Source organism: Kitasatospora paranensis (genome assembly GCF_039544005.1).
Taxonomy (GTDB): Bacteria; Actinomycetota; Actinomycetes; order Streptomycetales; family Streptomycetaceae; genus Kitasatospora; species Kitasatospora paranensis.
The window spans coordinates 7,281,251-7,338,921 of the sequence record NZ_BAABKV010000001.1 but is presented as its reverse complement, the minus strand read 5'-3'; the positions used below and the strand labels follow the sequence as shown (position 1 = coordinate 7,338,921).

Genomic DNA, 57,671 nt, shown 5'->3' with positions numbered 1-57,671 from the left:
CCCCGACGGCGTGGCGGGCTTCGTCGACGTGGCCGTCGACGAGTTCGTCGCGATGAAGCGCACCGTCGCCGGTTTCGGCCACCTGGACTTCGGGCTGGTCGGGACGGACCCCGGCGACCTCGCCGACGACGAGCACCTGCTCGACGCCGACCTCGACAACAACGCGGCGGTGGCCGTCCGGATCGGCGCACTGGGCGGCGACCTGTTCACCGGGCCGGGCTTCCCGCTCGCGCTGCGGGTCGCCCTGGAGTGCGCGGACGCCGTCCTCAAGCTGGCCTTCCGGGTCGACCCCGACGGCGACCCGGCGCTGATCGGCGAGTGCAAGTGGCTGCTGCGCGGCTACCTCGCGGCGCCGGCCGACTGAGCGGCCGCCGCCGGGCGCCTGCCGTCCGCTGAACTCCCCCGCCGGGAAAGGCGGATGCCCACCCACACCCCGCCGGGGGTGGGTGGGCATCCGTTTCCGGGCCCTCGGGTCAGGAGCCGAAGACCTGGAACTCGGAGAGCTGACCCGCGGGCCAGCCGGTGTTCCCGGTCACGTTCAGCCGCACGAAGCGGGTGGGCGTGGCCGGCAGGGTGATGGTGACGGTGTTGCCGGTCGCCGGGTCGAAGGTGTAACCCGCCGAGCCGACCAGGGTGGAGAAGGACGAGCCGTCGGTCGAGCCCTGCACCGAGAGGGTCTCGGTGCGGGTGGCCCAGGAGCCGGACGGCGGCAGCTTCAGCGTGACCTTGGAGAGGCCGAGCGCGCAGCCGAGGTCGACCTGCACCCACTGCGGGAAGGCGCTGTTGGCGCTCTCCCAGTAGGAGTTGGCGTCACCGTCCACCACGTTGCCGGCGCCGTAGTTCTGGGTGGAGCCGGCGGCGGTGGCGGTCTTGCCCTGGGCGATGTTGCCGGTGCCCGGGTTGCAGGCGGGCGGGGTGGTGGAGCCGGACGGGCTCGGCGACGGCGAGGCGGTCTGGCCGGTGCCCAGGAAGGCCTGGAGCTCGGAGAACTGCGCCGCCGGCCAGGCGGTGTTGCCGGTCACGTTGATCCGCAGGTACCGGGTGGCGGTGGCGGGCAGGGTGATGGTGACGGTGTTGCCGGTCGCCGGGTCGAAGGTGTAACCCGCCGAGCCGACCAGGGTGGAGAAGGACGAGCCGTCCGTCGAGCCCTGCACCGAGAGGGTCTCGGTGCGGGAGTTCCAGGCGGTCGCCGGGGGCAGCTTCAGGGTGAGCTTCGACAGGCCCACCGCGCAGCCCAGGTCGACCTGGGCCCACTGCGGGAAGGCGTTGTTGGCGCTCTCCCAGTACGAGTTGGCGTCACCGTCGACGAGGTTGCCCGCGGTGTAGGTCTGGTTGCTGCTGGAGGACGTGGCGGGCCGGCCCTGGGCGATGTTGCCGGTGCCGGTGGGGCAGGTCGGCGTGGTCGGCGAGGAGGACAGGCTCGGCGACGGGGACGGCGAGGAGGAGGTGCCGGACGGGCTCGGCGAGGGGCTGGAGGTGCCCGGGTTGCTCGGCACGCCGTTGTACGTCCAGATCGGGGCGGGCCAGGTGCCGGTGCAGGTGGAGCCGGTGTTCCAGCCGGAGTTGCCGCCGCCGTCGGTGATCTGCAGCCCGGCGCCGATGCAGTTGTGGATCGGGGTGGCCGCCTGGCCGATGTTGGTGGCCTTGACGTTGGTGAACTTCATCTGGGCGTTGGCCTGGGCCTGGATGGCGTAGGTGCCGGCGCCGTTGATGTTCACGTTGGTCAGGTTGATGCCGCTGACCGAGCCCTCGATGGTCTGGATCGCCTCGTAGGAGCTGTCCAGGATGTCGGTGTCGGTGACGTTGATCGTCGCGCCGGAGATCGGCTCGCTCTGGCCGTCGAACCAGAGGGCGCCGACGCCGAACTGCCAGTTGAAGTCGGAGTTGCCGGTGCGGATCAGGGTGTTGCGGGCCGCGGTGATGGTGCCGGCGACGGCGGTGCCGCTGCCGGAGTTGACGCCCGGGTAGCGGTTGGCGATGTGCAGGCCGCCGCCGTTGGAGATGGTGTCCGCCATCACGTTGTCCGAGATGGTGAAGTCCTTGCCACCGTAGGTGACGATGTTGTTCGCCAGGATCGGCAGCACCACCGTGTTGTGGGTGAAGCTGTCGTTCACGTTCGGCTTGTTCTCGGGCCAGGAGGCCAGGCCGTCGTCGCCGGTGTTGCGGACGAGGGTGTTGGTGACCGTGGAGTTGGTGACGCCGGTGTGGAAGTTCACGCCGTCCGCGGTGGTGTCCAGGATGCGGCTGTTCTTGATGGTGAACTTGTCCATCGGACCGTCCATCCACGCGCCGACCTTGACGTGCTGCAGCCAGACGTCGTCGACGGTGGAGTTCGACATGGCGCCGCCGATGCCGTTGACCTGGTCCTCGTCGACGCGCTCGCGGATGTCGCCGATGATGGCGAAGTCCTTGAGGGTGACGTTCTGGCTCGGGCCGCCGCTGTTGACGTACTTGCCGTAGATGCCGGCCGCGTTGGCGCGGTTGTTCGGGTCGCGCCCGCCGAGCACCGAGTACCAGGGGCCGGCGCCGGTGAGGGTGACGTTGTCGACGACCACGTGGCTGTACAGGGTGAAGTTGCCCTGCGGGATGTAGACGGCCTTGCCCTGCGCGGCACCGGCGTTCACGGCCGCCTGGAACTTGGCGGTGGAGTCGGTGGCGCCGGTCGGGTCGGCACCGAAGTCGGAGACCACGTCGAGCGCGCCGGCCGGCTTGGCGATCGGTGCGGCGACGTTCTCGAAGTCCGCGAGGTCGACCGTGAAGGTCGGCGACTGCGCGGTCGAGCTCACCTGGAGCCGGATCTTGGTGCCGATCGGGTAGGTCTGGCCGAGCAGCGTCCGGGTCTCGTCGTAGAAGTGGTGCGGGTTGGTGTCGCCCGGGTTGTTGTTGAACGGGTAACCACCGTAGTACCAGCTGTACTTCGAGGTGACCGGGATGCTCTTCAGGGTGCTGCCGTTGACCAGCAGGTCCATCGAGGCGTCGCGACCCTTGCCGTCCGCGGTGTCCGGGAGGCTGTAGCGGAAGTCGATCGAGTTCGCGGGCTGGGTCAGGGTGAACTCGACGTACTGGCCGGTCGCACTGAGCGTGACCGCCTGCCGACCGGAGGCCTCGGAGGGCAGGTTGCCGTACTTGCGGTCCGGGCCGATGACCGTGCCGTTCGTGGCCGCGTACTCGGCCTCCTGCTCGACGAACGGGACGGTCGCGCCGCGGCCTGCGACGCCCAGGGGCGACAGGGCGGGGACTCCTGCCGCGTGCGCCGCGCCGGCGTTGGCCAGGACGGCCGTCAGCAGGCCGACCGTGCCGAGGGCGGTCGCGGTGAGGGCGGCGACGGTACGGGCTCCGCGCCTGGTGGGGGTGCTTGCATCTGCGGCTGCACTTCCTTGCCGGGTTGGGGGTGCTCCGGGTGGGGGCAATCGCCCGGCGGCGGCGTTGCGCTGACGCTTCGCCAGAATGACGCGCGGGTTTCCGCCGGACGTGGGCGAGACTACGAGCACCGGTCGCATGAAGTCCATACCCGTGCGCAAAATCGCGACGGAAGATTGCAAGTTCGCAAGCATGAAGCGGTAAGGAAGCAATCACCCGATCCTCCGGCCGCACCGGGCCCCAGCTGCCCCCATTGCGGCCCTCCGCCGGGCGCCGCACAGTGGAGAACGGGGGCGGCCACCTGCGGGGCTGCCGTCCCGCTCGTTCCGCCCGCAGCACGCCCCACCCCCGAGGAGCATGAGCATGCAAGCCACGGTAGGCGACCAGCTCCACATCCACAGCAAGTCGGTCGGCATGGTGGACCGCATCGGCGAGATCATCGAGGTCCGCGGCGCCGACGGCGAACCCCGTACCTGGTCCGCTTCGAGGACGGCCACGACGGCCTGGTCTACCCGGGCCCCGACTGCGTCGTCGAACACCAGCAGGAACACCGCTAAGCGGTTGGCAGCGCCCCCGCTACCGGGCCCGCTGGCCCATCTGGCCCCACTGCTGGACAACTACGGTTATGCAGCGGTGGGGCTGCTGGTGCTGCTCGACAACTGCGGCATCCCCGTGCCGGGCCAGACCATCCTGGTGCTCGCCGCCGTCTACGCGGGCACCGGCCGGATGTCGATCGCCGCCGTGGTGGTGATCGGCGTGGTGGCGGCGGTGGTCGGCAACACGCTCGGGTACCTGATCGGCCGCACCGGCGGCCACGCATTCGTCCACCGCTGGGGCCGGTACGTGGCGCTCACCCCCGCCCGGATGGCCCGGGCGGAGGGCTTCTTCGACCGCAACGGCCCCAAGGTCGTCACCGTCGCCCGCTTCATCGACGGGCTGCGCCAGACGAACGGCATCATCGCCGGCACCAGCGAGATGGCCTGGCGGCGCTTCCAGCCGGCCAACGTCCTCGGCGCGCTGCTCTGGGTCGGCGCCTGGGCCACCGCCGGGTACCTCACCGGCTCCGACATCGGCCCGCTCTACGAACGCGCGCTGCGCTACCAGGTCTACCTGCTGGCCGCCCTGGGCGTGGTCGTGGTGGCCCTGGTCGTCCGCGCGGTGCTGCACCGGCGGCGCGGGAAGCGCCCGCCGGAGGGCGGGCCCGGCGCCGGAGCGGGAGCGACCGGCGACGGCGGCACGCCGGCCGACGGCGAAGGGCCGGCCGACGGCGAAGGGCCGGCCGACGGCGAGGGACCGGCTGCGGACCCGGCCGGGGCGGACCCGGGACCGCAGCCACCCGATCAGCGCAGCGGCACGACCTCGAACGAGGACGCGTAGCGCACGCCCAGCCGGCTGCCGGTCATCCGGCCGAAGGAGTCCAGGAAGCCCCGGGCGTCGGCCATGTCGCCGCCGAGCCCGTCCAGGTACGCCCGGTGGGCCTCCAGCGAGGCCACCCCGGCGTCGAAGTGGTCGGTGGTGTCCACCGCGTGCCGCGCCTCCGGGGAGCCCGCCGCCCACACCTGCCGCACGCCGTTCCACGGCTCGTGGCCCTCGGCCAGCAGCTCACGGAACACCCAGCGGTTGCCGGCGTCCCGGACGCCGTCCAGGGTGGCCCGGCCGACAGCGATGTGGTCGGCCTGGTTCGGGAACGTACCGCCGTAGGTGTCCCGGAAGTTGGTGGTCAGCACGATCTCCGGCCGGTGCCGGCGCACCGCGCGCGCGATGTCGCGGCGCAGCGGCAGCCCGTACTCGACCACGCCGTCCGGGTGGCCGAGGAACTCCACCGTGTCGACGCCGACCAGGGCGGCCGAGGCGATCTGTTCGGCCTCCCGGACGGTGCGGCACTCGTCCGGGTCCATCGAGTCGATGCCGGCCTCGCCGCTGGTGGCCATCACGTAGACGATCCGCTTGCCCTGGGAGGTCCAGCGGGCCACCGCGGCGGCCGCGCCGTACTCCATGTCGTCGGGGTGGGCCACGACGGCGAGGGCCGTCCGCCAGTCCTCGTCGACCGGCTCGAAGGGGGTGGTGCCTGCTCGGACATGTCAGCCGGCGCTCCTGATCGAGTAGTTGAAGTCGGTGTGGCCGAAGTGGCCCATCAGCTTGAGCCAGAACGGCATCAGCATCTCGGTACCGCGGGCGGCGTCGATCCCGCCGAGGTCGATCACGGCTGCGTCCGGCCAGCCGAACTGCTCCAGGACGCCCCGGACGAGGGCCTTGGCCTCCGGGTCCTCCCCCGCCACGAACACCTGGTGCTCGCCCGGCACCCGGCCGGGGTCGACCATCAGCGGGGCGGCGAGGGTGTTCAGCGCCTTGACCACACGGGTGTCCGGGAACTCGCGCTGGAGCTGCTCACCGACGCTGTCGGTGTTGACCGGGGCGAGGCTGACCTCCCCGGTGGCGGAGAACACCAGCGGGTTGGAGACGTCGATCAGGACCTTGCCGGCGAGGCGCTCGGCCCCGGCCTGGCGGAGGGCCTGGAGGGAGACCGTCCCGGCCGTGGCGTTGACCACCGCCTCGCCGAAGGCGGCGGCCTCCTCGAAGGTGCCGGCGTGCCCGTGCGGCCCGGCCTGGTCCGCCCAGGAGACCGCCGACGGGTTGTCCTTGGTGCGTGAGCCGAGGGTGACCTCGTGGCCCAGCCCGACCAGCCGGGTCGCGAGGGTGCGGCCCACGGTGCCCGTGCCGATGATCCCGAATCGCATCGCTGCTCTCCCTGGGGTGATGGATCGATGGAGGTGCGCTCGTCAGGTGGCGAGCCGGTCGCCGAGGACGCAGAACTCGTTGCCCTCCGGGTCGGCGAGGACGACCCAGCGCTGCTCGCCCTGGCCGATGTCGGCGTGCCGGGCGCCGAGGGCCAGCAGGCGTTCCACCTCGGCCCGCTGGTCGTCGGGGCGGAAGTCCAGGTGCAGCCGGTTCTTGCCGCCCTTGGCCTCGGGCACCCGGAGGAAGAGCAGGCCGGGCAGCCGGTCCGGGGCGGGGCGGATCTCGTACTCCTCCGGCTCCGCGCCCACGACCGTCCAGCCCAGGGCCTCGGCCCACCAGTGGGCGAGCGTCTGCGGGTCCGCGGCGTCGACGACGACCTGCTCCCATTCCAGTGCCATGGTCGCACCCTACCCGGGGGCAGCTGACGGGCCATCATGCGACCGGTCGCCGGGCGGGCCTTCGGCCCAGCGGGCGCGCAGCCGGGCGGCCTCCTCGTCCAGCGCGGCGCGCAGCGCCGGGCGGCCGGCCGGTCGCCGGTGCGCAGGGCGGCGACGCCGACCCGGCGGACGAGCGGCGGCCCGTCGACGGGGCGGACGGCCAGGTCGGGCCGGGGCGGGCCGAGACCGAGGCGGGGCACCAGGGCGACGCCGACGCCGGCCGCGACGAAACCCTGCAGGACGCCGTAGTCGTCGGTGCGCAGGACGGGCACGGGGGCGAAGCCGTGGGCGGCGCAGGCCCGGGCGAGCACTCGGTCGACGGGGTCGTCCTCGGTGGCGCCGAGGATCCAGCCGTCCTCGCGGAGCCCGGCGATCGGCACCCGCTCGGCGGCGGCCTGCGGGTGGTCGGCGGGCAGGACGAGCTGCAGCGGGTCGTCCAGCAGCGGGTGGACGACCATGTCCTCGCCGAGGTCGAGGGTGCCGTCCGGCCGGGAGTAGACGAGGGCGACGTGCAGCCGGCGGCTGCGCAGGCCGTCGAGCAGCGCGGGCAGTTCGCCCTCGGTGAGGTGGATCCGGACGCCCGTGCGGTGCAGGGTCCGGACGGCCGGCGGCAGCAGCAGCGCGCCGGCGGAGGGGAAGGTGCCGACCCGCAGGGTCGCCGAGCCGCGGCGGACGAGTTCGCGGATCTCCTGCTCGGCGACGGTGATCCGGCCGAGCACGGCCTCGGCGTGCGGCAGGAGGGCGGCCCCGGCGTCGGTGAGGACGGCGCCGCGGGCGCCGCGGTGCACCAGCGGTGTGCGGAAGTGCGCCTCCAGGGTGGCCAGGTGGTGGCTGACGGTGGGCTGGCTGTGGCCGAGGGCGCGGCCGGCCGCGGCGAGCGAGCCCTCCTGGGCGACGGCCCGCAGGACCTGGAGGTGGCGGAGTTCGAGCACGGGTATCGACGCTTTCTGGAGATGTCCAGAAAACCACCCTATTCCTCGATGGCCCGGCCGGTGCGACCGTCGAGGGGTGAGCACCGTGACCAGGATCCCTTCCCCCTCTCCCGCCCGCCCCGATGCGGCACAGCGCCGCGCCCCGTACGCGGAGGCGGTGCGGCGCAGTGCGGCCGCCGACCGGCTGCGGCTGAACGTGCCCGGCCATGCGGCCGATCCCGGCCGGTTCCCCGGTCTGGCGGACCTGGTCGGTGAGGAGGTGCTGCGGCTGGACGTGCCCCCGCTGCTGGAGGGCGTCGACCTCGGGCCGGACAGTCCGATGGAGCAGGCGCTGCGACTGGCGGCCGGGGCGTGGGGGGCCCGCCGGACGTGGTTCCTGACCAACGGCGCCTCGCAGGGCAACCGGATCGCCGCGCTGGTCGCGCAGTCGCTGGGCCGGACGCTGGTGGTGCAGCGCAGCGTGCACTCCAGCGTGGTGGACGGGCTGGTGCTGTCGGGTCTGCGGGCGGCCTTCGTGCAGCCGTCGCTGGACGCCGGGCTGGGCATCGCGCACGGTGTGTCGGCACCGGACCTCGCGGCGGCGCTGGCCGCGCACCCGGACGCGGCGGCGGCGTACGTGGTGACGCCGAGCTACTTCGGCGCGGTGGCGGACGTCCCGGCGCTGGCCCGGGTGGCGCACGCCGCGGGGGTGCCGCTGATCGTGGACGAGGCCTGGGGGTCGCACTTCGGCTTCCATCCGGCGCTGCCCGCGGCGGCGGTCGCGCAGGGCGCGGACCTCGTGGTGTCGAGCACCCACAAGCTGGGCGGGGCGCTGACCCAGGCGGCGATGCTGCACCTGGGCGAGGGTCCGTTCGCGGACCGGCTGGAGCCCTTGGTGGAGCGGGTGTTCCACCTGACCCAGTCGACGAGCGCGAGCGCGCTGCTGCTGGCCTCGCTGGACGAGGCGCGGCGCGCGCTGGCGACGGGCGCCGAGCGGATCTCGGGGTCGCTGCGGGCGGCGCGGGAGATGCGGGCGGCGGTGCGCGCGGGCGGCCGGTTCGCGGTGGCGAGCGACGGGTTCGGGCGGTTCGCGGACGTGGTGGCGGTCGATCCGCTGCGGGTCGCGGTGGACGTGCGGGCCGGCGGGATCTCGGGGCACGAGGCGCGACGGCGGCTGATGCGGGACCACGGGGTGCTGGTGGAGGTGGCGACGGACGCCGCGGTGGTGGCGGTGGTCGGCGCCGGGGCGGCGCCCGATCCGGCCCGGTTCGCGGCGGCGCTGCACGCGCTGCCGGCCGGGGAGGCCGCCGGGCCGGCCGGGGCCGGGCTGCGGCTGCCCGCGCCGGGCCCGGTGCGGCTGACGGCGCGGGAGGCGTTCCTGGCGCCGAGCGTGCTCGTCCCGGCGGCGCAGGCGGTGGGCCGGGTGTCGGCGGACACCCTGGCGGCGTACCCGCCGGGGATCCCGAACGTGCTGCCGGGCGAGGAGGTCACCGCGGAGGTGGTCGCGTTCCTGCAGGGCGTGGCGGCGGCCCCGACCGGTCATGTCCGGGGTGCCGCCGATCCGGCCGTCGCCCGCGTGCGGGTGGTGGACGACGGCCGGTGGGGCCGCTGATCGACCGGTCGGCTACTCGACGGTGACGCTCTTGGCGAGGTTGCGCGGCTTGTCCACGTCCCGGCCCAGGGCGACGGCGGCGTAGTAGGCGAGCAGCTGGAGCGGGATGTTGAGCAGCAGCGGGTCGAGCTCCGGCTCGCTCTTGGGCACCAGGATGCAGTGGTCGACGAGCTTGGCCTCGGGTGCCCGGTGGGCGACGGCGAGGACCCGGCCGGAGCGGGCCTTGATCTCGCCGAGGGTGGTGAGGTTCTTGTCGAGCAGTTCGTCGTCCGGGACGAGGGCGACGGTCGGCAGCTCCGGGCTGATCAGCGCGAGCGGGCCGTGCTTGAGCTCGCTGGCCGGGTACGCCTCGGCGTGGACGTAGCTGATCTCCTTGAGCTTCTGGGCGCCCTCGCGGGCGACCGGGTAGCCGCGGACCCGGCCGATGAACATCATCCCGGCGTTGTCGGCGTACTCGGCGGCCAGCTTGGCGATCTCGTCCTGCTGGTCGAGGATCTGCCGGATGTGACCGGGCAGGGCCTTGAGGGCGCCGACGATGCGGCGGCCGTCGGCGGGCGACAGGTCGTGGATGCGGCCGAAGTGCAGGGCGAGCAGGGCGAAGGCGATCACGGTGGAGGTGAACGCCTTGGTGGAGGCCACCGAGATCTCCGGGCCGGCGTGCAGGTAGATGCCGCCGTCGCACTCGCGGGCGATGGCGCTGCCGACGGTGTTCACGACGCCGAGGACGCGGCCGCCCTTGCGCTTGATCTCCTGGACGGCGGCGAGGGTGTCGTAGGTCTCGCCGGACTGGCTGACCGCGACGTACAGGGTGTCGGCCTCGATGACCGGGTTGCGGTAGCGGAACTCGGAGGCGGGCTCGCTGTGGGCGGGGATGCGGGCGAGCTCCTCGATCAGCTGGGCGCCCATCTCGCCGGCGTAGTAGGCGGAGCCGCAGCCGAGGATCTTGACCCGGCGGATCTCGCGGAGCTCGCGGGCGTCGAGGTTGAGGCCGCCGAGGTGGGCGGTGGCGAAGCGCTCGTCGAGCCGGCCGGAGAGGGTGCGCTCGACCGCGGCGGGCTGCTCGTGGATCTCCTTGAGCAGGTAGTGCTCGTAGCCGCCGGTGTCGTACGCGCCGACCTCCCAGTCGACGGTGGACGGCTGGCGGGTGACGGTGCGGGCGTCCTCGGTGAAGGTGCGGAAGCCGTCGGCGCGGACGACGGCGAGCTCGCCGTCCTCCAGGTGGACGACCTGCCGGGTGTAGCGGACGAGGGCGGAGACGTCGGAGGCGGCGAACATCTCCTTCTCGCCGAGGCCGAGCACGATCGGGCTGCCGTTGCGGGCGACCACGATCCGGTCGCTCTGGCGGGCGTCGACGACGGCGATGCCGTACGTGCCGACGACGTGCTTCAGGGCGGCGCGGACGGCGTCCTCCAGCTCGCCGCCGTCGGCGGCGTGCGCGGCGATCAGGTGGGCGAGCACCTCGGTGTCGGTCTCCGAGCCGAACACGGCGCCGTCCGCGGTGAGGCGGGCGCGCAGCTCGTCCGCGTTCTCGATGATGCCGTTGTGGACGACGGCGATGTTCTCGGCGTTGTCGACGTGCGGGTGGGCGTTGGCGTCGCTGGGCACGCCGTGCGTGGCCCAGCGGGTGTGGCCGATGCCGGTGGTGCCCTTGAAACGGGCCGGCACGGCCGCGGCGAGGTCGGCGACCCGGCCCTTGGCCTTGCAGACCTTCAGGCCGCCGGACTTGCCGGTGACGGCGACGCCGGCCGAGTCGTAGCCTCGGTACTCCAGCCGCTGGAGGCCTTCCAGCAGGAAGGCGGTGGCGTCCTTGGGGCCGATGTAGGCCACGATTCCGCACATGGTGACAGCTCCTTGGGTGCTCAGGTCGAACGGTGTTCAGCCGCCGTAGACGATCCGGCGCAGCTGTCGGGTGGACAGCTCGGGCGCGGCGACGCGGCGGGCCGCGAGTTCGCTGCCGAGGCGGGCGAAGATCCGTTCGTTGGTCAGTCCGCGTGCCTGGAGCTCACCGTGACGGCGGCGGACGTACTCCTCGGTCGTCTCGGAGAAGTACGCCAGCACCTCCGCGACCACCCGTGCGGCCTCGCCGGGGCCGAGCGGGCTGGTGCGGGTGAGGTGGACGAGGAGGTCCTCGTGAGGGTGGGATGAGCCGGGCACGACTCGGGAGCCTAGGCGCGGATCGGCCGGATACCCAAGATTTCTGCCCGATTTCGGGCAGATCTTCTGACATTCGGCCCACTCGGCGCGCCCTGGGGGATACGAAGGGCCCTTCGGTGGCCGCTCACAAGGGCGGCCCGCCAGTGTGAGACGGTGTCGGCGAGCGGGGTGACGGCGGGGAGGCCGTTGCGCCGGACGGGGGTTCTCTCCCGCCCGTGGTGCCGACACCCGGCCCACGGCGGCGGACGGAGCGGGATTTCGGGGCCGTCACCGTCAGGATGGGTCTGCCGCCTGTCCGTCATCGACCACGGGGGACTTCAGCCATGCATCCGCGGATCTTCGCGATCATCACCGCCGCCCTGCTCGGGGCCCTCGGCCTCGGCGCGGTCGCGGTGACCCAGTGGACCCCGCCCGCCGCGGAGGTCGCCGCGACCGCCGCCCCGGCGTCCCCCGCGCAGAGCGGCCCGGCGGCACCGGCACCCTCCCCTCCCCACCGGCGACCCGGCGGTCTGGACGCGCTCGACCCTGCGCAACAAGCTGATGGCCGAGATGACGGCCACCGACCCGGGCGTCGCGCTGGCCGACTTAGACGCGATCACCAAGGCCAAGCCGTACACGGTGCGGTTCTGCCACCCGATCGCCCACGAGCTGGGCCACGCCGCCGTCCAGCGCTACCACCAGGACTTCCAGAAGGTCATCTCCTTCCCGCACGAGACCTGTGCGGCGGGCTACCTGCACGGCGCCGTGGAGGAGATGCTCGCGGCGTCCAAGGACCCGCAGGCGGACATCCTCACGCTGTGCGCCCCGCAGAACACCGGGCCGTGCATCCACGGCATCGGCCACGGGATCATGTTCGTCACCAAGCAGGACATCCCGGCCGCCCGCGACCTGTGCGACAAGTTCCCCACCACCGCGCGGAAGATCACCTGCTCCGAGGGCGTGTTCATGCAGCTGTTCGCGCCCGACGAGGAGGACGAGAAGGCCAAGGCCAACCTGCCCGCCGACCGGCTCGCCGCCGAACCGCTCTACCCCTGCCCCGAGCAGCCCCCGCTCTTCCAGTCCGCGTGCTACTTCTACGCACCGACCTACTACCTCAGCTCGCACGACTGGGCGAACCACCCGGAGGCCTTCGCCGGCGCCCTGAAGTGGTGCGAGAAGGCCGAGAGCACCGGCGGCGGTCCGGACTGCAGCCGGGGCGCCGGCTCGCGGATCATGAAGTACAACCTGGACCGCCCGGACTGGGCCGCCCGGCAGTGCGCCACCGCCGAGGACGGCTGGCAGCGCAAGGCCTGCGCCGAGGGCCTGGTCAGCTACTGGACGGTCAACTACACCGACGCGGGGGCCGCCGCCCGGCTCTGCACCCAGATCACCGACAAGGAGATCGCCGGGTACTGCCGCGCGGCCGGCGGCCTGTCGGCCAGCCTCGACTGACCCGGCGCCCCACCCGGGCCCGCCCCCGCGGCGGACGGCCCCCGGTCCCGCCGGCCGCCCGGACCGGGGGCGTACGATCAAGGCCGCACACGGTGCGCCGAGGGAGCCGCGCCTTGGTTCCCGCACGCCCGCCCCTGGAGCGCACCGCCATGCCCGACGAAGACTTCCGCACCGCCGCCCGCGCCACCGCCGACCTGGTCGCCGACTACCTCGACGCGCTGCCGGAGCGCCCGGTCTGGCAGCCGATGGCCGAGGCCGACCGGCGGGCCCTGCTCGACCTGCCGCTCCCGGAGACCGGCGTGCCGCTGGACGCGCTGCTGAAGACCGTCGGCGACCGGGTGATGACCGCCCCGATGGGCAACGGCAACCCCCGGTTCTTCGGCTGGGTCAACTCCGCGCCGCAGCCCGCCGGGGTGCTCGCCACCCTGGCCGCCGCCGCGATGAACCCGAGCTCGGCCGGCGGCGACCACGCCGACGTCCACCTGGAGCGGGCCGTGGTCCGCTGGATCGCCGAACTCGTCGGCTTCCCGCACCCGGCCGGCGGCGGCCTGCTCACCTCCGGCACCTCGATGGCCACCATCGTCTGCCTGGCCGCCGCCCGGAACCGGGCCGCCCGCCTGGCCGGCGTCGACGTCCGCGCCGAGGGCCTGGCCGCGCTCCCGCCGCTCACCGGCTACGTCACCGGCGAGACGCACTCCTGCGTCCGCAAGGCCTGGGAGCTGCTCGGCCTCGGCAGCAACCGGCTCCGGACGGTCGCCACCGGCGAGGACGGCCGGCTCGACACCGCGGCCCTGGCCGCCGCCGTCGCCGAGGACCGCGCGGCCGGCCGCCTGCCGTTCCTGGTCGTCGCCTCCGCGGGCACCGTCGGCACCGGCGCGGTGGACGCCTTCGAACCGATCGCCGACCTCGCCGGACGCGAGGGCCTGTGGCTGCACGTGGACGGCGCGTACGGCGCCTTCGGCGTGCTCGACCCCGCCATCGCGCACCGCTACGCGGGCATGGACCGCGCCGACTCGATCGCCCTCGACCCGCACAAGTGGCTCGGCGTCCCGGTGGACTGCGGCTGCGCCCTCGTCCGCGACACCGCCGAACTGCGCGGCACCTTCAGCCTCGTCCCCTCCTATCTGCGCGACGACGCGGCCGGCTCGCTCGGCTGGTTCTCCGAGTACGGCACCGAGCAGACCCGGCCGTTCCGTTCGCTCAAGGTGTGGGCGTCCATCGCGCACCGCGGCCGGGCCGGTGTGGCCGCCGACATCGCGCACACCACCGCCCTCGCCCGGCAGCTCGGCGACCTGGTCGGGGCCTGCGACGACCTGGAGCTGCTCGCACCGGTCGAGACCTCGATCGTCGCGTTCCGCTACCGGCCGGCCGGCCTCGACGAGGCGGCCGTCGACCGGCTCAACCGGGACCTGCCGGCCGCCGTGCAGCTGCGCGGCCGGGTGTTCGTCACCGGCGCCGTACTGGGCGGCCGGGAGATGCTCCGCGCCTGTCTGCTGAACGCGACCACCACCGAGGCCGACATCCGCCTGCTCCTGGACGAAGTCCGGGCCGCCGGCGCCGAGCTGAGGGATCGTCCGGACACCGACTGATTCCGGCCGGCCTGACGGACGGACGTCCGGGCGACATGCGGAGACATTAACCGACAGGTCACGGGGGATTCGTGATCGTGAAACACCGGCGCGACACGATATCCGCATGGATGATTCGACGACCACCGCCGCTGTCCCCTCCCCTCGCGCGCCCAGCGGCGCGCCGCCCGGACCCACCGCTGGCGCAGAGAGACCGTCGAACTCGCGGCGGTCTTCCTCGCCGTCGCCACCGCCGACCTGGTCGCCAACATCGTGGTGCACGGCCACGACGGCCCGGCGGTGCTCGGGGTGTCCGCGGTGGCCATGCTCGCCACGGCCGTCCTGCACGGCTGGTGGGCGCACCGACGGCCGCACGGACCGCCGGCCCCGGACACCCATGCCCCGCCCGGGGACGCCGCGGTGACCGGCCCGCTGGACGCGTTCGAGGCCGGTACCCTCTGGCGGATCCGCACCACCGTCGAGGACGCCCCGGGCAGCCTGGCCCGGGTGTGCACGGCGCTGGCCGCGCACCGGGTGAACATCGTCTCGATGCAGTCCCACCCGCTGCCGACCGGTGCCGTGGACGAGTTCTTCGTCCGCGCCCCGCAGAGCCTGGACCGCGCCGAGCTGACCGCCGCGGTGGCCGCCGCCGGCGGGCACGACATCTGGACGGAGCGCGCCGACGCGCACGACCTGGTGGACGCCCCCACGCACGTGCTGGCGCTCGCCACCCGGACGGCGCTCGACGCCGCCGAGCTGCCCGTCGCGCTGCGGCAGCTGTTCGGCCGGTGCACCGTCCGGCAGTACCCGGGCCGCGGCCGCACCGCGCCGGCCGGCGTGGACGGACACGTGATGCGGCTGCCCGTGCCCGGCGGCGACCTCATCGAGCTGACCCGGCCCAACCTGCCGTTCACCCCGACCGAGTTCGCCCGCGGCCAGGCCCTGGTCGAGCTCGACAGCCTGCTCGGCCCGCGGGTGCCCAAGGTCGAGGCCCGGCTCGCCCAGCCGGCCGGCGCCGACCTGACCGTCCGCCGGGCCGAGCCCGGCGACAAGGCCGCCGCGCTGGAGATGCACCGGCGCTGCTCCCCGACACCCTGCGCAAGCGCTACCACGGCCCCGTCCGGGACGCCGACCGCTACCTGGACCACCTGCTCGACCCCCGGCACGGGCAGACCCTCGCGGTGGAGGACGGCGACGGGCGGATCGTCGCCCTCGCCCACCTGATGTGGGACGACGACAGTGCCGAGGTCGCGCTGCTGGTCGAGGACGCCCGGCAACGGCACGGCCTCGGCGTGGACCTGCTGCGGCGGATGGCCGCGCTGGCGCTGGAGGCCGGTGTGGAGCGCGTGTACGCCGTCACCCAGTCCTCGAACTCCGGGCTGATCGCGACCATGCGGAAGCTGTCCGCGCCGCTCGACTACCAGGTCGAGGAGGGCACCCTGGTGATCACCGCGCACCTGGCAGAGGCCGCCGACAAGCTGCCGGCCCCGTGGTCGACCCGGCCCGGCCGCTGACCCGCCGACGCGGCCGCAGACTGCGGCCGGCCCCCGACCGGGCCGGCCGCTTCCGCATGTCCGGGGCCCTTCAGCCGTCCGCCGGGCCGCGGCCGTCCGGACGGTTCCGGCAGGCCGCACAGGGTCCGGGGCTCAGAGCCGCGGGCCGGAGTGGGTAGGCTGAGCTCCGTCCCCGCCGTCCGATGGTCACCGCAACGACCCGGGCGGTGCCGCAGCAAGGAGGAACCACTGAGCATGGCAGGCACCGATTCGGAAGCCACAGCCGCACGCGACGCCTCGCTGCCGGCCCGTGCCAAGATCGCTGTGACGGCCGGCAAGATGGCCGCGGCCCTCTCGCAGAAGGCCGGCCGGGGCAGTGGCTCGGTGATCGGCGGCAAGATCGCGCTGAGGCTCGACCCCGACCTGCTCGCGACCCTCGCCGAGCACCTCGACGTGGTGCTGGTCAGCGCGACGAACGGCAAGACCACGACCACCCGGCTGATCGCCGAGGCGCTGCGCGCCGCCGGCCCGGTGGTGTCCAACGCGCTCGGCGCCAACATGCCGGCCGGCATCACGGCCGCGCTGGCCGGCGGCTCGGACGCGCGCTTCGGCGTGATCGAGGTGGACGAGAAGTACCTGGCGACCGTGGCCCGGGACACCCGGCCGAAGGCCATAGCGCTGCTGAACCTCTCCCGCGACCAGCTCGACCGTGCGGCGGAGACCCGCATGATGGCCGAGAAGTGGCGCGAGGGGCTCAAGGACAGCGACGCGGTCATCGTCGCCAACGCGGACGACCCGCTGGTGACCTGGGCCGCCTCCTCCTGCAAGAAGGTGGTCTGGGTGGCCGCCGGGCAGGCGTGGAAGGAGGACGCCTGGTCGTGCCCGTCCTGCGGCGGTGTGATGCAGCGCCCCGGTGACGACTGGTTCTGCTCGCAGTGCGGCTTCCGGCGTCCGAACCCGCACTGGGCGCTCCAGGGCACCCACGTGATCGACCCGCACCGCGGCGCCTGGCCGATCCAGCTCCAGCTGCCCGGCCGCGCCAACCTGGCCAACGCCACCAGCTCGGCCGCGGTCGCCGCGGTCTTCGGCGTGGCGCCGCAGGTCGCGCTGGAGCGGATGCAGACCGTGACCGCGGTCGCCGGCCGCTACGACGTCGTGCAGTACCACGGGCGGGACGTCCGGCTGCTGCTGGCCAAGAACCCGGCCGGCTGGCTGGAGACCTTCACGCTGATCGACCAGCCGCCGGCGCCGGTGGTGCTGTCGGTGAACGCCATGGACGCCGACGGCACCGACACCTCCTGGCTGTGGGACGTCGACTACGAGCGCCTGGCCGGCCACCCGATCTTCGTGATGGGGCAGCGCAAGCTCGACCTGGCCGTCCGGCTGGAGGTCGCCGGCCTGCAGTTCCAGGTCGTGGACACCCTGGAACAGGCGGTGCGCGCCGCGCCCGCCGGGCGGATCGAGGCGATCGCCAACTACACCGCGTTCCAGCAGCTGCGGAAGGCGGTGGCGAGCTGATGTCGTACCCCACCGACCCCCAGCAGCCGTACCCCACCGACCCGCAGCACCAGTACCAGCAGCACCAGTACCAGCAGCAGCCGCCGCAGCCCCCGCAGGCGCCGCCGCAGCCGCAGCCGCAGTACGGAGGAAGGGCTTCGAGGATGAGCGAGAGCAGCCTGCGCCTGGTGTGGGTCTACCCCGACCTGCTCAGCACCTACGGCGACCGAGGCAACGCGCTGGTCGTCGAGCGCCAGGCCCGCCAGCGCGGCCTCGGGGTGACCCGGATCGACGTCCGCTCCGACCAGGCGGTGCCGACCAGCGGCGACATCTACCTGATCGGCGGCGGCGAGGACCGCCCGCAGCGGCTCGCGGCGGAGCGGCTGCGCACCGACGGCGGCCTGGTCCGCGCCGCGGAGAACGGCGCGATCATCTTCTCGGTCTGCGCCGGCTACCAGATCCTCGGCCACGAGTTCATCAACGACCTCGGCGAGCGCGAGGCGGGCCTCGGCCTGCTCGACGTCTGGACGACCCGCGGCGAGGGCGCCCGCTGCGTCGGCGACGTCCTCGCGGACGTGAACCCCCAGCTGGGCCTGCCCCAGCTGACCGGCTTCGAGAACCACCAGGGCGTGACCCACCTCGGCCAGGGCGTGAAGCCCTTCGCCAACGTGCAGGTGGGCCGCGGCAACGGCACCGGCGACGGTACCGAGGGCGCGTTCCGCGACACCGTCTTCGGCACCTACATGCACGGGCCCGTCATGGCCCGCAACCCCGCCGTCGCCGACATGCTGATCAAGCTGGCGCTGGACGTGAGCGCCCTGCCGCCGGCCGACACCACGTGGTACGACGCGCTCCGCGCGGAGCGGATCGCGGCGGCGGCGCAGCCCGCCTGAGACACCTCCCGGGGTGCCGGCTGACCGCATGGCGGGCAGCCGGTACCCGCCGGGCGGGTTGCATAAGAGAATAGGAAGAGCTGGACGCACCACCCTCCTCGGCGTCCGGCCGCAGTTTTGCGCGGACGCGTCGACGATGCCGCTCCCGCTCGGCTTCCTGCCCGGCCGGACGCAGGGACCGTATGCTGTGCCTCATGGTCGTTTCGGTCATAGATGTCCGGAACGACCGTTCCGCGGTGGCGACACCGAGGTGGTAGTCCGGCCTCCGGTTCTTCCCCCAGCCTGCGGCTGGGAGGTGCCCCCAGGGGAGTTGCAAAGCAATGCGTATTGGTGTCCTGACCAGCGGCGGTGACTGCCCCGGCCTGAACGCCGTGATCCGTTCCGTGGTCCACCGGGGGGTGGTCGACCACGGCGACGAGATCATCGGTTTCCAGGACGGCTGGCGCGGCCTCCTCGAAGGTGTGCACCGCCCCTCACCCTCGACTCGGTGAGCGGCATCCTCGCCCAGGGCGGCACGATCCTCGGCTCCTCCCGCGTCCAGCCGAGCCACCTGCGCGACGGCGTGGAGCGGGCCAAGCAGCACTGCGCCGACCTCGGCATCGACGCGATCATCCCGATCGGCGGCGAGGGCACCCTCAAGGCCGCCAAGCTGATGAGCGACGGCGGGCTGCCGGTCATCGGCGTGCCGAAGACCATCGACAACGACATCGCCTGCACCGACGTCACCTTCGGCTTCGACACCGCCGTCTCGGTGGCCACCGACGCCCTGGACCGCCTGAAGACGACCGCCGAGTCGCACCAGCGCGTGATGGTCGTCGAGGTCATGGGCCGGCACACCGGCTGGATCGCGCTGAACGCGGGCATGGCCGCGGGCGCGCACGCCATCGTGGTGCCCGAGCGCCCCTTCCACATCGACAAGCTGACCGAGGTCGTCCGCGAGCGCTTCGACCGGCACAAGAAGTTCGCCATCGTGGTCTGCGCCGAGGGTGCCAAGCCCGAGCCCGGCACCATGCCGTGGGAGGAGGGCACCAAGGACATGTACGGCCACGAGCGGTTCACCGGCATCGCCACCCAGCTCTCCCGCGAGCTGGAGCACCGCCTCGGCAAGGAGGCCCGCCCGGTCATCCTCGGCCACACCCAGCGCGGCGGCACCCCGACCGCGTACGACCGGGTGCTGGCCACCCGCTTCGGCTGGCACGCGGTGGAGGCGGCGCACAAGGGCGCGTTCGGGCACATCACGGCGCTGCAGGGCACCGACATCAAGCTGGTGCCGCTGGCCGAGGCCGTGGCCGAGCTGAAGACCGTCCCGGCCGAGCGCTACGTCGAGGCCGAGACCGTGATCTGAGGCCGGTCGTCGGCCAGGGCCGCCGCGACCGGGGCCGGGCGTTGCCCGGCAGGACCCCGTCCGCTTCGGTGGGCGGGGTTCTCTTCCCCTTCTTTCTTGACCGATCGATCCAGATTGGGCTATGGTCTTCCCATGGCAAGGACGAAGGAGTTCGACCCGGACGCAGCCCTGCAGGCGGCGCTCGAACTGTTCTGGGAGCGCGGGTACGAGGCCACCTCGATGGCCGATCTCACCGGGCACCTGGGCATCGGGCGGGCCAGCCTGTACGCGACGTACGGCAGCAAGCACGAGCTGTTCCTGAAGGCACTGGACCGCTACCGGGAGAACACCGACGCCACCCTGGTCGGCGAGCTGTCGCAGCCCGGGGCGGCCCTGCCGACCGTCCGGGCGGTGCTGACCCGCTTCGCCGACGAGGCGGCGCACGACCGGCGGCTGCGCGGCTGCCTGGTCACCAACACCGCCACCGAGCTCGCCGGGCACGACCCGGACGCCGCGCGACGGGTCCGGGCCAGCTGGGACACCCTGGAGACGCTGATCACCGGCGCGCTGACCCGGGCCCAGGCCCAGGGCGAGCTGCCGGCGGACCGCGAGCCGCGCGCCCTCGCCCGGCTGCTGCTGACGGTGATGCAGGGCATGCGGGTGATCGGCAAGGCGGGCGACGAGCCCGCACGGATCACCGACGCCGCCCGACTGGCCCTGTCCCTGCTGGCCTGAGCCCCACTGCTCCACCGCACCGACGCTCCACCGGCCGCCCTCGGCGGCCGCTCGCACGGCCTCATACTGGAACGAACGGTCAAGAAAAGGGGAGACCATGGCCGCCACCGCCATCGCTCCGACATCCACCACCGCGGGCGGGCCCCGCACCGGCCCCGGCTTCGCACTGCTCGGCACCGTCCAGGCGACACTGATCTTCACCCTGATGGCGATCTCCGTGCCGCTGCCGGACATCGGCCGCGAGTTCGGCCTCGACCACGCCCGGCTGGTCCTGCTCAACGCCGCCTACGGGCTCTCCTTCGCCGCCCTGCTGCTGCTCGGCGGACGGCTGACCGACCGGCTCGGCGGCCGCCGCGTCCTCACCGCCGGACTCGTCCTGCTCGGCCTCACCGCCGCCGCCGCACCGCTCGCCCCCGACTACGCCGCCCTGCTCTCGCTGCGCTTCCTCCAGGGCGCCGGCGCGGCCCTGGTCGCCCCGGCCGGCATGGCCGTCCTGCGGGCCCTGCTGCCCGGCCCCCAGGCGTACGGCCGGGCGATGGCCACCTGGGGCGGGCTCTCCGTCCTGGGCGCCACCACCGGCAACCTGGCCTCCGGCGCCGTCGCCAGCTGGCTGTCCTGGCGGTGGATGTTCGCCGTCCCGGTGCTGGTGACCGCCGCGGCCCTCGTCCTCGCCCCGCGGCTGCTGCCCGCCGACCCGCCGCGCCGCGAGCGTCCCTCGCTCGACCTGCCCGGCGCCGTGCTCGCCACCGCGGGCACCGTCCTGGTCAGCTACGGCCTGGTGCGCACCGAGACCGGCGGATGGGCCGCACCGTTCGCCGTCGGCGCGCTGCTGCTGATCGGGTTCGTGCTCCGCGAGCGCAGCGCCGCCCAGCCGCTGCTGCCGCTCGACTTCCTGCGCGGCGGCCGCCGCCTGCTCGGCCTGGCCGCCACCCTGCTCGCCGCAGGCGGCACCGCGACCGTCTTCCTCCTTCTCACCCTGCACCTCCAGCAGGAGCTGCACTGGACCCCGCTCGCCACCTCCGGCGCCTTCCTCCCGTACGCCGCCGCGCTGCTCGTCGGCGGCCGGGTGGCCGGACCACTGGTGGGCCGCTTCGGTCCCCGCCGGGTGGTCGTCGCGGGCCTCGCGACCGGCGCCGCGGGCCTCGCCGCCCTGGCCCACCTGGGGCCGCACACCGGCTACCTGCCGGGTCTGCTGCCCGGCCTGGTGGTGCTGCCCTTCGGTGCCGCGCTCGCCTTCGCCGGCGCCGCCGTCCTCGCCACCGACGGGGTGGCCCCCGAGCAGACCGGGCTGGCCGGCGGCGTCCTGAACACCGCCATGGAGCTCGGCCCGACCGTGCTGCTGACCGCCTTGCTCACGGTCGGCGGCAGCGGCGCGGCGCTCGCCGCGGCAGCCGTCCTGTTCGCCCTCACCGCGCTGGCCGGCACCCGCGTCGACCGCGGCTGAAACCACCGCACACCGGCCGGCGGCCCTCCCCCGGGGGCCGTCGGCCCCCGCATGTCCGTGGCCACCGGACCTGACGGCGGAGCCGCACGCAGCGAGCCATGCCCGGTATTCCGGCAGCCGTCTCGGTAGCGTGACGGGATGGAGATCCTCGCCTACGGCGTCCAAGCAGACGAACAGCCGCTCCTGGAGAAGACCTTCGCGGGCCGGCACTCCCTCCGCACCCTGGCCGTGTTCCTCAACCGCGACACCGCCCCGCTCGCCGCCGGCTACCCGGTCGTCAGCAGCAGCGTCAACGCCGTCCTCGACGCCGGCACCCTCACGCTGCTCGCCGCCGGGGGCACCGGACTGATCGCCCAGCGCTCCACCGGATTCAACAACATCGACCTCGACGCCGCCGCCGAGCTCGGCCTCACCGTCGCCAGGGTCTCCTACTACAGCCCCTACGCGGTCGCCGAACACGCCTGGACCCTCGCGCTCGCCGTCAACCGGCGGCTCACCCGCGCCGCCAGCCGCTCCCGGGAGTTCGACTTCCGCCTCGACGGACTGCTCGGGCGGGACATCCACGGCATGACCGTCGGCGTCATCGGCACGGGCAAGATCGGCGAGTGCTTCGCCCGGATCGCGGCAGGGTTCGGCACCGAGCTGCTCGGCTGGGACATCGCGCAGAACCCGGCCTGCCTCGAACTCGGCATGACCTACGCCGAACTGCCCGACCTCCTCGCCCGCGCCGACCTCGTGAGCCTGCACGTCCCCCTCGTCCCGGCCACGCACCACCTGATCGACTCGGCCGCACTGGCCCGGATGAAGGACGACGCGATCCTCGTCAACTCCAGCCGCGGCGGCCTCGTCGACAGCGCCGCCCTGGTCGAGACCGTCCGCGACGGGCGCCTCTCCGGCGTGGGCCTCGACGTCTACGAGGAGGAGACCGGCGTGTTCTTCACCGACCGCTCCATCCAGGGCATCAGCGACGACGTGCTGGCCCGCCTCGTCACCTTCCCCCAAGTCCTCGTCACCAGCCACCAGGCCTACTTCACCCGCACCGCCGTCGGCCAGATCATCGACGCCACCGCCCGCAACATCGACGACTTCGCCGCCGGCCGCACCAACGAGAACACCCTCGTTCCGGGCAATCGCTCCTGATACGCAGTCACCGGACGGTTTCGGCAGGGACGTCCCGGTCGTGCCGGACCGGTCCGGCACCACCGGCCACTCCACCACCGCCGTGCTGAACGACGGCGCCGTCGGCGACCTGTACGAGATCGGCAGCACCGGCGGCATCGTCTTCGCCGACTTCACCCTGAACTGGGTCGAAGGCGCCTGACCGGCAGGGACGTGGTCGTTCCGGGCCCGGGGCGTGACGCCCCCGGGCCCGGCGCCGGGGTCAGGTCCCGGCGGTCTCGGGTTCCCGGACCTCGCTGAGCGGGGATGCCAGCGACTCCAGGCTGCGGCGTTCGGCCTTCACCCCGATCACGGCCTCCACCAGGCCCGCCAGCGTCATCAGCGCGGCGCCGATGCAGAACGCCAGGGTGGTGTCGGACACCTTCCCGCTGCCCACCAGGCCGTTGAAGAGCAGCGGGCCGGTGATGCCGCCGATCGCGGTGCCGACCGCGTAGAAGAACGCGATGCACAGGGCCCGGGTCTCCAGCGGGAAGATCTCACTGACCGTCAGGTAGGCGGCACTGGCGCCCGCCGAGGCGAGGAAGAGCACGGCCGTCCAGCAGACCGTCATCGTGGTGGCGTTCAGGAGGCCCTGGTCGAAGAGGGCGGCGGTGCCGAAGAGCAGCAGCCCGGAGCCGATGTAGGTACCGGCGATCATCGGCTTGCGCCCGACCGAGTCGAAGAGGTGGCCGAGCAGCAGCGGGCCGAGGAAGTTGCCGACCGCGATCACCGCGAAGTAGTAACCGGTGTTGCCGTCCGGCACGTGGAAGAAGGTGGAGAGGATCACCGCGTAACCGAACGTCACCGAGTTGTACAGGAACGCCTGCCCGATGAAGAGGGCGAGGCCCAGCGCGGTGCGCTTCGGGTACTGCGAGGTGACCGTCCGGGCGATGGTGACGAAGCCGAGCGCGCCGCGCGGGCGGATCCTGATGGTGCCCTCGGCCGGTGGCAGGTCGCGGCCGGTCTCCGCGGCCACGATGCGTTCCGCCTCGGCGACCACGTCCTCCGCCTCGTCGGCGCGGCCGTGGGTGAACAGCCAGCGCGGGCTCTCCGGGACGTGCCGGCGCACCAGCAGGATGACCAGGCCGAGCACGACGCCGATGCCGAAGGCCAGCCGCCAGCCGAGGTCGGTGGCGAACAGCGCGGTGTTCAGCAGGGCGATGGAGGCGAACGCGCCGACCGCCGCCCCGACCCAGAAGCTGCCGTTGATGATCAGGTCGATCCGGCCGCGCACCCGGGCCGGGATCAGCTCGTCGATCGCGGAGTTGATCGCCGCGTACTCGCCGCCGATGCCGAAGCCGGTGAAGAACCGGCAGACGAAGAAGAACCACGCCGTCCAGGAGAAGGCGGTCACGGCGGTGGCGGCCAGGTACACCGCCAGTGTGATCATGAAAAGCTTCTTCCGGCCGAGCCGGTCGGTCAGCCAGCCGAAGAACAGCGCTCCGCTGCAGGCACCCGCCACGTACAGCGCGGCGGCGACCGTGGTGACCTGGGTGGTGCTGATCGCGATCCCACTGCCGGACTGGGCGAGACGGCCGGCGATGTTGCCGACGATGGTGACCTCCAGCCCGTCCAGGATCCAGACGGTGCCGAGGCCGATCACGATCCGCCAGTGCCAGCGCGACCAGGGCAGCCGGTCGAGTCTGGCCGGTACGTCCGTCTCGATGACGTCCTGCTCCGCGCCCTGACGGACATCGCGCCCGGCGCGGATGGTGTCGTCTCCCATGGCCGGCCTCCGTTTCGCTCGCAGGTGTCAGCGGCCGTTCGGCGCTGCGGCCCGGCGTCTGCCCGGTGGGCCCGCCTCCACACGTGGGCGTGCCGGTCGGCCGGGCGGCCGGGGCCGCATGGCGGCCGTGGGGCCGGGTAGGCGGCTCAGTGGAAGACCGCGGGAGACGGCTCCGGCCGCCCCGCCGGAAGGACGAGAGCCGCTGGAGGCGATCATGACCGTGCCCGTACCGCCCGGTCCCGACGTCGGACCGTTCCCCGACCCGGCCCCGCCCGGCCCCGTGCCACCGTCGCCGCTCCCCGGCCCCGGCGGCCCCGACCCGCAGCCGACCCCGCCCGCCCCGGTCCCGCCGACCCCGCCCGCCCCGGTCCCCGACCCGGAACCGCCGAATCCCGGCCCGACGCCGGGCCCGCCCGAGCCCGCTCCCCCATCGACGGGTGACACCACCGCCCGCAGCGGCGCCGGCACCCGTACCGGCACCGGAACCGGCCGGCGGTGGCGTGCGGCGGACGGGTCAGACCGGTTCCGTGCGGACGGCGATCAGACAGGTGTCGTCGCCGGTGTCGGCCCGGCTGTGGAGCAGCAGGCGGTCCAGGTACTCGCCGAGGTCGGCCCCGGGCGGGCCGGCCGCTGCCAGCAGCTCGCGGAGCATCCCCACGTCGCCCTCCCGCCGTTCGATCAGGCCGTCGGTGTAGAGCAACAGCACGTCCCCGGCGGCCAGTACGGTGCTCCGCTCCTCGTACGCCTGCTCGCCCGCCGCGCCCAGCAGCACGCCGCGCGGCAGCGGCAGCAGGGTCGGCTCGCCGTCCCGGAGCAGCACCGGCGGCAGGTGCCCGGCCCTGGCCCAGCGCAGCTCGCGGGTGGACGGGTCGTAGCGGGCGCAGACCGCGGTCGCGGTGGTCGGCTCGGGCAGCTGCATCGCGGCCAGGTTGAGCCACTCCATGAGCTGCCCGGGGGCGGCCCCCGTCATCGCCAGGCCGCGCAGCGCATTGCGGAGCACCACCATGCCGGTGGCGGCCTCGACGCCGTGGCCCGCGACGTCGCCGAGGCTGAGCAGGGCGCTCTTGTCGGGCAGCAGGAGGGCGTCGTACCAGTCGCCACCGACCTTCTCGCGCTCGGCGGCGGGCCGGTAGCGGACGGCGGCGGCTAGCCCGGCGGCGGCCAGCGGCGGCGGTTCGGCGGGCAGCAGGGCGCGCTGGAGGCGCAGCGCCAGCCGGCCCCGTTCGGCGGACTCCTGCTCGCTGTCGGCGAGCCGCTCCCGGGTGGCGGACAGCGCGATCTCGGTGCGGTGCTGGGCGGTGACGTCCTGGTAGGCGCCGCGGACGCCGACCGTGCGGCCGCCGGCGGTGGTCACCGGTTCGGCGACGAGCCGGGCATAGCGGGTCAGGCCGTCGGCGCGCAGCAGCCGGAAGACGGCGGAGGCCTCGGTGTGCCGCTGCAGCACGGTGTGCGCGAGCCGCCGCACGGCGGGCCGGTCGTCGGGGTGGACGTGGGCGGCGAGCGCGGCGAGCGGGACGGGCGTGCTGTCGGGGGCCGTGCCGTACAGCGCGAACAGCCTGCCCGTCCAGTGCACGTCACCGGTGGTCAGGTCCTCCTCGAAGCCGCCGATCCGGGCGAGCCGCTGGGCGTTGCGGAGCAGAGCCGTCCGGCGGCTCCCGGTGTCCTCCGGCTGCCAGCACACCAGCAGCCCGCGGCCGGTACGGGCGGCGCCGAGCCGCAGCACGACGGTGACCGGCGCCGGGTCGCCGCGGAAGGTCAGGTGCAGGCACTCGTCGCGGATCGGCTCACCGGTGGCGTGGACCCGCAGCAGCCGGGCGAGCAGCCCGTCGGCGCAGGCGAGCGGGTAGGCGTCGGCGAGGGTGCGGCCGAGCAGGGTGTGCGGCAGGCGGCCCGCCGGGTCGGTGAAGGCGGGCGAGAAGGCGGTGATCCGGAAGTCGGCTGCTGCGTCGCCGGGGCCGGGTACGGCGTCCAGCAGCAGCACCTGGCCGAGCGCGGCGTCGAGCACGGCGGCGGATTCGACCGCCGTGTCCGCTGCTCCCGCCGGGGCCGTCCGGGCGGTCGAGGTGGCGGGCCGGCCGGCCAGAGCGACCGCGCACACCTCGGCCAGCGCGTCGAGCTGGACTTCGGCGGTGGCCGGCAGGTCGGCGGCGCCGGCCGGCCAGGCGAGTTCGAGCGCCCCGAGGCCGTGGCCGCCGCGCCGGATCAGCAGCACGAGCCGCAGGGTGCGGCGCGGCGGCCGAGGGTGGGGGCATCGGTGGCCGTCGGCCGGCCGTCCGGCGGCCAGCGGGCGGCGCCGCTCTCCAGGGCCCGCCGGGCGGTGGTGTCGACGCCGGGCGGGACGTACCGCCAGGCGGCCGCCTCCGTCCCCGGGAATCCCGCCTGGCCGGCCAGGGTGAGCCCGCCGCCCGGGGCGTGCGCCCAGACGGCGAGGGCGACGACTCCGGTCGGGCCCGCGGCGTGGTCGAGGGCGGCGCGGGCGATGTCGTCGCCCTCCGGTGCCGCCCCCTCGGCGGCTGCGGCGGCGCCGGTGTCCGAGGTGGCACCGGTGTCGTCGTCGGCACCGGCCGGGTCGGCCGGGAGGTCCCGGCCGGTGGCCGGGCGGGGTGGTCCGGCGGCAGCGGCGACGATCTCCCCGGCGAGTTCCGCGACGGGCAGGCCGGCCGCCCGGGCCAGCGTCGCGAGCTGGGCGGCGGCCTCGGCTGGCGGGCAGCCGAGGCGTTCGGCCAGGACGCCGGTGGCGAGGTCGGTGAGCGGGCGGGCTGCGGCGGTCCGGCGCAGGTGCTCGACCTCGGCCGCCAGCCGGGCCGCGGCGGCCAGGGGGTCGCCGGGGCTCGGGCCCGGCCTGCGTGGGGCGGTGCCGGCCATGGCGGTCAGCCGCCCAGCCGCCGGGCGATCAGGGTGACCAGCCGGTCGACGTCGACGGGTTTGGTCACGTAGTCGTCGGCGCCCGCGGCGAGGCTCCGGTCCCGGTCGCCGGGCATGGCCTTGGCCGTGACGGTGATGACCGGGACAGCGGCGAGGCCGGGTTCGGCCCGGATGGCGGCGGTGGCGGTGTGGCCGTCCATCTCGGGCATCATCACGTCCATCAGGACGAGGTCGGTCTCGGGATGGGCGCGCAGGGCGTCCAGGCCGGCGCGCCCGTTGTCGGCGCGCAGCACCCGGGCGCCGTGCAGTTCGAGCATGCCGGTGAGGGCGAAGACGTTGCGGGCGTCGTCGTCGACGACCAGGATCGTGCGCCCGGCGAGGCGCCCGGGCGGTGGCCCGCCGCCCTCGTCCGGCGCGGTCGGCGCGGCGCTCGCGACGGCCGGGCGGGCAGTCGGTGCGGCCGCGGCGGGCGGCGCGGGCGGCGCGGCGAGCGGCAGGTACAGGGTGAAGCGGCTGCCGGCGCCGAGGGCGGAGCGGGCGGTGAGCGCGCCGCCGAGCAGGTGGGCGAGTTCGCGGCTGATGGAGAGCCCCAGGCCGGTGCCGCCGTAGCGGCGGCCGGTGGTGCCGTCGGCCTGGCGGAAAGCCCCGAAGACCGACTCCAGGTGCTGGGCGGCGATGCCGATGCCGGTGTCCTCGACGTGGAAGGCGAGGGCGGGTGCTGCGATCCCCTCGGGGAGCTCGGCCGGGTCGGCGGGTTCGACGCGCAGGTCGACCCGGCCGGTGTCGGTGAACTTGAGGGCGTTGGAGAGCAGGTTGCGCAGGATCTGCCGCAGCCGTGCCTGGTCGGTGACGAGTTCGGCCGGTACCCGCGGGTCGGTGACCACGTCGAGGGCCAGCCGCTTCTGGGCGGCGACCGGGCGGAAGGCGACCTCGATCTGGTCGAGGAGTTCGCGCAGCGGCACGAGGTCGGGGCTGACGTCCATCCGGCCGGCCTCGATCTTGGACAGGTCGAGGATGTCGTCGATGAGCTGGAGCAGGTCGGAGCCGGCCGAGTGGATGATCTCCGCGTACTCGACCTGTTTGGCCGTCAGGTTGCCGGACGGGTTCTGGGCGAGCAGCCGGGCGAGGATGAGCTGGCTGTTGAGCGGGGTGCGCAGCTCATGGCTCATGTTGGCGAGGAACTCGGACTTGTAGCGCGAGGTGCGGGCGAGCTGGCGGGCGCGTTCCTCGAGTTCGCGGCGGGCCTGCTCGATCTGGAGGTTCTTGGCCTCGATGTCGCGGTTCTGGGTGACGAGCAGGTCGGCCTTCTCCTCGAGTTCGGCATTGGATCGGCGCAACTCCTCCTGTCCGGACTGGAGTTCCTCGGACCTCGCGCGGAGTTCGGCGGTCAGCCGCTGGGACTCCTCGAGCAGTTCGTCCGTCCGGGCGTTGGCCAGCAGGGTGCTGAGGTTGGCGCCGACGGTCTCGGCGAACCGGGCCAGCAGGTCCTGGTGGGCGCTGCTGAAGGGGTGCAGCGCGGCGATCTCCAGCACGGCGAGCAGCTGGTCCTCGACGACGACCGGCAGCACGACGAGCTCGCGCGGCGGCGCGGCGCCCACACCGGAGGAGACGGTGGCGTAGCCGGGCGGCAGGTCCGCGACGGCGATCGTCCGGCGGCTGCGCCCGGCCTGGCCCACCAGGGACTCGCCGAGCCGCAGCCGTTCCGGTCCCTGGCCGGGGCCGCGCCCGTACGCGCTGATCAGCACCAGTTCGGTGCCGCGCGGGGTCTCCTCGGCGAGGTAGAAGGCGCCGTACTGGGCGCGGACGAGCGGGGTGAGTTCGTCCATGATCAGTTCGGCCACGACGGCGAGGTCCCGGTGGCCCTGGACGAGTCCGGTGAGCCGGGCGAGGTTGGACTTGAGCCAGTCCTGGTCCTCGTTGGCGCGGGTGGTCTCGCGCAGGGATTCCACCATGAGGTTGATGTTGTCCTTGAGGTCGGCGACCTCGCCGGAGGCGTCGACGGTGATGGAGCGGGTGAGGTCGCCCTCGGCGACGGCGCCGGTGACCTCGGCGATCGCCCGGACCTGCCGGGTGAGGTTGCCGGCGAGCTCGTTGACGTTCTCGGTGAGCCGCTTCCAGGTGCCGGAGACGCCCTCGACCTCGGCCTGGCCGCCGAGCCGGCCCTCGCTGCCGACCTCCCGGGCGACCCGGGTGACCTCGGCGGCGAACGAGGACAGCTGGTCGACCATGGTGTTGATGGTGGTCTTGAGCTCCAGGATCTCGCCCCGGGCGTCCACGTCGATCTTGCGGGTCAGGTCGCCCTGCGCCACCGCCGTGGTCACCTGGGCGATGTTGCGGACCTGTCTGGTCAGGTTGTGCGCCATGAAGTTGACGTTGTCGGTCAGGTCCTTCCAGGTGCCGGCGACGTTCGGCACCCGCGCCTGCCCGCCGAGGATGCCCTCGGTGCCGACCTCGCGGGCCACCCGCGTCACCTCGTCCGCGAACGCCGACAGCGTGTCCACCATCGTGTTGAACGCCCCGGCCAGGGCCGCGACCTCGCCCTTCGCCGCCACCGTGATCTTCTGCGACAGGTCGCCCTTGGCGACGGCGGTGGCGACCTGGGCGATCGAACGGACCTGGCCGGTCAGGTTGGAGGCCATCACGTTGACATTGTCGGTGAGGTCCTTCCACGTCCCGGAGACGCCCTTCACGGTCGCCTGGCCGCCGAGCCGCCCGTCGGTGCCGACCTCGCGGGCCACCCGGGTCACCTCGTCCGCGAACGCCGAGAGCTGGTCGACCATCGTGTTGATGGTCTCCTTGAGCTCCAGGATCTCGCCCCGGGCGTCGACCCGGATCTTCTGCGACAGGTCGCCCCTGGCCACCGCCGTGGCCACCTGGGCGATGCCGCGGACCTGGCCCGTCAGGTTCCCGGCCATCGAGTTGACCGAGTCGGTGAGGTCACGCCAGGTGCCCGACACTCCCGCCACGTCGGCCTGGCCGCCGAGGATGCCCTCGGTGCCGACCTCCCGGGCCACCCGCGTCACCTCGCCGGCGAACGCCGACAGCTGGTCGACCATCGTGTTGACGGTGTCCTTGAGCTCCAGGATCTCGCCCCGGGCGGCCACGTCGATCTTCTGCGTGAGATCGCCCTCGGCGACCGCCGTGGTGACCTGTGCGATGTTGCGGACCTGCCAGGTGAGGTTGCCCGCCATCGCGTTGACGGAGTCGGTGAGGTCGCGCCAGGTGCCCGAGGCCCCGCGGACGTCGGCCTGCCCGCCGAGCCTGCCCTCGGTGCCGACCTCGCGGGCCACCCGGGTCACCTCGGAGGTCACCCGGGACAGTTGGTCCGCCATGCCGTTGAAGACCCCGGCGATCTCGCCGAGCAGCCCGGGGCCGCCCTCGGGGAGCCGGGTGCTGAAGTCGCCGTCCCGGACGGCGGTGAGGCCCTCCAGCAGCCGGCGCAGCCCGTCCTCGGGCAGCGGCCCTGCGGCGCCGCGGGACGGCTGGTCCGGCACGTGCCCTGCGGACGGGTCCATCCGGGTACCTCCGCGCCTGTGGAGGGGCCGGGGTGCCGGCCCTTCGCCTGCTCCACCACTGTGCCACCGCTCCGGGGCGGGGTCACCCCACCGGGAGGCCCGGTCACCCGCCGGAGGCGCCCCGGGCGGCCTGCGCCACCGTCGCGTACACCTGGAAGATCTCCCCGGCGCCGGTGATCTCCAGCATCCGCGCGACCATCGGGGACGGGTCGACCAGGACGACCCGCCGGCCCGCCGACTCCGCGGCCAGCCGGGCGCGCAGCAGCAGGTTGAGCCCGGTCGAGTCGCAGAACGACAGACCGGAGCAGTCCACCGCCACCATCGCCGCGGGGCCGCCCAGCGCATCGTCCAGGGCCTCGCGGAGCGGGCCGGCGCTGTCGTGGTCGAGTTCGCCGACCGGCAGCAGCCGGCAGCCGTCGGCCAGCGGCTCCACCGTCACGGTGAGCACCGCCGGGCCGGACGGGCCGTCGCCCGCCGTACCCTGCCCGTCCGTCACGTCGGTCCTCCCGTCCTGTCCGTCACGCCGGTCCGCCTGTCCGCGCAGGTGCCCGGTTCTCCACGATAGGCCCGTCGCCCGGCCCGGCCGGGGTGCGCAGCCGCAGACCCACCAGGCAGGTGTCGTCGAGCGCGCTCGGGGCGGCCATCCGGCGGAGCACGTGGTCGAGACAGCCGTCGAGGTCGCCGGCCCGGTACTCGTCGACGGCCAGCCGCAACCGGGCCAGCCGCCCGCCGAGGTCGGCGCCGCGGCGGACGACCAGGCCGTCGGTGTAGAGCAGCAGCACGTCGCCGGGGTGCAGCCGGAGTTCGGCTGTGGCGTACCCGGCCCGCGGCACGGCCCCGAGCAGCAGCCCCTCCGGCGGGTCGAGCAGCCGGGCCGTCCCCTCCCGGGAGAGCAGCGGCGGCAGGTGGCCGGCCCGGGCCCAGCGCAGCACACCGGTGGCCGGGTCGAGGCGCCCGCAGACGGCGGTGGCGGTGTGGTCGGCGTGCTGGTGGCAGAGCATCCGGTTCAGCCGGCCCAGCAGGTCGCCGGGCTCGGCCCCGGTGTAGGCCAGCCCGCGCAGCGCGTACCGCAGGCCCGCCATCCGGGCGGCGGCGGCCAGACCGTGTCCGGAGACGTCGCCGGCGACCACCAGCACGGTGCCGTCGGGCAGCGGCAGGACGTCGTACCAGTCGCCGCCGACCCTGCCCTCCCGTTCGGCGGCCAGGTAGCGCACGGCGCTCTCCAGCCCGGTCGGGAGCGGCCCGGCGGGGGCGGACGTCAGGGCGCTCTGCAGCGCCTCGACGGCACGGTGCTCGGCCTCGGTTCGGCGCCGCTGGTCGGCGAGCCGGTTGCGGGTGCCGGCCAGCGCCTGCTCGGCGCGTCGCCACCGGGTGACGTCCTGCAGCACACCGTGGACGGCGGACGGCGCCTCCCCCGCGGGCCCGGGCTCGGCCTCGGCGAGGACGCGCAGGTGGCGGGCCCCGTCGCGGCCTGCCCGGAACTCGATGGTCGCCGGGCTCTCCCCGCCGAACAGCCGCCCGGCGGCGTCCCGGACGGCAGCGCGGTCGGCCGGGGCGACCGCGGCCAGCGCCTCGCCGGGGGTCGCCCCGGTGCGGTCGTCCCCGGGCAGGCCCAGCAGCCGCAGTGCCTCCGGGGAGCAGCCGATCCGGGCCGAGCCGGCCTCCCAGCCCCAGGTGCCCAGCCGGGCCAGCCGCTGTGCCTGGTCGAGCTGGCTCTCGCGCCGCCGCTGCTCGTCGTGGGCCCGCCAGGTGAGCAGGGCCCCGTCCGGGTAGGGGGCCGCGCGCAGGGTCATCGCCGAAGTCCGTACGGCGCCCTCGACGACCTCGGTGAACTGCTCGGAGGCGCCGGTGTAGGGCACGCCGGTGGTGGCGGTGTCGAGGATGTGCCGGAAGATGCCGGCGGCGACCATGCCCGGGTAGAGCTCGCTGAGCCGGCGGCCGGCGAGATCGGCCGCGGTGCGGCCGGCCAGGTCGACGGTGGCGGTGTTGGCGTGCTCCACCACCAGGTCGACGGTGCGGCCGTCGGCGTCGTGGACGGCGCCGAGGACCAGCACCGGGTCGAGCAGGGTGTCCACGACGGCGCGGAACCACGGCTGGACGGCAGGGCGGGAGGCGCCCGCGGCACGCGCCAGCCGGTCGAGTCGGTCGGCGCAGAGGTCGGCCAGGTCGGCCAGGAACGCCTCGGCGGCCGGATCGGGGGTGTACGGCTCGGGCCAGCCCAGTTTCATCGCTCCCGTCACCCGCCCCCGCACCCGCAGGGGCAGCGCGCAGACGGACTGCCCGGGGACGAGGTCCGCGCCGCCGAGGTCGGGGTAGCGGGCCGCGAACTCGGCCCGGTCGTGCACCCAGACGGCCGTGCCCGACCGGACGGCCTCGGTGAGCGGCAGCACCCGCAGCGGCGGGATGCGCCGCCACTGGCTGAGCCGGCGGGCGTCGGCGCCGTGGCTGCCGACCAGTCGCAGCGCGCCGTCCGGCTCGCGCAGCGCCAGCACGACGGCGGTGGCGCCCAGGGGAGCGAGCGCGGACCCGGCCAGCAGCCGGGCGAGGTCGTCGGGGCCCGAGGCCCGGGCCAGCACACCGGCGGCCAGCTGGCGGAGCGCCGCGTAGCCGCCCGGCGGCGCGGCGGCGGGGCTGCCGGCGGCAGGGGCGGGGGAAGGAGCGCGGGGCGGGATTGGGGGCCGAGCAGCGGCGCGGTCGCGGCCGGCCGCCGGGGTCGGCGCCCGGCCGGGCTTCCCGGGCGCGGCCGGGGCGTGGCGGCGGCCAGCAGCTCGGCGGCGATCTCGGCGACCTTGCGGTTGGCGTCCTGGGAGCGGGCGGAGAGCTGCTCGAAGGCCTCGTCGGGGGTGCAGGCGAACCGCTCCACCAGCAGTCCCTTGGCCTGCTCGATGACCGCCCGGCTGCGCATCGCCGTGCGCAGCCCCTCGACCTCGCTGCGCAGCCGGGCCACGGCGGCCTCCAGGACGGCCCGCTCGGGGTCGGTGCCGTCGCCGTCCGCGCGGTCGGTGCCCTCGGCCATCGCAACGTCCTCCGTCGCTCGTCGGCGCCTCCAGCCTAGGGCTTGTCCGCGACGTCCCGCCTCTCCGCCGGGTGCGCGGGGCAGGGCGGGCGCAGCACCGGCCGGGCGGTCCGGCCCACCGCGGCGGGCCGGACGGATTGACGGCCGGTCAGCCTGCGTGCGGAGCTTTGCCGTCGCGGGTATGACGCGGCCCCGGTGCGGGTACGAAACGCGCAACCGGGAATTGCGCCGGTGCACCGTACGGCCGAGGAGGCGACTGCGATGACCAGGATCAGGATCACCACGCGCCCCAGCCAGGGCCGCCCGCGGCCGCCGCTCGACCTGCGGACGCCGTCCGGCCGGCCGCTCCCGTACTGAGCCCGCCGGGGCCGGCCGTGGCCGGCCGCAGCCGGGGCCCTGTCGTCCGCGGGCTGTCCTCGATGACCGATCGGCGGCCGGCCGATGCGCCGGGCCGCACGGACGACGCGTCCTGACCGTCCGTACGGCGTGCCCTGGCGCTCCGGGCCCGGCGCGGTGTCAGGCGGGGCGCACGGCGTCGTCCGGCAGTGGCGCGGCAGTCGGCCCGGCCTCGGAGGTGACCCGGGTGCCGGGGTGGAACAGCGCGCACAGGAAGGCGACGGCGAGGGCCGCGGCCATGCCGAGCAGCACCGGCCGGTTGGCCGCGGCGTAGTCGGCGCGGATGGCGTCCAGCGCGGCGGAACTCACCCCGCCCTGCCCGCCACCGCCGCCGGAGCCGGAGAAGCTGTGGGTGATCTGCTCCGCCGTGGAGCGGGCCAGCCCGGCTGGCAGGCCGCTGTGCTCCAGGGTCTCGGTGATCTTGTTGGCGGCGGTGTGCAGCAGCACGGTGCCCAGGACGGCGAGGCTGACGCTCGCGGAGTAGTTGCGGACGGTCTGCGTGATGCCGGTGACCTCGCCGTAGGACCGGCCGATCGCCCGGTTGACCGCATCGGTGGAGGCGGGGGTGAGCAGCAGTCCGATGCCGACACCGGAGAGCACGATGTAGATCCACTGGGCGCTCAGCGACAGGTCGGTGATCTTCATCGCCCAGAGTGCGAAGCCGACCGCCCCGATCAGCGTGCCGAGGAGCATGGCGGGCCGCGCACCGCGCTTGTCCAGGATCCGGCCGCCGATCTGCGAGGCCGGACCGAACCCCGCGAAGAACAGCAGCAGGTAGAGGCCGGCCTGGTTGGCGGTGTAGCCGAGCGCGACCTGTGCGTAGACCGAGGCGAAGAAGAACACCGGGACGAAGGCCATCATCGCGAAGAACAGCACCGCGTTGTCGACCGCGAACGCCCGGTCCTTGAAGACCTGCATGGTGATCAGCGGGTCGCTGCTGCGCAGTTCGGCGAGGACGAAGAGGACGAGCACGGCGAGGCCGCCGATGATGCAGAGCCAGGTCGCGGCGCTGCCCCAGCCCCAGACGGAGGCCTGCTGGAGGCCGAGCACGCTCAGCCCCATGCCGACCGCGACGAGCACGGCGCCGAGCCTGTCGACCGGCTCGGGGCGCGGGGTGTTGCGGATCCGCGCCCGGAGGGTGAGGACGACGGCGATCACCGCGACGGGCACGTTGACCCAGAAGATCGCCCGCCACGTCCAACTGGTCAGCCAGCCGCCGAGGATCGGCCCGACCGCGGTGAGTCCGCCCGCCACCCCGAAGAACAGCGCCAGGGCCCGGCCGCGGCGCTCGACCGGGAAGACCTCGACGACGACGGCGAGGGCGGCCGGGAACATCAGCGCCGCGCCGAAGCCCTGGACGGCGCGGAAGACGATCAGCCAGGCCTCGGCCCCGGAGCCGGACGGGGCGGCCCCGCACAGCACCGAGGCGGCGACGAACACCAGGGTGCCGAACAGCATGATCCGGCGGTGGCCGAGGATGTCCGCGATCCGGCCGCCGAGGGCGAAGAACGCGGCCAGGGACAGCAGGTAGGCGTTGACCACCCACTGCATCCCGGCCGCGGACAGCCCGAGTTCGCGGATGATGCTCGGTGCGGCGATGGACACGATGGTCTGGTCGATGAAGGTCATCGACACCGCGAACAGCATGCCGGCCAGCGCCAGGGACTCGCTGGTCGCGCCCCGGTCCGTGGCGGGGGATCCACCGCTCCTCGATGACACCGTGTTCTCCTCGGATCGCGCTGCGGGCGCCGACCGGCGGCCCGGGGGCAGGGTACGGGCCTGGCGACTGCCCTTCCGGGAGGAACTCCATGCGACACGCCGCACCCGGACGACCGGCGGAAGGGACACCCGACGGGGCAGTGGGCGGTGACGCTCCACAGCACCTGGACCGGGAGCACATACGCGGTATGCAGGAGAGGGTGGGCCTCCCCCGGGCGGGCCGGTCGCCCACCCACGGGTACGAACCGGCCGGACACCGTGCGGCCTGCGGCGGATGACGGCCTCCCGCGTGGACCGGTTGTCCGAAGCGGCCGCTAGCGTTCCCGTCATCACCGCGCCGAGGTGTCCGCATTTCCCTCGGTCTGCGGCGTTTTCCATGACCGGACGGACAAGAGGTGGGGACCGATGGCTTGGCTGGCAGCGGGTGAGGGCTACGAAGTCGCCCTCGTGGAGGGACGGGTGACGGCCCGGTCGACGACGGGCCGATCGGCCGGCAGGCAGTTGAAGTCGCTGCCGAAGGCCGTCCGGGAGCACCCGGAGACCGACCGGCTGCGCCGGTTCACCGAGTGGCTGGACCGTCACGCCGCCTCCTGCTCCGCCCAGGTGGACGCCTGGATGGTGTCCTCGCTGCCGGTACCGACCGGGCTGCTCGCCCGGGTCTGGCCCGACGAGGCCTGGCGGGCCGCGCTGCGCGACCTCGTGGTGGTCGGCGACGACCCCGACCAGGCCGGGTTCCTGCGCGACGTCACTCCCGAGGGCGAGGTCCGGCTGGTCGACCTGGACGGCGAGACCGTCCGGATCTCCCCCGCCACGGTGACCCTGCCCCACCCGGTGCTCCTCCCCGACCTGGAGGAGCTGCGCGAGTTCGCCTCCGAACTGGGCGTCGTCCAGGGCGTCGACCAGATCCACCGGGCGGTCTGGCACAAGCCCGCCGACCTCGCCGAGAAGGCCACCCAGGTCAAGGACTTCGCCGGCGGCCGCTACCCGTCCCGGTTCGGCCTCGCCGCACGGGCCTCCGCCCTCGGCTACCGGGTCTCCGGCGGCTACGCCACCTGCCGTGTCCGCGACGGCGGCAGCACCACCGAGGCCACCGTGTGGATCGGCGAACCGTACTGGGACGGCGACTCGGAGACCGGCGGCCTCGGCTGGCAGGACGCCGACGGCCGGGCGGTCACGCTCCCCGACGTCCCCCCGGTCGCCTGGTCCGAAGGAATGCGCATGGCCGCTGCGCTGTACGCCGGCCGCACCGTCGAGGAAGGCAAGGACGCATGACGTACGACGCGGACACGACCGAGCGGCAGGCCGTCGAGCTGCTCCAGGCCGGCGGCGTGCTGCCGCCCGGCACCCGCGGCGCAGGCGAGCGCGCCGTCCCGCTGACCGCCCGGACGTACCGTCACCCGGGCCTGGACGACCGGGTGGTCGTCCGGCTGGTGGCGGCCGAACTCGGCGCCGCCGAGGACCTCGCCGCCGGCTACCTCGGCCTGGAGCCGGCCGCCGGACCGGCCGAGGTCGGGCTCGGCCTGCGCCAGGCCCTCGGCTTCCCCGAGTGGGTCCTCGCCCACCACCCGGCCGACGGCCGGCACGCCCTCGGCCTGATGCCGGAGCTGGAGCGGGTCGCCCGCCAGGCCAAGTCCAAGCCGAAGGCCGCCCTCGACGCCTACCAGGAGCTCGCCGGCCGGCTGGCCTCCGCCGTGCCGCACTTCCTGCCGACCTTCTACGAGCAGGCCGGCCGGGTCTTCCTCGGCCTGGAGAACGCCGCCTACGCCGCACAGCTGTTCGGCCGGGCCCGCCGCGCGGAGGCCGAGCACGGCCTGCCGCTGGACGAACAGCGGCTGGACGCCGTCTTCCTGGAGTTCGCGCTGGCCGGCGCACTGCCCGTCAAGGTGCTGTCCGGCTACGCCAAGGAGCTCACTGCCCGGGTGCCCGCCACCGAGGCGTTCGAACGCTTCCGACTGCTGTGCGTGCGCCGCACCGCGGGCGGCCTGCCGCCGTCCGCCCGGATGGCCACCGACCTGCGCCGGCTGGCCCGGGCCGCAGGCGCCGACCCCGAGGCCGCCGAGAGCGCCTACCTCGCCGAGTTGCTCACCCTGCCCGCGACGCTGCGCGCCGCCGCCGGCTGGTGGAGGGGCCACCGCCAGGCCCTGGTGGCCCTGGCCCGCGCGGACGGCGCCGTCCGGCGGACGCTGCTCGACCTGACCCCGCTGTCCGAGGACCGCGAACTGCCCGGGCTGTGGCTGGAGATCCTGGAGGAGTCCGGCGCCACCGCGGGCCTGCTCGACGACGCGGGCCCGGACTCCGCCGGCCCCGCCGACGGTGCGGCCGGCTGGCTGGAGCGCTTCCTCGCCTGGCGCGGCACCGGCTGGCGCAGCCGCGGCCCGATCCCCGCCCTCTACGGGCTGGTGGAGCGGATGGCCGGGCGGCTGCGCACCGAACTCACCGCCGGCGGCACCGTGCGCGTCACCGAGGGCGACGTCGACCTGCTCGACCTGCTGCTCGCCCTCGACGTGCCGGTCGCCGACCCGGTGGACAACACCACGCTGCTGCTGGAGCCCTGGGCGCTCAAGGAGGAGCGGCGCGACCTGCTCGCGCTGGAGGCGGACCCGCGGTTCCGCGCGGCGTTCGGCCGCGGCGCGCGGCGGATCTCCGACGACCACGACGGCCGCACCGCGCTCGGCGTGCTCGCTCGCTCCCCGGCGGCCGGCCGATGCTCGCCGCGTGGACGGCCGAGGTCGCCGCCGAGTCCTCCGCCGCCGGCCTCCCCGACCTGCCCGACGCCCTGCGGCGGATCGGGTGGCTGCCCGGCGAGGTGCTGGTGCTGGCCGAGGACGCCGTCCAGGCCGCCGCCGGCACCGACGTCTCCGAGGTGCTCGCCCGCACCCTGCGCGGCGGCCTGCTGGACGAACTCGGCTGGCCCGCCTGGGAGGAGGCCGTCGCCACGCTCGTCCCCCGCAAGGACGTCGACGACCTCGTGGTCGCCGACGCCTGGCCGCACCTCGTCGTGGCCGGCCCGAGCCAGGCCCGGGTGATCGGCGCCGAGGGCACCGTGCTCACCCACGACCTGCGGATACCCGCCGGCGACACCGGCTCGGACCCGGGCTTCCACCACGTCGACGGCTCGCTGCTCGTCCAGTGGTGCTCGCGCGCCCAGAACCACCGCAAGGTCGGCTACTGGCACACCGCCCCCGACCGCACCTTCACCATGCCCGAGGGCACCAGCGTCCGCGGCACCCGGATGACCTGGCTCGGCAACCTGCGCACCTTCGGCCTGCCGCTGCCCGGCGGCGGCCGGACGACCGGCGACGGCGTCGTCCACGCCGGCGACACCGCGCTGCCCGGCGAGCGCCGGGTGATCGGCGACGGCACCTCGTTCTGGGCCTGGGCCCGCAGCGGCGAGGACACCCCCTTCGGCTGGCACGAGTACGACCCGGCGACCGGCGCGCTCGGCCGCGCCGCGCTCCCCGGGTTCCTCGCGGACGCCCTGCGCGACGCCCCGGCGGGCAGCACCTTCCGCTCCGGCTGGGTGATGCCCGCCGCATCGGCCGAGCAGACCCCGGCCGGGGCCCCGGCCGACGGCGTGCTGGCCTGGCGCACCGTCGAACTGCCCGACGGCGCGGTCCGCGGCGAGGACGCCGCCGGACACTCCGTCACCCTGCCCGCGGGCGCCGGCGTGCCGACCCGGCTGGTGCTCTTCCCCGGCGCGGAGCGGCCGCAGGCCGTCGTCCGGGAGACCTACCGGATGCGCCTGGTCGACCCGGACGGCGTGGTCACCGCCACCGCCCGGACCGACGACGCGCCCGGCACGTTCGCCGAGGGCACCCTGATCCTCCCCCGATGCGCTACTGGCACTGCCTGCGGCCGCGCGACCCGCAGGGGTCCGCGGCGCTGCGCCGGATCGACGCCGACACCGCCGCGGGCCTGCTCAAGGCCGCCGGCGCGGCCGACCCCAAGAAGCCGGAGGAGCTGACGGCCGCCGTCCGCGCCCTGCTGCCCGCCGTCGGCGACGACGCGCTCGCGGCCGGCATCGCCGGTGTGGTGCGGTTCGCCGCCGCCCAGCAGCAGTCCCTCGACGCGGTCGCCAAGCGCCTGGCCGACCGGCTCGCCGGTGTCGGCGAGCCTGCCGCACCGACCGGCCCGACCGACCACCGGCTGCGCGCCGCCCTCAGCGGCCTCGGCTGCGTCGGCAGTTGGTACGGCAACGCGCAGGCCCGCTACACCGCCGCACAGCTGGACTTCCTCGCCGCGGCCTGCCGCCCCGACGCGGAGCCGGCCGCCCCCGGCACGCTCCACCTGGACGGCCCCGCCCTGCCGTACGCCCGGATCGACTGGCTGCGGCTGCCCGAACTGGCCGGCCCGGTGGCGCTGCGCGCGGCCGCCCCGGTCGGCGCCGACGAGGACCGCGCGGCCCTCGCCGAGCTGCTGCACGCGCTGGACGGCCTCGGGCTGACCACCCCCGAGGGGGCGGCCCGCTGGCGCCGGGTGCGGCTGCACCTGACGGCCGGCCACCTGCTCGCCGCCGACGGCTCCGTCCGCCACGGCGACCGGGACGCCCTCGTCCCGCTCGGCGGCGGCGCGTTCCTGCTCTTCGCCGACACCGACGTGACCGCTGCCAGCGACACCGAGTCCACGGTGCTGCAGCACGACCCGAGCGGCCGCTTCGACGTCCCGGCGCCGTACACGGTGCTGTCCTCGGAGCCGGTGGCCGGACCGGCCGACGACCGGGCGCCGCGGCTGCTCGCCGAGGTGTCCGCACGCGGCCCGGCACCGTGGTTCCCGGCCGCGGCCGAGGAGTTCGCGCGCCTCACCGGGCTCACCGGCACCATGGCGGCGCTGGTCGTGGCCGGCCTGCCGCAGATCGAGGCCTACGAGCGGAGCTTCCTGCCGACCGCGGACCGCACCCTGCTCGGCCTCAAGGTGGCCGACGCCGCGGTCGCCAAGGACGAGCTGCGCACCGTCGCCGCCGGCACCCGGCAGCGCGTGGTGGCCGCCCTGCTGCCCGCCGACCCGGCCCGGCTGTGGACGGACGGCCCGGACGTCGCCGCCGCGGCCGCGGTGTGGAACGCCGCGGTCGGCCGGCGGGTCGCCGTGCCGGAGGCGCTGCTCGCCGAGGCGAACCGGGCGGTGCGCACCGAGTGGGCGGCCACCCGGTCGCTGGCCGCCGTCCTCGACCCGGCCGCGGCCCCCGAGCTCGACCGGGACCTGGACTGGACCGTCCGCGGCGACCGGTGCGTGCCGGTCGACGACAAGGCCACCGGCTTCACCGCCAGGACCCTGGTCGGGGCGGTCGCCATGACCGCCTGGCTGGCCCACCGGCTGCCGGCCGGCGACCCGGTGCGCGCCGCGCTGCCGGCCGCGCTGGCCGCCGTCCGGGAGCGCCTGGCCCACCCCGGGCTGATCCTCGACCTGGGCCGCTACGTCAGCCTGCCGGCCTTCCAGAAGGTGGCCGGGGCCCCGACCGAGACCGCCCCCGGCTGGGAGCGCTACGGCGCGGTGCTCATGGCCACGCACGACAGCCAGCCCGCCCCGGGCATCCGCACGGCGCTGCTCGACGCGGCGGGCGAGGACCCGTACCTGCCCGCCCTGCGGGTCGACGGCGACGTGCCGTTCCCGGCGGAGGCCGCCCTGCGGCTGGCCCGCACCGCCGCGTTCGAAGCCCTGCTCGCGGACCCGGGCGAGCCGGTGGCCGGTGCCCGCGGCAAGGACGGCACCTGGTGGCCGCAGGACCCGACGCGTTCGGTGCCCGACCTGGTCGCCGCCGCGGCCGCCCGGCACGGCATCGGCGAGGACGCCGCCGCGCTCTACCTGATGCTGCTGGCGATGCCCGACCCCACCGACCGCAACACCGCGCGCTGGACGGGCTGGCGGCCCGCCCGGATGAAGGCGGCACGGGCCGAACTGTCCGCCGGCGACCTGGTCGTCGAGGCCGGACGCAGCCGGGCCGGGCGCGCGCTGTTCCTGCCCGGCGGCTGGACGGAGCTCCGCTCGCCGCACCTGCCGCTGGAGACCTGGAAGCTGCCGGTCCTGGCACCGGCCGGCGGGACGACCGCCCCGCTGGGCATCAGCGTGCCCACCGAGCCCGCTGCGGCGCTCTACCGCCGCTCCTGGCAGCGCCTGCTCGACGGCGACCTGCCGCGCTTCGAGGAACTGAAGGTCCGGCGGGCCCGCGCACGCCGCCGCTGACCGCGCCACCGGCCGGTCCGCCGGCCACCGCCGGGGGTGCGGAGCACCGCATCCCCGGCCCCGACCGATCCGACTCCGAAGGACCCGACATGCCTCCGACCACCGAACCGGCGACGATCCCGCAGCCCCGGCAGATCGTGCCCGCCGAGGAGCGGTACGCCGCCGAGCTCGCCTTCCTCGCCGCCCACGACGACGGCCCGCGGCCGCCCGGCTGGGCCCTCACCCCGGCCGCCGTGGTGACGTTCGTCTGCGGCAGCGGGGGCGAGGCCCTCACCCTGCCGCCGCGCCGCCGCAAGGACGGCGAACTGCCGGCCAAGCTGGTGGTCGCGCCGAAGTTCGTCGGCGAGCGGGCCCTGGTCGAACGCTGCGTGGTCACCCTCGCGGGCGAGCGCGGGCTGCTGCTCGTCGGCGAGCCCGGCACCGCCAAGTCGATGCTCTCCGAGCTGCTCGCGGCCGCGGTCAGCGGCACCGGCGAGCTCACCGTCCAGGGCACCGCCGGCACCACCGAGGACGCCTTCCGCTACGGCTGGAACTACGCGCTGCTGCTGGCCCAGGGGCCGACGCCGCAGGCGCTGGTGGCCTCGCCGGTGATGACCGCCATGCGCACCGGCCGGGTCGCCCGGATCGAGGAGATCACCCGCTGCCTCCCGGAGGTCCAGGACGCGCTGGTGTCGATCCTCTCCGACCGCCGGATCAGCGTCCCGGAGCTGGCCGGCTCCGCGGACGGCACGGTGGCCGCCGCCCCGGGCTTCACCGTGATCGGCACCGCGAACCTGCGCGACCGCGGCGTCTCGGAGATGTCCGCCGCACTCAAGCGGCGCTTCAACTTCGAGACCGTCCAGCCGATCGCCGACGCGGGCGCCGAGATGTCGCTCGTCCGGGACCGCGCCACCGCCGCCGTGCAGCGGGCCGGCGCCGCCTTCGGAGTCGACGACGCGGTACTCGACGTCCTGGTCACGGTCTTCCGCGACCTGCGCACCGGCCGCTCGGCCGAGGGTTGGGACGTCGAGCGCCCCGGCACCGTGATGTCCACCGCCGAGGCCGTGCACGTCGCCTCCTCGCTCGGTCTCGCCTCCGCCTACTTCGCCGGCTCCGACGTGCTCGACCTGGTGCCCGGCCACCTGCTCGGCGCCGTCCACAAGGACGACCCCGCGGACCACGGCCGGCTTCTCGGCTACTGGGACGGGCCGGTGCGCCGCCGGGCCGAGGACGGCTCCGCGATGTGGCGCCGCCTCTGGGACCTGCGGGAGAACCTCCGATGACCGTCGCCACCGGACCGGACACCGACCGCGCCGCCGACGAACCGCGGGCCGCCCTGGAGGCGCTCGCGGCCGGCCGGCGGCCCTACCTGATCGGGGTACGGCACCACAGCCCGGCGCTGGCCGCGGTGGTGCCCGCCCTGCTCGACGCCGCCGACCCGCAGGTGCTCTGCGTCGAACTGCCCGCCGACTTCCAGCACTGGCTGCCGTACCTGGCCGACGAGGGGACGGTCGCCCCGGTGGCGCTCGCCGGGGCCGACGACGAGGGTCGGCTCGGCTTCTACCCCTTCGCGGACTTCTCGCCGGAGCTCGCCGCGATCCGCTGGGCCCGCGCGCACGGCGTCGAGGTGCGCTGCTGCGACCTGCCGATGGCCGACAAGCAGTGGTCGGCGCCAGCGCCGGCCGGTACCGGCGGCCGGGCGGCCGACGGGCCCGGCTACGGCGACGCGCTCGGCGCGGCCGGCACCGGCCGCGACGGCGACGACCTGTGGGACCGCTCGGTGGAGGTGCGGGCCCCCGGCAGCGACCCGGAGGCCGTCCGACGGGCGGCGCTCGCCGTCGGCTGGGCGCTGCGCCGGGACGCGGCCGACCGCGGCGGTGTGCCGGCCGGCGACCTCGCCCGCGAGGCGCACATGCGCCGGGTGATCGCCGAGGCGGCGGCCGGCGGCCGGCGGGTCGCCGCCCTGGTCGGCGCCTTCCACGGCCCCGCCCTGATCGACGCGCCCGAGCACGCCGGGGCGGCCGCGGGGGCGGAGAGCGGCACTGCCGCCCCGGTCACCACCTCGCTCGTCCCGTACACGTTCGGGCTGCTCGACGCCCGCTCCGGCTACCCGGCCGGGATCCGCGATCCGCGGTGGCAGCAGGCCGTCCTCACCGCCCGCGGCGACCCGGCCCGGGTGGGCGACGCCGCCGCCACGGCGATCACCGAGCTCTGCCGCGAACTGCGGGCCGCCGGCCACACTGCGGGCACCGGCGAGGCCGCGGAGACGCTGCGGCTCGCCGGCGACCTCGCCCGGCTGCGCGGACTGCCCGCGCCGGGCCGCGGCGAACTGCTGGAGGCGGTCACCACCGTCCTCGGCCAGGGCGAGCCGCTCGGCCGCGGCCGCGCCCTGGCCAGGGCGCTGGAGAGCGTCATGGTCGGCACCGACCGCGGCCGGACGGCCCCCGGCACGCCGCGCTCCGGTCTCGGCCCCGCCGTGGAGGCCGACCTCGCCGACCTGCGGCTGCCCGGCCCCGACCGGCCCGAGTCCCGGGAGATGCGCCTCGACCCGCTGCGCTCCACCCTCGACGGCCGCCGCGAGGTCCTGCTGCAGCGCCTCCAGCTCTGCGGCATCGGGTACGGGGAGCCGCTCGACGTCTCCGCGACCGGCGACGGCACGGCGCTGACGACCCGTTGGCGGCTGTCCTGGACGCCCTCCGCCGCGGCCCGGCTCGACCTGGCCGGCGTCCGCGGCGTGACGGCCGAACTCGCCGCCGCCGGCACCCTGCGGGAGACCGCCCGCCGGGAGGCGGCCGAGGGCGGCCCCACCTGCGCCCAGCTGGTGGACGGGCTGCGCGCCGCGGCCCGCTGCGATCTGCCGGGCCTGGTCGCCGAGCGGCTCGCCGAGGCCGAGGAGCTGCTGCCCGCCTCCGCCACCCTGCCCGAACTCCTCGGCGCACTGGACCTGCTGGACGCGCTGCGGCGCGGCCACCTGCCCGGCACCGACGAGCCCGGCCGCGCCCGGGCCGGCGAACTCGCCGCCACCCTGCTGGACGCCGCCGTCCGCGGGCTCCCGGGCCTGGCGGGCAGCGACGACCCCGAGGACGCCACCGCCCTGGTCGCCCTCGCCGACCGGGCCGGCGAGCACCGGCTCGGCCTGCGGATGGACGACGCCCTGGCCACCCTGGCCCGGACGGCCGCCCCGCTCGTCCAGGGCGCCGCGCTGGCCGCCCGCGTCCTGCTCGACCTGGACGACGCCGCCGAGCTCGGCACCCGTGCCGCCGGCTGGGTCGACACCGCGACCGGCCCGGAGGCCCGCCGCCGCACCGCCCGGCTGCTGGCCGGACTGCTCACCGCCGGCGGGCCGCTGCTCCAGTGCGCCCCCGCCGCGCTCGACCCGCTGCTGGAGCGGATCGACCGCCTCCCCGACCGCGGCTTCCTGGACCGGCTGCCCGCCCTGCGGGCCGGCTTCGACGTCCTCACCCCGGCCGCCCGCGGCCGGCTCCTGACGACCGTCACCGAACGCCTCGGCGAGCGGCCCGACCTGACGCTCGCCGCTCCGCCCGCGCTGCTCGCCCTCTGGGCGGCCGCCGACGCCGCGGCGGCCGCGGCGCTCGGCGCGCTCCGCCTGCCCGGCCTCACCCGGCCCTCGCCCGGCGGGGCCACCACCGAGGTCACGGAAGCCACCGAGCCCACCGAGGCGGATCCCGGCGGGATCCCCGGCGGCGGGCCGGCGGCGGAGGCCGCTGCCCCCGCGGACCGGCTCACCCCGGCCGACCGCTGGCGGCTGCTGCTCGGCCGCGAACCTGACCGGCTGCCCGCGGGCGCCCGCCGCTACGCCCGCGCCCTGGACGAGCTCTACGGCGCGGGCCGCGGCGAGGGCTCGCAGGACCTGGCCGGTGCGGACGGCAACGGCGGCGGACAGGACGCGTCCTTCCCCACCGCCCGCGAATGGGCGGCGGAACTCGAGGCCCTGTTCGGTGCGGACGTCCGCGAGGAGGTCCTCGGCCGCGCCGCCGAGGCCGGCCGCACCGACGTGCTCGCCGAACTCGACCCGGCCGCCGTACGCCCCTCGGTGGAGCTGCTGACCTCCGTCCTCAACCTGGCCGGCGGCATGCCCGAGCAGCAACTCGCCGCGCTGCGGCCCCTGGTGCGCCGTCTGGTCGACGAGCTCGCCCGGGAGCTGGCGACCCGGATGCGCCCCGCCCTGACGGGGCTCGCGACCCCCGGCCGACCCGCCGCCCGGGCGGCCGGCTGGACCTCCCGCGCACCCTGCGGGCCAACCTGGCGCACACCCGGCGGCTCGACGACGGCCGGACGGTGGTCATCCCCGAGCAGCCCGTCTTCGGCACCCGCTCCCGGCGGGAGGCCGACTGGCGGCTCGTCCTGGTCGTCGACGTCTCCGGCTCGATGGAGGCCTCGGTCATCTGGTCCGCCCTCACCGCCGCCGTGCTGGGCGGCGTGCCGACGCTGTCCACGCACTTCCTGGCGTTCTCCACCCAGGTCGCGGACCTGACCGACCGGGTCGACGACCCGCTCTCCCTGCTGCTGGAAGTCCGGGTCGGCGGTGGCACGCACATCGCCGCAGCCCTCGCCCACGCCCGCTCGCTGGTGAGCGTGCCGAGCCGGACGCTGGTGGTGGTGGTCAGCGACTTCGAGGAGGGCTACCCGCTCGGCGGCCTGCTCGGCGAGGTGCGCGCCCTGGCCGCCTCCGGCGTGCACCTCATGGGCTGCGCCGCGCTGGACGACACCGGGACACCCCGGTACTCGGTGCCGGTCGCCCAGCAACTCGTGGCCGCAGGAATGCCGGTGGCCGCTCTCAGCCCCTCGCCCTCGCCCGCTGGGTCGGCGACCGCCTCCGCGGAGAAGCCCGATGACACCTGCCCCCACGACCACTCCGCTCCCCCGGTCGCCCCGGAGGTGGTGGCGGCCGCCGTCGAGGCGCTGACCTCCCGGCTGCGCAAGAAGCTGGACGCCGCCGTCGAGCAGTACGCCGCGCTGCCGGTCACCGCGGCGGCGGACGGCACGGGGTGCACCGTCCGCTGCGGGGAGGACGCCGAGGTCACGCTGACCCCCGGGCCCGGGGGCGCCGTCACGGACGCGGCCCAGGCCGTCTGCAGCTGCCTGCTGGCACCGCGCTGCCTGCACCGCGCGGCCGTCCTGGGCGCCTGCCCGATCGCCGACACCGACGCCGTCGCTCACGGGGACGGGGACGGCCTGCCCGAGGATGCCGGCTCCTCGGACACCGCACCCGGGGGCCTCACGCCCGCGGACGGGCCGCCCGGCGAGGGCGACCCGGCACCGGGTGCCGCGGCGGACGGCGCACCGGCGACGGTCACTCGGACCGCCACGACACCGGTCGCCGCGACACCAACCGCCGTGACCCCGACCGCCGCCCAGGTGCTGGCGGCCGCCGCGCTCCGGTCCGCCGCGGCCGCCGTGCTGGCGGCCGGCGTGCCCGCCGCCGGCGCCGTCCTGCAGGCCGACCTGCTGCGGGCCGCGCACACCGCCCGCCTCGCCGACCTGCACCGGGCCGAGGCCGCGGCCCTGCGGGTCGTCCGCGGCCTGCGCAGCGCGCGGGCCCGGCACGCGGGGCACCGGCTGGCCGACCTGGTCGCGGCGCTGCGCGACCTGCTGCTCACCACCTTCGCCACCGGCGGCGACGAGGTCGACGCGGCCCTGCTCGGCGGCGCCCGGCGCGCCTACCGGCCCGGCGGTTCGCTGCGGGTCCACGGGGTGTGCCGGGAGCCGGTGCTGACCGCCACCGGCTACGGCGGCGTGGTCACCCACCTGGTCACCGAGGACGGCCGCTGGTTCTCGGTCGCCGACGTGAAGCCGGGCGGCCCGGCCCGGGCCAGGGGCGCGGGCACCGCCCCGGTGGCGGTCGGGTCGGCCCCGATCGACCACGCCCGGCTCTCCCGGAGCGGCCTGCTGGTCTCCGGCGCGACGGTGTCCGCGGACGGCCGGCTCGGGGCGGGCCGCGGTGTGCGGGCCAACCCGGTGGCCGGCCTGGACTGGTCGTCGGGTCCGCTGGCCCGGCTGTTCGCCCGTCCGCTCGCGGAGGCCGCGGCCGAGCGGCTCGCCGACGGCCCGCTCGCCGACCCCGAGCACACCGGCCGGGTCCGCGGGCTGGTCGGCTGCGACCTGATGGTGCTGGGTGCCGCGGCGGACTGCGTCACCGCCCGGGAGGCCGGTCCGGACGGGTCGGCCACCGGCCCGGTGATCCGGCTGCGCGCGGCGCTCGGCCACCCGGACCTCGCCCACACCGGGAACCTGGCGCAGCTCGCCGCCCACCCCGGCGTCCTGGTGCGGGTGCTCGGCCGGGTCGACCCCGACCGGGCCGCCACGCTGCGCCCCTTGGCCGTCGGGCCCGTCCCCGGTGCCGAGCGGACGCTGCGCCTGCCCGCGGACTGGCAGGGCCGGGCGGACCTCGGCTACGACCGGCTCCGCGGGGAGCACTTCCCGCCGGGCGGCGGGCCGGTGCCGGGCACCGCTCCGGACGGCTCCGCGGCGGAGGGACCGGACCCGCTCACCGACTCGCCGCTGTGGCGGGTGCGCACGCTCGTCGAACTCGCGGTCGCGGGCGGCCGGCGGGCCGCCGCCGAGTCCGCGCGGTCCGGAGACCCGCGGGCCGCGGCGGCCGCACTGCGCCGTACCGGCTTCCGCACCGCCGCGGAGCTGACGTCCGCGCTGGTCGCCGAGGCCGACCGGCGGGGCCGGGACGCCTTCGGCCGGCTGGACGACCCGGATCCGGAGGCGTACGCGGCGAGCTGGCTGGCCGTCGCGCTGCATCTGACGGCCGCCGAACGGGAGCTGGTCCGGGCGACCTGGGGCGCTGGGGCGGGGGCGGCCGACCCGTCCTGAGCCCGCGGTGCGGCGGTGGGCGCCCGGATCAGAACCCGCTCGGCGCCAGATGGACGCCGAGGGCCTCCAGACCGTGCAGGAAGACCTCGACACCCACCGCCGCCAGCAGCAGGCCGAGCACCCGGGAGAGCACCTCCAGGGCGGTCACATGGATCCGCGGGAGCAGCGGGATCAGTACCAGGATGCAGACGAAGTCGACGACCAGGACGGCGACGTACATCAGGGCGACCGTCGTCCGCCAGCTCCAGGTGTCCTCGTCCAGCGACTCGACCAGCTCGGCGGTGACCGCCAGCGGACTGACGATGTACGGCAGCAGCAGCTCGCGCAGGCCGCTGACCATGCTGGAGTCCTCGTCCTCCTCCACGGCGCCGGTGCCGAGGTGGGTGCCGAGGACGAGGGCCACCGCGTAGACGAAGAAGATCACCCCGCCGGCCAGGAAGAGCGCCTGGTCCGAGACGTGGAAGAAGGAGGTCAGGAAATCGGCGGCGTAGGCGATCACGATGCCGACCGAAGCGGCGGCCAGCGAGCTCACCATGGTCAGCCGCCGCATCTCGGCCGGGGTCCGCTCGCGGCTGAGATGGGCGAACGCGATGAGGATCTTGGGTGGCCCCACCACGGCGAAGAAGGTCACGAATACGGTGATCGCAGCGAGCTCGTCCATGGACTCATGATGCGCAGCCGGACGGCTCCGCCCGGTGACCCCGCGCCGCCGGAACCTGCGGGCCGCCGCCGGGCGCCCTAGCCTGGGAGTGCCCGGGGCCGGGCGCCGCGACGTCCCGCCGCCCCGGGTACCGGAACTCCCCCGGGAAGGTGCGATGCCCCGACAGCCGGCGGGCCCGCGGCCGGGCCGCCCCGACCCGGCGGTGCTGCACCGCGCGGTGCGGGTCACGGCGGCCGCGTGCATCGGGTTCTACACCTTCCGGTACGGGCTCGGGCAGCCGGTGACCGCCACCTACGCGCTGTTCGGCGCGATCGCCATCGGCGTGCTCGCCCGGATCGGCGGCAGCGCGCAGGCCCGGGTCCGCACACTGGGGCTGACGCTGCCCGCCGCCTGGGCCCTGATCTGCCTCGGCACCGTCCTGGCGGTGCACGCCTGGACGGCGGCGCTGGGCATGGTCGGGGTGGGCTTCGCGGTGGCCTACGGATCGGTCGGCGGGCCGCGGATGGTCGGACTGGCCAACGGGCTGCAACTCCTCTACATCCTGCCGTGCTTCCCGCCGTACGCCCCCGACGCGCTGCCGCAGCGGCTGGGCGGCGTGAGCGCCGGGATCCTGCTGCTGGCGGCGGCGGAGCTGCTGCTGTGGCCGGAGCGGCCGCCACCGGCCTACCGGGACCGCCTCGCGGCGGCGGTGGCCGCCGTGGCCGACCTCGCCGACCGGGCGGCCGATCACGCCGGCGCCGCGGGCATCCGGGCCGTGGACGGGTCCCCCGGGCGGCCGGGCCGTCCGTCGTCGAGGAGGACGCGGCCCGGGCGCGGGCCCTCGCGCTCCTGGACGAGCTGCGGTTCTCCCGCTGCCCCCAGATGGAGCGGCCCGCCTCCGCCGGCGCCGTCGACCGCGCCCTCGCGCACTGCGCGGCCACCGTGCGCTACACCTGCGCGCAGCTCCTGAGGGTCCGCCGGCTCGGCGTGGAGGGCGGCCCGTACCCCGGCGCCGCGGCGCTGCTCGCCGCCACCGCCCGTACCCTCCGGGAGGCCGGGGCGGGCCTGCGCGCGTCCGGCCCCGTACCGGTCACCGGGCCGATCGAGGCGGAGATCGCCGCCTTCGATGCCACCCGCGCGGCCGGGCCCGACGGACGGACGGAACCGGTCGGCACCGCGGCCGCCCGGCTGGGGCTCGGCGCGGTGAGCCTGGACGCGGCCGAGGGCAGCCGTTTCCTCGTCCTGGCCGTCCGGGTCAGCCGGCGGGCACCGCTGCCGCCCGACGACACGCCGGCCGACCAGCGGCCCGGCCCGTTCTGGTACGCGCACGCGCCCGCCGCGGCGCTCTGGTGGCGCCGGTTCCGGGCCAACCTGACGCCCCGCTCGGTGTACTTCCAGAACGCGCTGCGGATCGCCGCCGCCCTCGGCGCCGCCCGGCTGGTGGCCGGCGCCCTGGACCTCTCGCACGGCTTCTGGGTCCTGCTCGCGACCCTGACCCTGATGCGCACCAGCGCCGTCGACACCCGGATGACGCTGCGCCCTGCGCTCACCGGCACCGCGTGCGGGGCGGCCGCGACCGCGGCGCTGCTCATCGTGGTCGGCGAACGGCCGGCCTTCTACGCGGCCGCGCTGCCGCCGGTCATGCTGATCGCCTTCACCGTGGGGCCGATGCTCGGGCTGGCCTGGGCCCAGGGCACCTTCACCGTGGTGGTCGCGCTGGTCTTCACCCAGCTGGCGCCGGTCGGATGGCGGCTCGCCGAGGCCCGGCTGGTCAACGTGGCGACCGGGGCCGCGATCGGCATCCTGGCGGGCCTGTGCGCGTGGCCCCGGGGCGGCGGCCAGGAACTGCGGCGGCGGACGGCGGAGCTGCTCACCGACAGTGCGCTGGCCCTGCGCGAGACCGTCGCGGTGGTGACCGGGACGGGCCCCGCCCACGGCGCCCTGCGGCGGGCCCGGCTGACCACGCTCCTCACCGAGGCCAGCTACGCCCAGTACCGCTCGGAGCGGCACGACGCGGCCGGGGAGGGGCCGAACTGGCAGGCCGCGCTGCTGGCCGGGCAGCACACGGTGCGCGGGGCCGAACCGCTGCTGGCCCGGATGCCCGCGGGGACGGCCGCCATCGGCCCGGCCGCGGCAGCCTCCCTCGTGCGGGACGCCGACCGGGTCGCCGCGGCGTTCGACCTCCGGGCCTCCGCCCTGCTGGCCCGCGTCCCCCTGGACGGGCACCCGGACCGGTCGGCCACCGGGACTGCGGGCACCGGCGCCGCGGGCGCCAGGGCTGCGGTCAGCGAGGGCACCGCCGCCGAGGGCGCGGGCACGACCGGGCCCGCCGAGCAGCGGCTCGCCGAGGCACGGGACTCCCTCCTGGACGAGCACACCAGCGCGGCCCGGATGCCCGCCGATGTCGCCTCGCTGCACACCGTCGACGTCGTCGTCTGGCTCGGTGGGCTCCTCGACGACCTGGCCCGGGTGACCGCACCGGCGCCGCGGACGGCCGAAGCCGGATCCGGCTGAGCCGCCGGCCGGGGAGAGGACGGCGGCTCAGCCTCCGGGGACCGGGGCCGGCCCAGACCGGTCCGACGGTGCGTCGGCCGCGGCACCCCACCAGCGGCGCGACGCGAGCGCCGCCAGCCCGGCACCGGCGGTGTTGAGCAGGACGTCGTCGACGGAGGACACCCGGTCCAGCCAGAGGACGTACTGCGCGGTCTCGACCAGGACGGAGCAGCCCGCCGCGAGGGCCAGGACCCGGGGCACCGACCCGAGGGCGGCGAACCGCAGAGGTGCGCAGAACCCCAGCGCCGCGAAGACCAGCAGATTGCCGACGATCTGGACGGTCGCCGTCACCGGGCTGCCCGCGAGGACCGCGAGCAGGTCCCGCAGCGGCACCAGGCTCACCCGCCGGGGTGCGACACCGGCACCGGCGCCCGGCAGCATGATCATCCATACCCACGGCACCGTCCCGTGGACGATGCCGACCTCGGCCGCCGACCTGCGCCACGCCCACGCCGCCGCGGCCCCGGCGACCTGCCGGCGGCGTGCCAGTGCCCACACCACGAGCACGGACAGCGGCAGCGCGGCCACCGTGTCGAAGACCACGCCGTTGAACGTCCCGGCCCAGGCGTGCCACCCCCGCCGTGGTGACGCAGCGGCCGCTGCGCGAGGAAGGCGGCGGCCGCCGCGCCGAGGACGACCGGAGTGGCGAGCACGATCCGGCGGGTCCGACGCAGGGGTGCTGATGGTGATGCGCTGTGGTCCATGGCTCCACTGACGACGGACGGGGGTTGCGGTGGCGCACGCCGTTCCCGACACGCCGCGGGGCACGGAGCCCGGCCCCGGGAACCCGGCGCACACCGGGGCCGGGGGCCGGCCCGGGCACGTCGGTCACGCGTTCCGTCGCCGCAGCCTACTCGTCGCATGATCGCCGGGGCAGGGCAGGGCACGGCCGGCCGGGAGGGACTGCGCGTCAGGCCGACCCGAGGACGCAGAACTCGTTGCCCTCCGGGTCGGCGAGGACCTTCCACCGGACGTCGCCCTGGCCGATGTCCACGAGCGTCGCGCCGAGGGTCTGCAGCCGGGCCACCTCCGCGCCCTGATCGCCCCCGGGGTCCGGCAGCAGGTCGAGATGGACGCGGGTCCACACGGTCTCCTCCTCGGGCGTGCGGAGGAACTCGAGGTACGGCCCGACGCCCTCGGCGGAGCGCAGCCGCGCGTGGTCGTCGCTCACCTCGTGCACCGTCCAGTCCGCCGCCGCGCCCCAGAACCGGGCCATGGCCCGCGGGTCCGCGCAGTCCACGACCACCGCGGCGATCGGGCCGGTGTCCCGGTGGATCTCCCGGGGCTCCAGCACGCGGAACACGTTGCCCTCCGGATCGGCCAGGGCCGTCCACGGCACGTCGCCCCGGCCCGGATCGGCGGGAGTCGCGCCGAGCGCCCTCAGGTGTGCGACCAACTCCGCCCGGTGGGCCTCGGAGGTGGTGGCGAGCTCGATGCGCACGCGGTACTTGACCGTTTCGGGGTCGGGAACGGTGACGACATCGACCCAGAGGGTGGACGGGTCCGGCCAGATCAGGCCGACGGGTTCGACGTTGCTCACGCCGGGGCCCTCACTGGACATGCCCCACCCGAGCGCGTCCGCCCAGAACCGGCCGAGCGCCGCGTCGTCCCGAGCCTTGACATTCACCTGAACAAGCCGCAGTCCCATGCCGCTGACTCTATGTCACACGAACGACCGAGCTCCTGCCCGCCCTGGCCCGCCCGCACGACGGACGGCGATCCTCCGACCGGATGACATCTGCCCCACACACCGTCAGCTCGGTGCCCGGCACGGGGAAATGCGCAGTTCGGGTCCCTACGATGCGGCCGTGAGCGCCTCGGCGACCGCGACCCGGTGCGGGTCCGCGGCCTGTGCGATGCGGGCCGTGGGTCTCCCCGGCCGGATCTCCTCGACCCGGGGTTCCCGGACCCCAGAAACGGTGGAACCACATGCGACCCACGATCCGCGGCCGGCTGCGGGCCTGCGCCGCCGCCGGCGCGACACTGGCGGCCGTGGCGGGTTCGGTCGTGATCGGCCCCACGGCGGTGGCGCACGACGACGACCTCGGGCCCGCCATCGAGGCGATCATGCACAAGCCCGGCTACGAGCACGCCCAGTGGGGCGTCCTGGAGATCGACGCCGCGAGCGGGAAGGTGATCCACTCCCGGAACGCGGACCAGTTCTTCATCCCCGGCTCGACCACCAAGCTGGTCACCATCTCGTCCGCCCTGCACACCCTGGGCCCGGACCACCGCTTCACCACCCCGGTGATGGCCACGGGGACCCGCCGCGGTTCGACCCTCAACGGCAACCTGGCCATGGTCGCCCAGGGCGATCTGACGATGGGCGGGCGCACCAGGCCGGACGGCACGGTGGACTACACGGACATCGACCACACCGAGGCCAGCCTGCCGGGCGCCAGCCTCACCCCCGAGAACCCGCTCGCCGGCCTGAACCAGATCGCCGCGCAGGTGCACGACTCGGGCATCACCCGGGTCAACGGCAACGTGATCGTCGATCCCCGGCTGTTCACGCCCCCGGCGCTGGACCCGCAGCCCACCCCCATGATCATCAATGACAACCTCATCGACCTGCTCACCACCCCGACCACGGCCGGGCAGCCCGCCCGGCTGACCTGGCGCCCGCAGGTCGCCCCGTACCAGGTCACCTCCGACGTCACGACGGTGGCGGCCGGCGGCCCGACGAACATCCAGGTCTCCGCCTCGCCGGACGGCACGAGGATCGCCCTGTCCGGCACGATCGCCGCCGACGCCCAGCCGCTGCTGCGGGTCTCCACCATCCAGGACCCCAACGCCTTCGCCCGCACGGCACTGATCGAGGCGCTCGCCCGCGCCGGTGTCACCGTCACGGCCGACCCGACCGGCCCCAACCCGCAGGACGCCCTCCCCGCCTCCTACCGCGGCGACCCGAGGGTGGCCGCCTACGTCTCCCCGCCGTACAGCCAGTACGCCAAGCTGATCCTGAAGGTCAGCCACAACCTCGGCGCCAATCTGGCGCTGTGCAACATGGCCGTCGCCCGGGGCAGCGGCACCTGCTTCGACGCCTTCACGATCGAGCACGACTTCCTCGCCGATGTCGCGCACGTCGACCCGACCCAGTTCCAGCTCGCCGACGGGCGCGGCGGAGTGGCGTCCGACCGGGCCACCCCGATCGGCCTCGACCAGATCCTCGCCTACTGGCTGCGCACCCCTACGCGGACGCCTTCCGGCTGTCCCTGCCGATCCTCGGGGTCGACGGCAGCAACGGGATCTCCTGCACCACCGACTGCCCGGCCAAGGGCAAGGTCTTCGCCAAACCCGGCACCGTCCTGGGCCTCGACGAGCTCAACCAGCGGATCGCCGTCGCCGCCCAGGTGGAGGCCGGCTACCTGCTGACCGACCAGGGCCGCCTGCACCTCTTCTACATCGGCGTCACGGGTGCATCCAGCCCTGACCTCACGAGCTTCATCGGCATCTTCAACGACGTCAACCAGATCACCGCCCTCCTGCAGGAACAGGCCTCGGCCGCCCACCACTGACCGCAGGGGTCGACCACGGAACGCCGGAGGGCCGGTGCGCAACCGCTGCGCACCGGCCCTCCGGCGTGCGGACCGGTTGCGCGTCGGCCGGACGTCCGCCGGACGCCGCGGCCGGCCCGCCGGGTCCGGCCCGGATTTGACGGCTCGGCAGACTTCCACCACCATTCCACTAACTACTTAGTGGAATGGTGGTGGAAGCGGTGGAGTACCGGATCGACCGGCGCAGCGGCGTGGCCACCTATCTCCAGATCGTCCAGCAGACACGGACCGCGCTGCGGCTCGGACTGCTGCGCCCCGGAGACCGGTTGCCGACCGCCAAGGAGGTCGTGGCGGCCACCGCGGTCAACCCGAACACGGTCCTGAAGGCCTATCGGGAGCTGGAGCGGGAGGGTCTGGTCGCCCCGCGGCCGGGGCTCGGCACCTTCGTGCTGCGTTCGCTCGCCCGCGAGGAGACCGCACCGGACTCGCCGCTCCGCGTCGATCTGGCGCGCTGGGCGGCGCAGGCCAGGGCCGCCGGGCTCGGCCGGGACGACGTGGAGGCGCTGGTCACCGCCGTCATCGACGAGGAGTTCACGGCCCGCCCGGGGGCGCGGCCGGTACGGAGCAGGACCCGGAGGAGGGGAACGGATGAACGAGCCGTACGCCGTCGAGGACGCGGAGCGCGGTCCGACGGCACTGGAGGTCCAGGGGCTGGGCAAGCGGTACGGGCAGAACTGGGCCCTGAAGGACTGCTCCTTCCGGCTGCCCGCCGGCAGGATCTGTGCGCTGGTCGGGCCGAACGGCGCCGGCAAGAGCACCCTGATGTCCCTGGTGACCGGGATGGTCGCGCCCACAGCGGGCCGCGCGGAGGTCTTCGGCCGGCCGCTCGACGCCCCGGACACCCGGGCGCGCGTCGGCCTCGTCGCCCAGGACAAGCCGCTCTACGCCGGATTCACGGTGGCCGAGACGCTGCGACTCGGCCGCGAGCTGAACGGGACCTGGGACGGGGCCAAGGCGGAGGAAGTGGTGGCCCAGGGCCGCATCCCGCTCTCCGCCCGCGTCGGTTCGCTCTCCGGCGGCCAGCGCACCCGGGTCTGCCTCGCACTCGCCCTCGGACGACTCCCGGACCTGCTCGTCCTGGACGAGCCGATGTCCGACCTGGACCCGCTCGCCCGGCACCAGCTGACGGGCATGCTGATGGCGGAGGCCGCCGAACGCGGTGTCACCGTGCTGATGTCCTCCCACGTCGTGGCCGAACTGCAGGACTCCTGCGACTACCTGGTGGTGCTGGCCGGTGGCGGGGTGAAGCTGGCCGGCGACATCGACGAGGTGCTCGACGCGCACCGGCTGCTGGTCGGTGCCGAAACCGCCGAACTGCCCGTCGAGGCCGAGGTGGTGGAGACCCGCCACAGCGGCCGCCAGGTCACCGCGCTGGTCCGCGGGAACATCCCGGCCCCCGCCGCCTGGCAGGAGAGCCGCCCCACCCTGGAGGAAGTCCTGCTCGCCCATCTCCGCACCCCCGACGCACCCACCCTGATCACCGCCGAGGCCCGCCCGGCCGGTCTGGGGGTGGCCGCATGAGCGCCGTGGACACGGCCGCCCCGGCGGCGGCCCCGACGGAAGGCGGGCCCCTGCCCGCACGACAGTCCGTCATCGGCGGCCTGGCCTGGCTGATGTGGCGCCAGCAGCGTCTGGTCGTGGTGGCCTGGCTGACCGTGGTGGTCCTCGCCGCGGTCGCCTTCCCGCCGCTGCGCAGCGCCATGGCCGACTTCATCGCCGCCCACCACATCGCCGGCTGCGCGGAGATCAGCCTGGACCCGCACTGCCAGGGCGAGGGGACGCAGCAGGCCGTGGCGGCCTTCCGCGCCCGCTACTCCCCCGTCCTGACCGGAGTCGGCCTCCTGCTGACGGCGCTGCCCGTGGTGATCGGCACCTTCGTCGCGGCCCCGCTGCTGTCCCGGGAGTACGAGAGCGGTACCTGGCGACTGG

General features: G+C 75.3%; 38 protein-coding genes and 7 pseudogenes (2 of these 45 running past the window's edge). 27 read left to right on the top strand and 18 right to left on the bottom strand.

Going from position 1 to position 57,671, the window contains the following annotated elements:
* Window positions 1-364, top strand: partial view of a TetR/AcrR family transcriptional regulator gene (locus ABEB13_RS34875; RefSeq protein WP_345708676.1) — the 3' portion only. The gene continues 293 nt to the left of window position 1, outside the view; only the last 364 of its 657 coding nucleotides appear in the window; the start codon falls outside the window, past its left edge; the stop codon is at window positions 362-364.
* 109 nt (window positions 365-473) lie between these two features.
* Here ABEB13_RS34875 and ABEB13_RS34865 read toward each other — a convergent pair whose 3' ends face one another.
* Window positions 474-3,287 carry a discoidin domain-containing protein gene (locus ABEB13_RS34865; protein ID WP_425559977.1) on the bottom strand — a complete coding sequence of 938 codons (2,814 nt, stop codon included), beginning with the start codon at window positions 3,285-3,287 and terminating at the stop codon, window positions 474-476.
* 430 nt (window positions 3,288-3,717) lie between these two features.
* Between ABEB13_RS34865 and ABEB13_RS40880 the strand changes: the two are divergent.
* Both ABEB13_RS40880 and ABEB13_RS34860 read left to right on the top strand, forming a co-directional pair.
* Window positions 3,718-3,917 (top strand): annotated as a pseudogene (locus tag ABEB13_RS40880) (DUF1918 domain-containing protein).
* A gap of 76 nt (window positions 3,918-3,993) precedes the next feature.
* Window positions 3,994-4,737 carry a DedA family protein gene (locus ABEB13_RS34860; RefSeq protein ID WP_425559976.1) on the top strand — a complete coding sequence of 248 codons (744 nt, stop codon included), beginning with the start codon at window positions 3,994-3,996 and terminating at the stop codon, window positions 4,735-4,737.
* On the opposite strand, the gene ABEB13_RS34855 is transcribed toward ABEB13_RS34860, so the two are convergent.
* From ABEB13_RS34855 to ABEB13_RS34840, 4 genes and pseudogenes are all read right to left on the bottom strand, one after another.
* Window positions 4,701-5,375, bottom strand: coding sequence for a PIG-L deacetylase family protein (locus ABEB13_RS34855; protein ID WP_425559928.1), 675 nt, complete (start codon window positions 5,373-5,375; stop codon window positions 4,701-4,703). The two genes, ABEB13_RS34860 and ABEB13_RS34855, sit on opposite strands and share 37 nt — an antisense overlap.
* 66 nt (window positions 5,376-5,441) lie before the next feature.
* Window positions 5,442-6,098 carry an NADPH-dependent F420 reductase gene (locus tag ABEB13_RS34850; protein WP_345708674.1) on the bottom strand — a complete coding sequence of 219 codons (657 nt, stop codon included), beginning with the start codon at window positions 6,096-6,098 and terminating at the stop codon, window positions 5,442-5,444.
* Between the two features lie 42 nt (window positions 6,099-6,140).
* Window positions 6,141-6,497 carry a VOC family protein gene (locus ABEB13_RS34845; RefSeq protein WP_345708673.1) on the bottom strand — a complete coding sequence of 119 codons (357 nt, stop codon included), beginning with the start codon at window positions 6,495-6,497 and terminating at the stop codon, window positions 6,141-6,143.
* Window positions 6,498-6,670: 173 nt separating this feature from the next.
* Window positions 6,671-7,468, bottom strand: a pseudogene (locus ABEB13_RS34840) (LysR family transcriptional regulator); the annotation flags it as partial.
* Window positions 7,469-7,544: 76 nt separating this feature from the next.
* On the opposite strand from ABEB13_RS34840, the gene ABEB13_RS34835 reads away from it, so the two are divergent.
* Window positions 7,545-9,059 carry an aminotransferase class I/II-fold pyridoxal phosphate-dependent enzyme gene (locus tag ABEB13_RS34835; RefSeq protein ID WP_345708672.1) on the top strand — a complete coding sequence of 505 codons (1,515 nt, stop codon included), beginning with the start codon at window positions 7,545-7,547 and terminating at the stop codon, window positions 9,057-9,059.
* Window positions 9,060-9,071: 12 nt separating this feature from the next.
* Here the strand turns inward: ABEB13_RS34835 and glmS are convergent, their stop codons facing one another.
* A complete protein-coding gene (glmS, locus tag ABEB13_RS34830) occupies window positions 9,072-10,898 on the bottom strand; it encodes a glutamine--fructose-6-phosphate transaminase (isomerizing) (RefSeq protein WP_345708671.1) in 1,827 nt (608 codons plus the stop codon).
* 36 nt (window positions 10,899-10,934) lie between these two features.
* The gene (locus tag ABEB13_RS34825) at window positions 10,935-11,213 is read right to left on the bottom strand and encodes a hypothetical protein (RefSeq protein WP_345708670.1); all 279 of its coding nucleotides are present in this window, start codon (window positions 11,211-11,213) and stop codon (window positions 10,935-10,937) included.
* Between the two features lie 540 nt (window positions 11,214-11,753).
* Between ABEB13_RS34825 and ABEB13_RS34820 the strand changes: the two genes are divergently transcribed.
* The 10 genes and pseudogenes from ABEB13_RS34820 (at window position 11,754) to ABEB13_RS34775 (ending at window position 22,919) form a co-directional block, all read left to right on the top strand.
* Window positions 11,754-12,644, top strand: a complete 891-nt coding sequence (locus ABEB13_RS34820) for a hypothetical protein (RefSeq protein ID WP_345708669.1) — start codon at window positions 11,754-11,756, stop codon at window positions 12,642-12,644.
* Between the two features lie 149 nt (window positions 12,645-12,793).
* The gene (locus tag ABEB13_RS34815) at window positions 12,794-14,233 is read left to right on the top strand and encodes a pyridoxal phosphate-dependent decarboxylase family protein (RefSeq protein WP_345708668.1); all 1,440 of its coding nucleotides are present in this window, start codon (window positions 12,794-12,796) and stop codon (window positions 14,231-14,233) included.
* A 237-nt stretch (window positions 14,234-14,470) separates the two neighbouring features.
* A pseudogene (locus tag ABEB13_RS34810) lies at window positions 14,471-15,726 on the top strand (GNAT family N-acetyltransferase).
* A gap of 234 nt (window positions 15,727-15,960) precedes the next feature.
* Window positions 15,961-17,223, top strand: a complete 1,263-nt coding sequence (locus ABEB13_RS34805) for a MurT ligase domain-containing protein (RefSeq protein ID WP_100887167.1) — start codon at window positions 15,961-15,963, stop codon at window positions 17,221-17,223.
* 143 nt (window positions 17,224-17,366) lie between these two features.
* On the top strand, window positions 17,367-18,095 hold the full coding sequence (locus ABEB13_RS34800) for a type 1 glutamine amidotransferase (protein WP_345709930.1): 729 nt from the start codon (window positions 17,367-17,369) through the stop codon (window positions 18,093-18,095).
* A 320-nt stretch (window positions 18,096-18,415) separates the two neighbouring features.
* Window positions 18,416-19,440 (top strand): annotated as a pseudogene (locus ABEB13_RS34795) (6-phosphofructokinase).
* A gap of 132 nt (window positions 19,441-19,572) precedes the next feature.
* The gene (locus ABEB13_RS34790) at window positions 19,573-20,154 is read left to right on the top strand and encodes a TetR/AcrR family transcriptional regulator (RefSeq protein WP_100887169.1); all 582 of its coding nucleotides are present in this window, start codon (window positions 19,573-19,575) and stop codon (window positions 20,152-20,154) included.
* 97 nt (window positions 20,155-20,251) lie between these two features.
* Complete coding sequence (locus ABEB13_RS34785; RefSeq protein ID WP_345708667.1) at window positions 20,252-21,598, top strand: MFS transporter; 1,347 nt, start codon at window positions 20,252-20,254, stop codon at window positions 21,596-21,598.
* Between the two features lie 138 nt (window positions 21,599-21,736).
* A complete protein-coding gene (locus tag ABEB13_RS34780; RefSeq protein ID WP_345708666.1) occupies window positions 21,737-22,738 on the top strand; it encodes a 2-hydroxyacid dehydrogenase in 1,002 nt (333 codons plus the stop codon).
* Window positions 22,739-22,778: 40 nt separating this feature from the next.
* On the top strand, window positions 22,779-22,919 hold the full coding sequence (locus tag ABEB13_RS34775) for a hypothetical protein (RefSeq protein ID WP_345708665.1): 141 nt from the start codon (window positions 22,779-22,781) through the stop codon (window positions 22,917-22,919).
* A 60-nt stretch (window positions 22,920-22,979) separates the two neighbouring features.
* Here ABEB13_RS34775 and ABEB13_RS34770 read toward each other — a convergent pair whose 3' ends face one another.
* The 8 genes and pseudogenes from ABEB13_RS34770 to ABEB13_RS34740 all read right to left on the bottom strand — a co-directional run bounded on the left by ABEB13_RS34770 (window position 22,980) and on the right by ABEB13_RS34740 (window position 35,921).
* Window positions 22,980-24,482, bottom strand: coding sequence for an MFS transporter (locus ABEB13_RS34770; RefSeq protein WP_345708664.1), 1,503 nt, complete (start codon window positions 24,480-24,482; stop codon window positions 22,980-22,982).
* Between the two features lie 514 nt (window positions 24,483-24,996).
* A complete protein-coding gene (locus ABEB13_RS34765) occupies window positions 24,997-26,694 on the bottom strand; it encodes a SpoIIE family protein phosphatase (protein ID WP_345708663.1) in 1,698 nt (565 codons plus the stop codon).
* A complete protein-coding gene (locus tag ABEB13_RS34760) occupies window positions 26,685-27,347 on the bottom strand; it encodes an ANTAR domain-containing protein (protein WP_345708662.1) in 663 nt (220 codons plus the stop codon). The genes ABEB13_RS34765 and ABEB13_RS34760 overlap by 10 nt, the downstream gene beginning before the upstream one ends.
* Before the next feature lie 5 nt (window positions 27,348-27,352).
* The gene (locus tag ABEB13_RS34755; RefSeq protein ID WP_345708661.1) at window positions 27,353-30,862 is read right to left on the bottom strand and encodes a HAMP domain-containing protein; all 3,510 of its coding nucleotides are present in this window, start codon (window positions 30,860-30,862) and stop codon (window positions 27,353-27,355) included.
* A 103-nt stretch (window positions 30,863-30,965) separates the two neighbouring features.
* The gene (locus ABEB13_RS34750) at window positions 30,966-31,358 is read right to left on the bottom strand and encodes an STAS domain-containing protein (protein ID WP_345708660.1); all 393 of its coding nucleotides are present in this window, start codon (window positions 31,356-31,358) and stop codon (window positions 30,966-30,968) included.
* Window positions 31,359-31,380: 22 nt separating this feature from the next.
* A complete protein-coding gene (locus ABEB13_RS34745) occupies window positions 31,381-33,438 on the bottom strand; it encodes a SpoIIE family protein phosphatase (RefSeq protein WP_345708659.1) in 2,058 nt (685 codons plus the stop codon).
* A 197-nt stretch (window positions 33,439-33,635) separates the two neighbouring features.
* Window positions 33,636-33,878 (bottom strand): annotated as a pseudogene (locus ABEB13_RS40875) (ANTAR domain-containing protein); the annotation flags it as partial.
* A gap of 516 nt (window positions 33,879-34,394) precedes the next feature.
* Complete coding sequence (locus ABEB13_RS34740; protein ID WP_380233055.1) at window positions 34,395-35,921, bottom strand: MFS transporter; 1,527 nt, start codon at window positions 35,919-35,921, stop codon at window positions 34,395-34,397.
* Between the two features lie 477 nt (window positions 35,922-36,398).
* On the opposite strand from ABEB13_RS34740, the gene ABEB13_RS34735 reads away from it, so the two are divergent.
* From ABEB13_RS34735 to ABEB13_RS34710, 6 genes and pseudogenes are all read left to right on the top strand, one after another.
* A complete protein-coding gene (locus ABEB13_RS34735; RefSeq protein WP_345708657.1) occupies window positions 36,399-37,265 on the top strand; it encodes a DUF4132 domain-containing protein in 867 nt (288 codons plus the stop codon).
* Window positions 37,262-39,019 (top strand): hypothetical protein, encoded by a 1,758-nt coding sequence (locus ABEB13_RS34730; protein ID WP_345708656.1) that lies wholly within the window; start codon window positions 37,262-37,264, stop codon window positions 39,017-39,019. Before ABEB13_RS34735 ends, ABEB13_RS34730 begins: the two co-directional genes overlap by 4 nt.
* An 805-nt stretch (window positions 39,020-39,824) precedes the next feature.
* On the top strand, window positions 39,825-42,170 hold the full coding sequence (locus ABEB13_RS34725) for a hypothetical protein (protein ID WP_345708655.1): 2,346 nt from the start codon (window positions 39,825-39,827) through the stop codon (window positions 42,168-42,170).
* A gap of 89 nt (window positions 42,171-42,259) precedes the next feature.
* Window positions 42,260-43,432 carry an ATP-binding protein gene (locus ABEB13_RS34720; RefSeq protein ID WP_345708654.1) on the top strand — a complete coding sequence of 391 codons (1,173 nt, stop codon included), beginning with the start codon at window positions 42,260-42,262 and terminating at the stop codon, window positions 43,430-43,432.
* Window positions 43,429-46,167, top strand: a pseudogene (locus ABEB13_RS34715) (DUF5682 family protein); the annotation flags it as partial. The gene ABEB13_RS34720 and the pseudogene ABEB13_RS34715, both read left to right, overlap by 4 nt.
* A complete protein-coding gene (locus tag ABEB13_RS34710) occupies window positions 46,080-48,992 on the top strand; it encodes a VWA domain-containing protein (RefSeq protein ID WP_345708653.1) in 2,913 nt (970 codons plus the stop codon). The pseudogene ABEB13_RS34715 and the gene ABEB13_RS34710, both read left to right, overlap by 88 nt.
* Window positions 48,993-49,020: 28 nt before the next feature.
* Here the strand turns inward: ABEB13_RS34710 and ABEB13_RS34705 are convergent, their stop codons facing one another.
* Window positions 49,021-49,653, bottom strand: coding sequence for a MarC family protein (locus ABEB13_RS34705; RefSeq protein ID WP_345708652.1), 633 nt, complete (start codon window positions 49,651-49,653; stop codon window positions 49,021-49,023).
* Window positions 49,654-49,807: 154 nt separating this feature from the next.
* Here ABEB13_RS34705 and ABEB13_RS34700 point away from each other — a divergent pair, with 154 nt between their 5' ends.
* Together ABEB13_RS34700 and ABEB13_RS34695 are read left to right on the top strand one after the other, a co-directional pair.
* Window positions 49,808-50,602: a hypothetical protein gene (locus ABEB13_RS34700; RefSeq protein WP_345708651.1), complete on the top strand. Its 795-nt coding sequence runs from the start codon at window positions 49,808-49,810 to the stop codon at window positions 50,600-50,602.
* Complete coding sequence (locus ABEB13_RS34695) at window positions 50,515-52,146, top strand: FUSC family protein (protein WP_345708650.1); 1,632 nt, start codon at window positions 50,515-50,517, stop codon at window positions 52,144-52,146. Before ABEB13_RS34700 ends, ABEB13_RS34695 begins: the two co-directional genes overlap by 88 nt.
* A gap of 27 nt (window positions 52,147-52,173) precedes the next feature.
* Here the strand turns inward: ABEB13_RS34695 and ABEB13_RS34690 are convergent, their stop codons facing one another.
* Together ABEB13_RS34690 and ABEB13_RS34685 are read right to left on the bottom strand one after the other, a co-directional pair.
* Window positions 52,174-52,728 carry a VanZ family protein gene (locus ABEB13_RS34690; RefSeq protein ID WP_345708649.1) on the bottom strand — a complete coding sequence of 185 codons (555 nt, stop codon included), beginning with the start codon at window positions 52,726-52,728 and terminating at the stop codon, window positions 52,174-52,176.
* A 367-nt stretch (window positions 52,729-53,095) separates the two neighbouring features.
* The gene (locus ABEB13_RS34685; protein ID WP_345708648.1) at window positions 53,096-53,833 is read right to left on the bottom strand and encodes a VOC family protein; all 738 of its coding nucleotides are present in this window, start codon (window positions 53,831-53,833) and stop codon (window positions 53,096-53,098) included.
* Window positions 53,834-54,114: 281 nt separating this feature from the next.
* On the opposite strand from ABEB13_RS34685, the gene dacB reads away from it, so the two are divergent.
* The 5 genes and pseudogenes from dacB to ABEB13_RS34660 all read left to right on the top strand — a co-directional run.
* Window positions 54,115-55,560, top strand: a complete 1,446-nt coding sequence (gene dacB, locus ABEB13_RS34680; RefSeq protein ID WP_345708647.1) for a D-alanyl-D-alanine carboxypeptidase/D-alanyl-D-alanine endopeptidase — start codon at window positions 54,115-54,117, stop codon at window positions 55,558-55,560.
* Window positions 55,539-55,703, top strand: a complete 165-nt coding sequence (locus ABEB13_RS34675) for a hypothetical protein (RefSeq protein WP_345708646.1) — start codon at window positions 55,539-55,541, stop codon at window positions 55,701-55,703. Before dacB ends, ABEB13_RS34675 begins: the two co-directional genes overlap by 22 nt.
* 185 nt (window positions 55,704-55,888) lie before the next feature.
* Window positions 55,889-56,275, top strand: a pseudogene (locus ABEB13_RS34670) (GntR family transcriptional regulator); the annotation flags it as partial.
* A 55-nt stretch (window positions 56,276-56,330) separates the two neighbouring features.
* Window positions 56,331-57,263 carry an ABC transporter ATP-binding protein gene (locus ABEB13_RS34665; protein WP_345708645.1) on the top strand — a complete coding sequence of 311 codons (933 nt, stop codon included), beginning with the start codon at window positions 56,331-56,333 and terminating at the stop codon, window positions 57,261-57,263.
* Window positions 57,260-57,671 carry the start of an ABC transporter permease subunit gene (locus ABEB13_RS34660; protein WP_345709929.1) on the top strand. It continues 614 nt past the right edge of the window, so the window shows 412 of its 1,026 coding nt (coding positions 1-412); the start codon lies at window positions 57,260-57,262; the stop codon falls past the right edge of the window. The genes ABEB13_RS34665 and ABEB13_RS34660 overlap by 4 nt, the downstream gene beginning before the upstream one ends.

Bases quoted from the DNA above. Each gene is read 5' to 3' on its own strand.
- ABEB13_RS34740 (WP_380233055.1), bottom strand. From the start codon at position 35,921: ATGCTGTTCGCGGTGTCGATGACCTTCATCGACCAGACCATCGTGTCC.
- ABEB13_RS34685 (WP_345708648.1), bottom strand. From the start codon at position 53,833: ATGGGACTGCGGCTTGTTCAGGTGAATGTCAAGGCTCGGGACGACGCG.
- ABEB13_RS34780 (WP_345708666.1), top strand. From the start codon at position 21,737: ATGGAGATCCTCGCCTACGGCGTCCAAGCAGACGAACAGCCGCTCCTG.
- ABEB13_RS34695 (WP_345708650.1), top strand. From the start codon at position 50,515: ATGGAGCGGCCCGCCTCCGCCGGCGCCGTCGACCGCGCCCTCGCGCAC.
- ABEB13_RS34770 (WP_345708664.1), bottom strand. From the start codon at position 24,482: ATGGGAGACGACACCATCCGCGCCGGGCGCGATGTCCGTCAGGGCGCG.
- ABEB13_RS34735 (WP_345708657.1), top strand. From the start codon at position 36,399: ATGGCTTGGCTGGCAGCGGGTGAGGGCTACGAAGTCGCCCTCGTGGAG.
- glmS (WP_345708671.1), bottom strand. From the start codon at position 10,898: ATGTGCGGAATCGTGGCCTACATCGGCCCCAAGGACGCCACCGCCTTC.
- ABEB13_RS34700 (WP_345708651.1), top strand. From the start codon at position 49,808: ATGCCCCGACAGCCGGCGGGCCCGCGGCCGGGCCGCCCCGACCCGGCG.
- ABEB13_RS34800 (WP_345709930.1), top strand. From the start codon at position 17,367: ATGAGCGAGAGCAGCCTGCGCCTGGTGTGGGTCTACCCCGACCTGCTC.
- ABEB13_RS34720 (WP_345708654.1), top strand. From the start codon at position 42,260: ATGCCTCCGACCACCGAACCGGCGACGATCCCGCAGCCCCGGCAGATC.
- ABEB13_RS34805 (WP_100887167.1), top strand. From the start codon at position 15,961: ATGGCAGGCACCGATTCGGAAGCCACAGCCGCACGCGACGCCTCGCTG.
- ABEB13_RS34755 (WP_345708661.1), bottom strand. From the start codon at position 30,862: ATGGACCCGTCCGCAGGGCACGTGCCGGACCAGCCGTCCCGCGGCGCC.
- ABEB13_RS34845 (WP_345708673.1), bottom strand. From the start codon at position 6,497: ATGGCACTGGAATGGGAGCAGGTCGTCGTCGACGCCGCGGACCCGCAG.
- ABEB13_RS34725 (WP_345708655.1), top strand. From the start codon at position 39,825: ATGCGCTACTGGCACTGCCTGCGGCCGCGCGACCCGCAGGGGTCCGCG.
- ABEB13_RS34785 (WP_345708667.1), top strand. From the start codon at position 20,252: ATGGCCGCCACCGCCATCGCTCCGACATCCACCACCGCGGGCGGGCCC.
- ABEB13_RS34665 (WP_345708645.1), top strand. From the start codon at position 56,331: ATGAACGAGCCGTACGCCGTCGAGGACGCGGAGCGCGGTCCGACGGCA.
- ABEB13_RS34790 (WP_100887169.1), top strand. From the start codon at position 19,573: ATGGCAAGGACGAAGGAGTTCGACCCGGACGCAGCCCTGCAGGCGGCG.
- ABEB13_RS34820 (WP_345708669.1), top strand. From the start codon at position 11,754: ATGGCCGAGATGACGGCCACCGACCCGGGCGTCGCGCTGGCCGACTTA.
- ABEB13_RS34850 (WP_345708674.1), bottom strand. From the start codon at position 6,098: ATGCGATTCGGGATCATCGGCACGGGCACCGTGGGCCGCACCCTCGCG.
- dacB (WP_345708647.1), top strand. From the start codon at position 54,115: ATGCGACCCACGATCCGCGGCCGGCTGCGGGCCTGCGCCGCCGCCGGC.
- ABEB13_RS34815 (WP_345708668.1), top strand. From the start codon at position 12,794: ATGCCCGACGAAGACTTCCGCACCGCCGCCCGCGCCACCGCCGACCTG.
- ABEB13_RS34760 (WP_345708662.1), bottom strand. From the start codon at position 27,347: ATGGCCGGCACCGCCCCACGCAGGCCGGGCCCGAGCCCCGGCGACCCC.
- ABEB13_RS34710 (WP_345708653.1), top strand. From the start codon at position 46,080: ATGGGCGGCGGAACTCGAGGCCCTGTTCGGTGCGGACGTCCGCGAGGA.
- ABEB13_RS34730 (WP_345708656.1), top strand. From the start codon at position 37,262: ATGACGTACGACGCGGACACGACCGAGCGGCAGGCCGTCGAGCTGCTC.
- ABEB13_RS34705 (WP_345708652.1), bottom strand. From the start codon at position 49,653: ATGGACGAGCTCGCTGCGATCACCGTATTCGTGACCTTCTTCGCCGTG.